48 protein-coding genes, 2 tRNA genes, 2 pseudogenes and 1 riboswitch (2 of these 53 only partly in view) are annotated in these 57,671 nt (G+C 65.9%); of the genes and pseudogenes, 31 read left to right on the top strand and 21 right to left on the bottom strand.

All coding sequences use genetic code 11. From position 1 onward, the window contains the following. On the top strand, positions 1–733 hold the end of the coding sequence (locus tag QE394_RS05965; protein WP_349034044.1) for an MFS transporter. It extends 734 nt beyond the left edge of the window; 733 of the gene's 1,467 nt are visible here — the last part of the coding sequence; its start codon lies beyond the left edge, outside the window; it ends in the stop codon at positions 731–733. Positions 734–799: 66 nt separating this feature from the next. Here the strand turns inward: QE394_RS05965 and QE394_RS05960 are convergent, their stop codons facing one another. After that, positions 800–1,846: a LacI family DNA-binding transcriptional regulator gene (locus QE394_RS05960; RefSeq protein ID WP_349034043.1), complete on the bottom strand. Its 1,047-nt coding sequence runs from the start codon at positions 1,844–1,846 to the stop codon at positions 800–802. 204 nt (positions 1,847–2,050) lie between these two features. On the opposite strand from QE394_RS05960, the gene QE394_RS05955 reads away from it, so the two are divergent. The 14 genes from QE394_RS05955 to QE394_RS05890 all read left to right on the top strand — a co-directional run bounded on the left by QE394_RS05955 (position 2,051) and on the right by QE394_RS05890 (position 20,853). Beyond that, positions 2,051–2,893 carry a TIM barrel protein gene (locus tag QE394_RS05955; protein WP_349034042.1) on the top strand — a complete coding sequence of 281 codons (843 nt, stop codon included), beginning with the start codon at positions 2,051–2,053 and terminating at the stop codon, positions 2,891–2,893. Further along, positions 2,890–3,900, top strand: coding sequence for a Gfo/Idh/MocA family oxidoreductase (locus QE394_RS05950; protein WP_056076664.1), 1,011 nt, complete (start codon positions 2,890–2,892; stop codon positions 3,898–3,900). Before QE394_RS05955 ends, QE394_RS05950 begins: the two co-directional genes overlap by 4 nt. Before the next feature lie 146 nt (positions 3,901–4,046). Beyond that, positions 4,047–5,579, top strand: a complete 1,533-nt coding sequence (locus tag QE394_RS05945; RefSeq protein WP_349034041.1) for an ABC transporter substrate-binding protein — start codon at positions 4,047–4,049, stop codon at positions 5,577–5,579. An 83-nt stretch (positions 5,580–5,662) separates the two neighbouring features. After that, positions 5,663–6,604, top strand: a complete 942-nt coding sequence (locus tag QE394_RS05940; protein ID WP_349034040.1) for an ABC transporter permease — start codon at positions 5,663–5,665, stop codon at positions 6,602–6,604. Next, positions 6,601–8,439 carry a dipeptide/oligopeptide/nickel ABC transporter permease/ATP-binding protein gene (locus QE394_RS05935; protein ID WP_349034039.1) on the top strand — a complete coding sequence of 613 codons (1,839 nt, stop codon included), beginning with the start codon at positions 6,601–6,603 and terminating at the stop codon, positions 8,437–8,439. The genes QE394_RS05940 and QE394_RS05935 overlap by 4 nt, the downstream gene beginning before the upstream one ends. Then, the gene (locus QE394_RS05930; RefSeq protein WP_056076656.1) at positions 8,436–9,317 is read left to right on the top strand and encodes an ATP-binding cassette domain-containing protein; all 882 of its coding nucleotides are present in this window, start codon (positions 8,436–8,438) and stop codon (positions 9,315–9,317) included. The genes QE394_RS05935 and QE394_RS05930 overlap by 4 nt, the downstream gene beginning before the upstream one ends. 48 nt (positions 9,318–9,365) lie before the next feature. Beyond that, entirely contained in the window at positions 9,366–10,226 is an 861-nt protein-coding gene (locus QE394_RS05925; protein ID WP_261620882.1) for a sugar phosphate isomerase/epimerase, read from the top strand. 30 nt (positions 10,227–10,256) lie between these two features. Next, positions 10,257–11,423, top strand: coding sequence for a Gfo/Idh/MocA family oxidoreductase (locus tag QE394_RS05920; RefSeq protein ID WP_261620881.1), 1,167 nt, complete (start codon positions 10,257–10,259; stop codon positions 11,421–11,423). An 85-nt stretch (positions 11,424–11,508) separates the two neighbouring features. Next, positions 11,509–12,579, top strand: a complete 1,071-nt coding sequence (locus tag QE394_RS05915; protein ID WP_349034038.1) for a LacI family DNA-binding transcriptional regulator — start codon at positions 11,509–11,511, stop codon at positions 12,577–12,579. 74 nt (positions 12,580–12,653) lie between these two features. Continuing rightward, positions 12,654–14,078, top strand: coding sequence for a glucuronate isomerase (gene uxaC, locus QE394_RS05910; protein WP_056076646.1), 1,425 nt, complete (start codon positions 12,654–12,656; stop codon positions 14,076–14,078). Positions 14,079–14,167: 89 nt separating this feature from the next. Next, positions 14,168–15,547, top strand: coding sequence for a mannitol dehydrogenase family protein (locus QE394_RS05905; protein WP_349035378.1), 1,380 nt, complete (start codon positions 14,168–14,170; stop codon positions 15,545–15,547). Positions 15,548–15,814: 267 nt separating this feature from the next. Then, a complete protein-coding gene (gene uidB, locus QE394_RS05900) occupies positions 15,815–17,224 on the top strand; it encodes a glucuronide transporter (RefSeq protein ID WP_349034037.1) in 1,410 nt (469 codons plus the stop codon). Positions 17,225–17,333: 109 nt separating this feature from the next. Further along, positions 17,334–18,563, top strand: a complete 1,230-nt coding sequence (gene manD, locus QE394_RS05895) for a D-mannonate dehydratase ManD (RefSeq protein WP_056076642.1) — start codon at positions 17,334–17,336, stop codon at positions 18,561–18,563. Between the two features lie 10 nt (positions 18,564–18,573). After that, a complete protein-coding gene (locus QE394_RS05890) occupies positions 18,574–20,853 on the top strand; it encodes a gluconokinase, GntK/IdnK-type (protein ID WP_349034036.1) in 2,280 nt (759 codons plus the stop codon). Positions 20,854–20,934: 81 nt separating this feature from the next. Here QE394_RS05890 and QE394_RS05885 read toward each other — a convergent pair whose 3' ends face one another. Next, entirely contained in the window at positions 20,935–21,264 is a 330-nt protein-coding gene (locus tag QE394_RS05885; RefSeq protein WP_349034035.1) for a hypothetical protein, read from the bottom strand. 279 nt (positions 21,265–21,543) lie between these two features. Here QE394_RS05885 and QE394_RS05880 point away from each other — a divergent pair, with 279 nt between their 5' ends. Both QE394_RS05880 and QE394_RS05875 read left to right on the top strand, forming a co-directional pair. Next, complete coding sequence (locus tag QE394_RS05880; RefSeq protein ID WP_349034034.1) at positions 21,544–22,287, top strand: hypothetical protein; 744 nt, start codon at positions 21,544–21,546, stop codon at positions 22,285–22,287. A 1,100-nt stretch (positions 22,288–23,387) separates the two neighbouring features. Next, on the top strand, positions 23,388–23,807 hold the full coding sequence (locus QE394_RS05875) for a hypothetical protein (RefSeq protein WP_349034033.1): 420 nt from the start codon (positions 23,388–23,390) through the stop codon (positions 23,805–23,807). Between the two features lie 111 nt (positions 23,808–23,918). Here QE394_RS05875 and QE394_RS05870 read toward each other — a convergent pair. Further along, positions 23,919–24,008 (bottom strand) — tRNA-Ser (locus QE394_RS05870). Between the two features lie 174 nt (positions 24,009–24,182). Here QE394_RS05870 and QE394_RS05865 point away from each other — a divergent pair. From QE394_RS05865 to QE394_RS05850, 4 genes are all read left to right on the top strand, one after another. Further along, complete coding sequence (locus tag QE394_RS05865; RefSeq protein WP_349035377.1) at positions 24,183–25,880, top strand: HNH endonuclease; 1,698 nt, start codon at positions 24,183–24,185, stop codon at positions 25,878–25,880. A 194-nt stretch (positions 25,881–26,074) separates the two neighbouring features. Continuing rightward, positions 26,075–27,097 carry a zinc-binding alcohol dehydrogenase gene (locus QE394_RS05860; protein WP_349034032.1) on the top strand — a complete coding sequence of 341 codons (1,023 nt, stop codon included), beginning with the start codon at positions 26,075–26,077 and terminating at the stop codon, positions 27,095–27,097. An 81-nt stretch (positions 27,098–27,178) separates the two neighbouring features. Next, on the top strand, positions 27,179–27,574 hold the full coding sequence (locus QE394_RS05855) for a 6-carboxytetrahydropterin synthase (protein WP_056076637.1): 396 nt from the start codon (positions 27,179–27,181) through the stop codon (positions 27,572–27,574). A gap of 3 nt (positions 27,575–27,577) precedes the next feature. Then, the gene (locus QE394_RS05850) at positions 27,578–28,660 is read left to right on the top strand and encodes a glycosyltransferase family 4 protein (protein WP_261621072.1); all 1,083 of its coding nucleotides are present in this window, start codon (positions 27,578–27,580) and stop codon (positions 28,658–28,660) included. 54 nt (positions 28,661–28,714) lie between these two features. On the opposite strand, the gene QE394_RS05845 is transcribed toward QE394_RS05850, so the two are convergent. After that, on the bottom strand, positions 28,715–29,221 hold the full coding sequence (locus tag QE394_RS05845; RefSeq protein ID WP_349034031.1) for a nucleoside deaminase: 507 nt from the start codon (positions 29,219–29,221) through the stop codon (positions 28,715–28,717). A gap of 58 nt (positions 29,222–29,279) precedes the next feature. Here QE394_RS05845 and QE394_RS05840 point away from each other — a divergent pair, with 58 nt between their 5' ends. Genes QE394_RS05840 through QE394_RS05830 form a run of 3 tightly spaced genes read left to right on the top strand, consistent with a single transcriptional unit; the run spans position 29,280 to position 31,319 of the window. Then, positions 29,280–30,257 (top strand): phosphatase PAP2 family protein, encoded by a 978-nt coding sequence (locus tag QE394_RS05840; protein ID WP_349034030.1) that lies wholly within the window; start codon positions 29,280–29,282, stop codon positions 30,255–30,257. 12 nt (positions 30,258–30,269) lie between these two features. Next, positions 30,270–30,905: a uracil phosphoribosyltransferase gene (gene upp, locus QE394_RS05835; RefSeq protein WP_056076631.1), complete on the top strand. Its 636-nt coding sequence runs from the start codon at positions 30,270–30,272 to the stop codon at positions 30,903–30,905. A gap of 45 nt (positions 30,906–30,950) precedes the next feature. Next, on the top strand, positions 30,951–31,319 hold the full coding sequence (locus QE394_RS05830) for a glyoxalase superfamily protein (protein WP_056076630.1): 369 nt from the start codon (positions 30,951–30,953) through the stop codon (positions 31,317–31,319). Between the two features lie 175 nt (positions 31,320–31,494). Here the strand turns inward: QE394_RS05830 and QE394_RS05825 are convergent, their stop codons facing one another. The 3 genes from QE394_RS05825 to QE394_RS05815 all read right to left on the bottom strand — a co-directional run bounded on the left by QE394_RS05825 (position 31,495) and on the right by QE394_RS05815 (position 34,766). Next, the gene (locus QE394_RS05825; RefSeq protein WP_056076629.1) at positions 31,495–32,232 is read right to left on the bottom strand and encodes a hypothetical protein; all 738 of its coding nucleotides are present in this window, start codon (positions 32,230–32,232) and stop codon (positions 31,495–31,497) included. A gap of 2 nt (positions 32,233–32,234) precedes the next feature. Then, a riboswitch (cyclic di-AMP (ydaO/yuaA leader) is annotated at positions 32,235–32,392 on the bottom strand. 133 nt (positions 32,393–32,525) lie between these two features. After that, positions 32,526–34,019, bottom strand: coding sequence for a HAMP domain-containing sensor histidine kinase (locus tag QE394_RS05820; RefSeq protein WP_349034029.1), 1,494 nt, complete (start codon positions 34,017–34,019; stop codon positions 32,526–32,528). A gap of 6 nt (positions 34,020–34,025) precedes the next feature. After that, the gene (locus QE394_RS05815) at positions 34,026–34,766 is read right to left on the bottom strand and encodes a response regulator transcription factor (protein WP_056076624.1); all 741 of its coding nucleotides are present in this window, start codon (positions 34,764–34,766) and stop codon (positions 34,026–34,028) included. 231 nt (positions 34,767–34,997) lie between these two features. Here QE394_RS05815 and QE394_RS05810 point away from each other — a divergent pair, with 231 nt between their 5' ends. The 3 genes from QE394_RS05810 to QE394_RS05800 all read left to right on the top strand — a co-directional run bounded on the left by QE394_RS05810 (position 34,998) and on the right by QE394_RS05800 (position 38,128). Continuing rightward, positions 34,998–36,008 (top strand): hypothetical protein, encoded by a 1,011-nt coding sequence (locus tag QE394_RS05810; protein WP_349034028.1) that lies wholly within the window; start codon positions 34,998–35,000, stop codon positions 36,006–36,008. A 568-nt stretch (positions 36,009–36,576) separates the two neighbouring features. Next, a complete protein-coding gene (locus QE394_RS05805) occupies positions 36,577–37,443 on the top strand; it encodes a winged helix-turn-helix domain-containing protein (RefSeq protein ID WP_056076619.1) in 867 nt (288 codons plus the stop codon). Between the two features lie 157 nt (positions 37,444–37,600). Then, on the top strand, positions 37,601–38,128 hold the full coding sequence (locus QE394_RS05800; RefSeq protein WP_268159267.1) for a histidine phosphatase family protein: 528 nt from the start codon (positions 37,601–37,603) through the stop codon (positions 38,126–38,128). Here QE394_RS05800 and QE394_RS05795 read toward each other — a convergent pair. Next, on the bottom strand, positions 38,106–39,020 hold the full coding sequence (locus tag QE394_RS05795; protein WP_349034027.1) for a LysR family transcriptional regulator: 915 nt from the start codon (positions 39,018–39,020) through the stop codon (positions 38,106–38,108). The genes QE394_RS05800 and QE394_RS05795 overlap by 23 nt on opposite strands. Positions 39,021–39,092: 72 nt before the next feature. On the opposite strand from QE394_RS05795, the gene QE394_RS05790 reads away from it, so the two are divergent. After that, the gene (locus tag QE394_RS05790; RefSeq protein ID WP_349034026.1) at positions 39,093–40,067 is read left to right on the top strand and encodes an EamA family transporter; all 975 of its coding nucleotides are present in this window, start codon (positions 39,093–39,095) and stop codon (positions 40,065–40,067) included. On the opposite strand, the gene QE394_RS05785 is transcribed toward QE394_RS05790, so the two are convergent. From QE394_RS05785 to QE394_RS05760, 6 genes and pseudogenes are all read right to left on the bottom strand, one after another. Beyond that, complete coding sequence (locus tag QE394_RS05785) at positions 39,968–40,705, bottom strand: hypothetical protein (protein WP_349034025.1); 738 nt, start codon at positions 40,703–40,705, stop codon at positions 39,968–39,970. The two genes, QE394_RS05790 and QE394_RS05785, sit on opposite strands and share 100 nt — an antisense overlap. Positions 40,706–40,722: 17 nt before the next feature. Then, a complete protein-coding gene (locus tag QE394_RS05780) occupies positions 40,723–41,457 on the bottom strand; it encodes a TetR/AcrR family transcriptional regulator (RefSeq protein WP_349035376.1) in 735 nt (244 codons plus the stop codon). A gap of 74 nt (positions 41,458–41,531) precedes the next feature. Continuing rightward, complete coding sequence (locus QE394_RS05775) at positions 41,532–43,568, bottom strand: YhgE/Pip domain-containing protein (RefSeq protein WP_268159259.1); 2,037 nt, start codon at positions 43,566–43,568, stop codon at positions 41,532–41,534. Positions 43,569–43,810: 242 nt separating this feature from the next. Continuing rightward, positions 43,811–44,425, bottom strand: a pseudogene (locus QE394_RS05770) (ABC transporter ATP-binding protein); the annotation flags it as partial. A 69-nt stretch (positions 44,426–44,494) separates the two neighbouring features. Next, positions 44,495–45,949: an NAD(P)/FAD-dependent oxidoreductase gene (locus QE394_RS05765; RefSeq protein WP_349034024.1), complete on the bottom strand. Its 1,455-nt coding sequence runs from the start codon at positions 45,947–45,949 to the stop codon at positions 44,495–44,497. A 151-nt stretch (positions 45,950–46,100) separates the two neighbouring features. Next, a tRNA-Arg gene (locus QE394_RS05760) sits at positions 46,101–46,174 on the bottom strand. Between the two features lie 276 nt (positions 46,175–46,450). Between QE394_RS05760 and QE394_RS05755 the strand changes: the two genes are divergently transcribed. Next, positions 46,451–48,277, top strand: coding sequence for a phosphoenolpyruvate carboxykinase (GTP) (locus tag QE394_RS05755; protein WP_349034023.1), 1,827 nt, complete (start codon positions 46,451–46,453; stop codon positions 48,275–48,277). A gap of 75 nt (positions 48,278–48,352) precedes the next feature. Here QE394_RS05755 and QE394_RS05750 read toward each other — a convergent pair whose 3' ends face one another. The 4 genes from QE394_RS05750 to QE394_RS05735 all read right to left on the bottom strand — a co-directional run bounded on the left by QE394_RS05750 (position 48,353) and on the right by QE394_RS05735 (position 52,078). Then, positions 48,353–49,513, bottom strand: coding sequence for a globin domain-containing protein (locus QE394_RS05750; protein ID WP_349034022.1), 1,161 nt, complete (start codon positions 49,511–49,513; stop codon positions 48,353–48,355). Positions 49,514–49,666: 153 nt separating this feature from the next. After that, positions 49,667–50,152: an Rrf2 family transcriptional regulator gene (locus tag QE394_RS05745; protein ID WP_056076601.1), complete on the bottom strand. Its 486-nt coding sequence runs from the start codon at positions 50,150–50,152 to the stop codon at positions 49,667–49,669. Between the two features lie 15 nt (positions 50,153–50,167). Further along, positions 50,168–50,656, bottom strand: coding sequence for a hypothetical protein (locus tag QE394_RS05740; protein WP_056076599.1), 489 nt, complete (start codon positions 50,654–50,656; stop codon positions 50,168–50,170). A gap of 3 nt (positions 50,657–50,659) precedes the next feature. Continuing rightward, positions 50,660–52,078: a phosphomannomutase/phosphoglucomutase gene (locus tag QE394_RS05735; protein ID WP_349034021.1), complete on the bottom strand. Its 1,419-nt coding sequence runs from the start codon at positions 52,076–52,078 to the stop codon at positions 50,660–50,662. A 141-nt stretch (positions 52,079–52,219) separates the two neighbouring features. Between QE394_RS05735 and QE394_RS05730 the strand changes: the two are divergent. Further along, positions 52,220–54,458, top strand: a pseudogene (locus QE394_RS05730) (RecQ family ATP-dependent DNA helicase). On the opposite strand, the gene QE394_RS05725 reads toward QE394_RS05730, so the two are convergent. The 3 genes from QE394_RS05725 to QE394_RS05715 form a co-directional block, all read right to left on the bottom strand. After that, positions 54,382–55,863: an MFS transporter gene (locus QE394_RS05725; RefSeq protein WP_349034020.1), complete on the bottom strand. Its 1,482-nt coding sequence runs from the start codon at positions 55,861–55,863 to the stop codon at positions 54,382–54,384. The pseudogene QE394_RS05730 and the gene QE394_RS05725 overlap by 77 nt on opposite strands. A gap of 272 nt (positions 55,864–56,135) precedes the next feature. Further along, the gene (locus tag QE394_RS05720; protein WP_349034019.1) at positions 56,136–56,534 is read right to left on the bottom strand and encodes an ImmA/IrrE family metallo-endopeptidase; all 399 of its coding nucleotides are present in this window, start codon (positions 56,532–56,534) and stop codon (positions 56,136–56,138) included. A 39-nt stretch (positions 56,535–56,573) separates the two neighbouring features. Further along, positions 56,574–57,107, bottom strand: coding sequence for a hypothetical protein (locus QE394_RS05715; protein WP_349034018.1), 534 nt, complete (start codon positions 57,105–57,107; stop codon positions 56,574–56,576). A gap of 286 nt (positions 57,108–57,393) precedes the next feature. On the opposite strand from QE394_RS05715, the gene QE394_RS05710 reads away from it, so the two are divergent. Further along, positions 57,394–57,671: the 5' portion of a helix-turn-helix transcriptional regulator gene (locus QE394_RS05710; RefSeq protein WP_349034017.1), read on the top strand. 22 nt of this gene lie beyond the right edge of the window; the window shows 278 of its 300 coding nt (coding positions 1–278); its start codon is at positions 57,394–57,396; its stop codon lies beyond the right edge, outside the window.

The following is a 57,671-nucleotide window of genomic DNA, read 5'->3' as shown; positions in this document are numbered from 1 at the left end:
GGCCGGTGCCGCGCTCATGGTGCTGTTCGTCGTCGTCGAACAGCGCGTCAAGCACCCCTTGCTGCCCCTTCGCGTTGCCACTGAACGCAACCGTGCCGCTGCCTTCCTCGCATCCTTCCTGGCCGGCGCGGTCCTGATCGGCGGCATCCTCTTCATCAACTTCTATATCCAGATCGTGCTGGGTTTCGCGCCCTTCATCGCCGGAGTGGCCTCGCTGCCCATGACGGTGGTGCTGATCGCCACAGCGGGCATTGTTGCCAAGAACTTGCCGGCGCTGGGCGCCAGGATTCCGACCGCGGTGGGTCCGCTCTTCATGGCCGCGGCGATGCTGTGGCTCACCCAGGTCAAGGCGGACGGCTCCTATTTGGTGAACATGCTGCCCGCGCTGATCCTCCTGGGCATCGGGCTGGGAATGGTGTTCGTCCCCATGCAGAACCTGGCGCTCTTCGGGGTGGACAAGGACGACGCCGGCGTCGCCAGTGCGCTGGTCAACGCCTCGCAGCAGGTTGGCGGCTCACTCGGCATCGCCTTGTTCAGCACGGTCGCGGCCGCCGGCGCTGCGGCCGCGGGCGGATCCCCGATGGAGGCACTCTCCAGCGGATACGCAACGGTCTTCTGGTGGGCCGCCGGCGTCGCCATGCTGATAACGCCTGTTGCCCTGCTCCTGATCACCATCAGCAGGAAAACCTTCAGCGGCGCAGGCACCTCCGACGCGCCGGCCGTGCACCTGTAGAACATTGAGGCGGCTGGCACTGGAGCTCACGGCCGGGCTTCGCCGGTGAGGGGGCCCGGCCCGGGTTTATGAATACGGGGAACCTGTGGGGGCCATCGGTGCGGGCGCCGCCGTGGTGGAGGCGCGCACCGTCAGGTGTGTGGGCATCACCGAGCGGGTGCGCGTGCCGCCGCCGCGGAGGGGATCCAGCTGTGCCAGCAGCATGGTCACCGCCACCCTGCCGGCCTGCTCGATGGGGGAGGACATGGTGGTCAGGGGCGGGTTGCAGAAATCGGCGCCGAAGATGTCATCGCAGCCCACGATGCTCATGTCCTGGGGGACCCTGACGCCCCGTTCGCGGAGCCGCTGCAGCATGCCGATGGCGATCAGGTCATTGAACACGATGCAGGCCGTGGCGCCGCTGTGGACTGCGGTGTCCGCTGCCGCGGCGCCGGACTGGGTCTTCGGGGCGAACGGCCCCAGCCTGACCACGTCGATGCCGCGCTCCTTGCCGGCTTCGGACAAGGCGTCCCACCGGCGGGCGTTCGACTGGGACGAGACAGGGCCGGAGATGTACGCCACCCTGGTGTGGCCCAGCGAAATCAGGTGGTCCAGGGCCTGGCCGGTGGCCGCGGGGGTGTCGATGATCACCGCAGGAACGCCGGGCACATCCCGGTTGATGGCCACCAGCGGCATGGCAGCGGAGGCCGCCAGCAGGGCCTCATCCGTCAAGCGGGAAGCACCCACGATCAGGCCGTCCGCGCTCTTGCGGAGCTGCTGGATGGCACTGGCCTCCACCTCGTCCGATTCTTCGGTATCAACCAGGAGCTGCGTGTACCCGGCGGCTTTGAGCTGGAGCTGGGTTCCGCGGATGAGGTCGAAGTAGAAGGGATTGGTGATGTCCGGGACCAGGACGCCCACGGCGCCGGTCTTTCCTGAACTCAGGGCCTTGGCCTGCGAGTTCGGCGTGTAGTTAAGCTCGACGGCGGCGGCCTGGATCCGCTCCCGGGTCCGGATATTGACCCGCTCCGGCGTGGACAAAGCCCGGGACACCGTGGACGGGGCTACGCCGCACACGGCAGCGATGTCGTGGATGGTCGCGGGGCGGCCCACGGAAACTTGCGGCAGTGCCATGGCGTTCCTCTCTGAACGGACTGGCGTGAGCGCGGTTGTGACCGGAGACACTGCGCTGAAAGCCCTAGGATGTCACGGATCGCACATTGTGGCAACCGGTTGTCAGTGAATTGCAACGCGGCTAATGTTGCAGGGGAGATGTGACACCAGCCACGCATGCCCCAGGCCAATGACGCGCCGGCATGCCAGCACCAAGGAGAAACCGTGAGCGAGACTGCAACCTGGCCCCTGTCCGGATTCGGCGACGAAATCGATCCCGATCCGCACGTGCAGGCCGCCGTGCTGCTGGCCCTGGGTGCCAGCCACATCGAGGTCCGGAGCGCGTGGGGGACGAACGTCTCCGAACTTACGGCGGAGCAGGTGCAGGAACTTAAGGGCATCCTGGACGGGCGAGGACTGAAGGTTTCGGCCGTCGCCAGCCCCATCGGCAAGGTGGACGTCAGCCTGCCCGTGGAGCACGAGGTGGAGCGCCTGCGCCAGATCATTTCCGTTGCCAAGGGCCTGGACACCCGCTACATCAGGATCTTCTCCTTCTACCGCGCTGAGGCCCAAAATGCCGGGGATATCCGCGACGACGTCCTGGTCCGCATGGCCGCACTGGCAAGGGAAGCCGAGGCGGCCGGCGTCGTGCTCCTGCACGAAAACGAAAAAGACATCTACGGCGACACCCCCGAGCGCGTCCTGGACATCATGGAAACGGTCGCCTCCCCGGCGCTCCGCGTTGCGTGGGACAACGCCAACTTCGTGCAGGTGGGCGTCAAGCCGTACACCGCGGGCTACGCCATGCTCCGGCCCTACCTCGAATATTTCCAGGTCAAGGACGCCCTGTTCAGCACCGGCGAAGTAGTCCCTTCGGGCCACGGCGACGGCGAACTGGACGCCACGGTGGCCGCCCTGAAAGCGGATGGCTTCAGCGGTTTCGCTTCCCTTGAGCCGCACCTCGCCAGCGCCCACGAACTGGGCGGCTTCTCCGGCCCGGTGGCGTTCGGCATCGCTGCCCGCGCCTTCGCCGTTCTCGCCGGCAAGCACGGGGTTTCGTTCTCGTGACGGCCCGGGCGGCCGTCATCGGGTGCGGCGACGTTTCCTCCGTCCACTTCGAGGCCATTGCCAAGCTCGACGACGCCGTGCTGGCCGGGGTTTGCGACCCCGACACCCAGCGGCTCACCGCAGCCGTGGAGGCTTTTGGCGTTCCGGGCTTCAGCGACCACCTCAGGCTGATCGAGGAGGTCCGGCCTGATGTGGTGCACATCTGCACGCCGCACAATGAGCATGCCTCCATTGCAGCGGACTGCCTGGAGCGGGGCGTGAACGTCATTGTAGAGAAGCCGCTGGCCCACACGCTGACTGAGGGCCGGCGGCTGGTGGCAGCGGCCGAAGCGAACCACGCAAAGATCGCCGTCTGCTTCCAGAACCGGTACAACGCCACGTCCCAGGCGATGCACCAGCTTCTGGCAACCGGCGACCTCGGGGCGGTGGTAGGTGCGTCCGCCACAGTCATGTGGCAGCGGAACGCGGATTATTACCGCAACCGGCCCTGGCGCGGAACCTGGGAAGGCGGCGGCGGTGGCCTCCTGATGAACCAGGCCATCCACACCCTGGACCTGCTCCAATGGCTGGCGGGGGACATCACTGCGGTCAGCGGCAATGCGTCCACCCGCTTCCTGGGCGGCGACATCGAGGTGGAGGACACTGCGGAATTCGTGGCCGAGCATGCCAACGGTGCCCGCAGCGCCTTCTATGCCACCCTGGCCAACCCGTACAACGCGCCGGTGACCCTGGATGTCGTCACCGAAAAAGCCGTCCTGAACCTCCGGGGCGACCTGACGGTGACGTATGCCGACGGTCGCGTGGAGGTTGTGCCCGAACGCAGGAGCGCCTCCGGCGGGCGTGACTACTGGGGTGTGTCCCACGAGCTGCTGATCGCCGATTTCTACGCCCGCCTCGGTGACGCGGAACCGTTCTGGATCAGCCCTGCCGAAGCGGAGAAATCGCTGCGGATCATCAAGGACATCTACCGCCAGAGCTACCCGGACGCGGCTGAAACCGTTTCCTGACAAACGGCTGCAAAACAAAAGTGCAACTTTTCTGACAACCGGTTGCCAATAATGGCAACGATGCGTACTGTGGGTTCCACAAGCAATGTGGCGCAGGCCACACGCTTTCGCCAAGAGCACCACTCCACTCATCCAAGGAGCCAACGATGAAGTTCGGTCCCAAGGCGGCAGGCGCCGCTATTTTCCTCAGCGCAGCACTCGCGCTGACCGGTTGCGGTGGCGGCGGTTCCGCCACCGGCTCCGGGAACGGCGGCGCAGCCACCACGTCGCTGACCATCGCCGAACTCGGAGACCTGCCGTCATTCGACCCGGTAGACGCCCACATCGGCCACACCATGCCGTACTACCAGGCCGTATACGACACTCTGCTGATCCGCGAAGCGGACGGCACCATCAGCCCCATGCTGGCGGCGGAGAAGTCCTGGAACGCGGATAACACGGTCCTGACGCTGAAGCTTCGCACCGATGCAAAATTCACGGACGGCACCCCCGTGGACGCCGCCGCCGTCAAGGCCAACCTTGACCACTTCCAGCAGGCCAAGGGCCGCGACGTCTACCAGGTGGCCTCCATGGCGTCGGTTGCCGTGGTTGACCCCAGCACGGTTGCCATCACGCTCAGCACCCCGGACCCGGCCTTCGAGTACTACCTCACCCAGGCCGCCGGCTTTGTCGCCAGCCCCAAGGCCATCGGCACCCCGGGCATCAAGACCGATCCCGTGGGCAGCGGCCCCTACAAGCTGGACACGGCAAGCAGCGTCAAGGGCTCGCAGTACGTCTACACCAAGAACCCGGACTACTGGAACAAGGACCTGCAGAAGTTCGAAAAGGTCACCATCAAGTCACTGCCGGACATCACCGCCCGCACCAACGCCCTGGTCTCCGGCCAGATCGACGGCGCCCTCCTGGACCCGAAGACGGGCAAGCAGGCCGAGGGCGCAGGCCTGGTTCTCACCAAGAGTGAAGTGGACTGGCACGGCATCCTGCTCTACGACCGTGACGGCAAGATCAACCCGGAAATGGCCAACGTAAAGGTCCGCCAGGCCATCAACTACGCCTTTGACCGCAAGACCATCCTGGACCAGCAGTTCCTCGGCCAGGGCACCCCCACCAGCCAGGTCTTCGGCCCGGACAGCGGTGCGTTCGTGGCGGACCTGGACAACAGGTACTCCTACGATCCCGCTAAGGCCAAGCAGCTCCTGGCGGAAGCAGGCTACCCCGAGGGCTTCACGCTGAAGATCCCCACGATGGCTGGCTTTGAGGCCCTGAACGCCGTGTACTCCCAGCAACTGTCCGATATCGGCATCAAGGTCCAGCTCGAGTCGGTCCCGCAGGCCAACTACGTGGGCGACATGGCTGCCGGCAAGTTCGCCGCTGCCACCTTCCAGCTCTACCAGGGCGAGCCGTGGGTCGCCATCAACCAGATGATCTCCACCTCGGCCCTGTACAACCCGTTCAAGTCCACCAACCCGGAGATCGCCGCGTTGGTGGAAGAGGTCCATGTTGGTGGTGAAAACAGCTCCGAACTGGCCAAGAAGGTGAACACCTACGTCACCGAGAACGCCTGGTTCGCACCGCTGTTCCGGCTGAACCAGATGTACTACACCAGCAAGAAGATCACCGTGGAACCGCAGCTGCAGCAGGCTGTCCCGTCCATCTACAACTACGCTCCGGCGAAGTAGCAAACCCGGTGTGGGGCCGGTCCGCCGGCCCCACACCACCAGAGACTCAATCACCACAACGGCCACGCCCAACGGAGCGCATTATGGTTCAGTTCATCATCCGGAAGATTGCTGCGGGACTTGTCGTCCTGTGTGCGATTTCCTTCCTGACCTACTTCCTGCTGTATTTCTCCAGCAGCAACATTGCCCGCAACATCCTGGGGGAGTATGCAAGCCAGGAGCAGGTGGCTCAGAAGGAAACGGAGCTGGGCCTGGACCAGCCGCTGCCCGCACGGTTCCTGGACTGGGCCGGACACTCCATCACCGGCGACTTCGGCCGCTCATGGTTCACCGGCGAACCCGTGGCCACCGCCATCGCCACCCGGCTCCCCATCACCCTCACCCTGGTGATCGCCGCCATCCTGCTCATCGCCGTCCTCGCCACAGTTCTCGGCATGGCCGCAGCCGTCAAGCGCGGCTGGATCGACAGGTTGGTCCAGACGGGTGCCATCGTCGGCGACGCCATTCCCGGGTTCGTCCTGGCCATCATCCTGGTCACGCTGTTCGCCATCCAGCTCAAGCTCTTCCCGGCAACCTCCAGCATCGCCCCGGACGCCGGAGCTTCCGCATGGGCCGCTTCCCTGACGCTTCCGGCCATCGCGCTGGTCATCAACGGCGTCACCGGCGGCGCCCAGCAGGTCCGCAGCGCCGTCATCAAGCAGCTCGAGCGGGACTATGTGCGCACGCTGCGCAGCCGGGGCATCCCGGAACGCGAAATCCTCTTCAAGCACGTCCTCCGCAGCGCCGCCCCCACCGGGCTGACAGTCCTCAGCCTGCAGTTCATCGGCATGCTGGGCGGCGTGGTGATCATCGAGCAGATCTTCGCCCTGCCCGGCATCGGCAACCTCGCCGTGCAGTCCACCACCATGGGCGATATCCCCCTGGTCATGGGCGTCGTCCTCTATACCGTCGTCATCGTCATAATCGTCAACCTGCTGGTGGACCTCATCAACGGCTGGCTGAACCCCAAGGTGCGTGTCTCATGAGCCAGCCTGTCGAGCTCACCGGCCAGACCGGCGTTGTTGTCCGGTCCCACGTCATCCACAAAGTCCTCCGCAACCCCATGGGCCTGATTGCGCTGGCCATCCTGGCGGTCCTCGTCACCATGGCCGTCCTGGCGGATGTCCTGGCGCCGTTCGACGAAAACTTCGCGGATATCGCCTCCACCCTCGCCGCCCCGGACGCCAACCACCTGCTGGGCACTGACAGCGTGGGCCGCGACGTCTGGAGCCGCCTCGTCTTCGGCGCCCGCACCACGCTGCTCTCGGCACTGCTCTGCGCCGCCGTCGCCATCGGCATCGGCCTCCCCGCCGGCCTGGTGGCCGGCTACTACGGCGGAAAATTCGACGGCATCGCCGGCTGGTTCGTCAACATCCTGATGAGCCTGCCCGGAATCATCGTCCTGCTGACCGTGCGGGCCGCCTTCGGTCCCTCCGTCTGGATCTCGATGATCGCCTTTGGCATCCTCCTCAGCCCCGGCTACTTCCGGCTCACCCGGACCTCCGTCCAATCGGTGCGCAACGAACTGTACGTCGACGCCGCCCGCGTTGCCGGCCTCAGCGACCGCAGCATCATCAGCCGCCACATCTTCTCCGTGGTCCGCGCCCCCATCATCATCCAGACCGCCATGGTCTGCGGCGTGGCCATCAGCGTCCAGTCCGGCCTCGAATTCCTGGGCCTCGGCGACCCCACCGTTGCCACCTGGGGTGTCATGCTCAGCGAGGGCTTCAAGAACGTCTACCTGACCCCCACGCTCCTGCTCTGGCCGGCGGTGGCCATCGGCCTCGCCGTCGGCGCCCTCGTCCTGCTGGGCAACGCGGTGCGCGACGCACTGGAGGACGGCGAGAAGGTCAAGCAGCGGAAGCGCAAGGCCGCGGCGTCGGCTTCTGCCACGGAACGCACGACGCCGGCACCCGCCAAGGTGCGCCAGGCACGCGGCGCCGTGGCCGCCGTCGAAAGCGGCACCGAACACCACCTGGTCAAGGTCACCAACCTCGGCGTGGGCTACCCGCAGGCGGACGGTTCCATCAAGAAGGTGGTGGACGACGTCTCCTTCCATGTGGACCGCGGCGAAATCCTCGGCATCGTGGGCGAATCCGGCTCCGGCAAGTCCCAGACCGCCTTTTCCATCCTGGGGCTGCTGCCCGGCACCGCCCGGATAGTGGCCGGCTCCATCCAGTTCGACGGTAACTACACAGTTGCCCCTGGGGACGAAAAAGTCAGCCAGGAGCGGCTCACCAAACTGCGCGGCAAACGGATTTCCTACATTCCGCAGGAGCCCATGTCCAACCTGGATCCCGCCTTCACCATCGGCTACCAGCTGGTAACGCCCATGGTTCGCGTCCTCGGCATTTCCAAGGCCGAGGCCACCAAACGCGCCATGAAGCTGCTCTCCGACGTCGGCATCGCCAACCCGGAGCGCACCTTCCAGGCCTACCCGCACGAAGTCTCCGGCGGCATGGCCCAGCGCGTCCTGATCGCCGGGGCCATCAGCTGCGAACCGGACCTGATCATCGCCGACGAACCCACCACCGCCCTCGACGTCACCGTCCAGGCGGACGTCCTGGACCTCATCCGGGACCTGCAGCGCCGCCTCAACGTGGGCGTCATCCTGGTGACGCACAACTTCGGCGTCGTCTCGGACCTCTGCGACCGCGTGGTGGTCATGCAGAACGGCCGCCTCGTGGAGGAAGGTCCCGTCCGGACCATCCTGCGTGAACCGAAAGACCCGTACACGCAGATGCTGCTCTCCTCCATGCTCGAAGGCAAGGAACCCATGACCATGCTCGTCTCCGCATCCGCCAAGGAGGCCGTCAAATGACCAGCACCGATGCCGAATTCAAGGATTTGCTGCGGGTGGAAGACCTCGCTGTGGAGTACCCCGGCAAAGGGTTCCGCGCCAAGTCGTTCCGTGCCCTGTCGGACATCAACATCAGCATCGGCCAGGGTGAAACCCTTGGCCTGGTGGGGGAGTCCGGCTCGGGCAAGACCACGCTGGGCCGCGCAGTCCTCGGCCTGGCGCCCGTCACCGGCGGGAAGGTCATCTTCGAGGGCAACGACATCAGCCAAGCCACCCGCAAGGAGCGGCGGAAGCTCAGCCGGGACCTGCAGGTGGTCTTCCAGGACCCCTACACGTCCCTGAACCCCGCCCTGGAGATCGGCGACATCCTGGCCGAACCGCTCAGCGTGCAGGGCAAGCCACCGGCGGAGGCAAAGAAGCGGGTCCGCGAACTCCTGGACCAGGTGGGGCTCCCCGCCGACGCCATCAGCCGCCTGCCCCGCGAGTTCAGCGGCGGCCAGCGCCAGCGCGTGGCCATCGCCCGCGCACTCGCCCTCTCACCCAAGCTGATCGTCTGCGATGAACCGGTCAGTGCCCTGGACCTGTCCACCCAGGCGGTGGTGCTGGACCTGTTCCTGCAAATCCAGCGTGATACCGGCGTCTCCTACCTTTTCGTGTCGCACGACCTGGACGTGGTCCGGCACATCAGCCACCGCGTAGCCGTGATGTACCGCGGCGGGATCGTGGAGCAAGGCCCCGCCGACGTCGTCACCCGGGCCCCGGAGCACCCCTACACCCAGCGGCTGCTGCTCGCGTCCCCGGTCCCGGACCCGGACCGCCAGGAACAGCGCCGCGCCGACAGGCACCGCCTGCTCGAACAGCAGCGGCAGCAGAACGAACAGGCGGCCGTCCTCGCCTGAGCGGGGATTCGGTTGCAGGCTTACCCAGAGGAACAACGGAGGAATGACGTGGCCAAAATAGGCGTACAAGCCATGATGCTCAAGGACAGCTTCGCGGACATCGGGGCGTTCGAGACGCTGCGCAAGGTCAGTGCGATCGGCTACAACGCGGTGGAGATCTCGCAGATCCCCATGACACCGGAGAACGTGGCAGAACTGGACCGGTCCCGCAGCGAACTCGGCATGGACATCGCAGCACTGTCCGTCAATGTTGAAGGCCGGAAGGGCATGCCGGTGGAGTCGCTGGCGGAGAATTTCGACAAGATCGTGGACGACGCCAAACGGCTGGACACCTCACTGCTGCGGATCGGCATGCTGCCCTTTCCCGCCATGAAGTCACTGGACGCCGTGGTGGACTTTGCCAAGCAAGCCAATGGGTATGCGGAACGGCTCCAGGAACACGGCATCAGCCTGTACTACCACAACCACCACATCGAGTTCGCGAAGTTTGACGGCAAGTACATGCTGGACATCATCGCGGACAACTCCCCGGCCATGGGCATGGAAATCGACGTCCACTGGGTCCAGCGCGGCGGCCTCGACCCGGTCCGCACGCTGGAAAAGTACGCCGGACGCACAGCCATGGTGCACTTGAAGGACTACCGGATCGGACAGATGCCGGAATCATCGTTCGGGCTGCTGGAGAAGGGTGATTTCCCCGGCTTCATGGCGGAATTCAAGAACGTGGTCCAGTTCGCCGAGGTGGGCGAGGGCAACCTGGACTTCCCCTCCATCGTTCCCGCCGCCGTCGAAGCCGGTGCCCAGTACCTGCTGGTGGAACAGGACGAGCTGTACGGCCGCACCGTGTGGGACGCCCTCCAGACCTCCTACGACAACCTGGCCGCCATGGGCCACGCGGACCTCTTCTAATTTTCGATCGAACAAACGGAGTACAACCACATGAGCAAGAAAGTACGCCTCGGCATCATCGGCCTGGGCCAGCAGGGCGGCGCCTACGCCAAGTTCATCACCGACGGACTGGTGCCGAACATGGAAATCGCGGCCATCTGCGACACGGACCCCGCCAAAAAGGAACTCGCCGCGTCAACCTACCCGGGCGTCCCCTTCCACGATGACTACATCGCCATGCTCGACAGCGGTGACGTGGACGCCGTCGTCACCTGCGTCCCGCACTACCTCCACCCCGAAATGGGCATCGCAGCGCTGCAGCGCAACATCCACGCCCTGGTGGAAAAGCCCGCCGGCGTTTACACCAAGCAGGTCAAGGAACTGAACGAATTCGCGGCGTCCAAGCCGGAACTCTCCTTCGCCATCATGTTCAACCAGCGCAACAACCCGCTGTACCGCAAGATCAAGGAGATCGTGGACAACGGGGAGATCGGTGCCATCCGCCGGACCAACTGGATCATCACCACCTGGTGGCGTCCGCAGGGGTACTACAACTCCAGCGCCTGGCGGGCCACCTGGGGCGGCGAGGGCGGCGGCGTCCTGGTCAACCAGGCTCCCCACCAGCTGGACCTGTGGCAGTGGATCTGCGGTGTCCCCAAGTCCGTTTACGCCAAGGTGGCCTACGGCTTCCGCCGGGACATCGCCGTCGAGGACGAGGTCACCGCGGTGGTTGACTACGGCGACGGCGCCACCGGCGTGTTCGTCACCGCCACGCACGACCTCACCGGCACCGACCGCTTCGAGATCCTGGGCGACCAGGGCAAGATCGTGGTCGAAGGCTCCAAGACTGCCACTGTCACGCGCCTGGACAAGCCCGAGCGTGAACTCAGCGACGGCATGGGCATGGATGATGTCCGCAAGCTCTTCATGGGCCAGCTGAAGCCCGAGGAGTATTACACCACCGAGGTCATCGAGTTCGAATCCGTCTGGGGCGGCCAGCACGCCGGCGTCCTGGAAAACTTCGCCGCCAACATCCTGGACGGCACGCCGCTGCTGGCCCCTGGTTCGGACGGCATCAACGGTGTCCGCCTTGCCAACGCCATCCACCTCTCCAGCTGGACCGGCACCGAAGTGGGCCTGGACTTCGACGAGGACGTGTTCCTTGCCGAGCTGAACAAGCGGATCGCCGCCGAAGGCCAGTTCCCCGAGCGGAGCTGACCGGCCGGGATGGCCAGTGGTTGCACCCTGCAACAGCAGGGCAACCGCTGGCCATTTCCGAGCCTTCCCTCGTTAGGATGGGGCAGTGAGCGAATCCAGGACGCAGGACCTTTCCGATTCATCCGCCGAAGACCGGAAACCGGTCCGCAGCGGGAAATCGAGCGCCACCATCTACGACATTGCCAAGCTGGCGGGCGTGAACCCCTCCACGGTTTCCCGTGCCCTCAGCAAGCCTGGCCGGGTCAGCGCCAAGACCCAGAAGCTGATCGAGGACGCCGCAGCCCAGCTCGAGTACCGGGTCAACCCCTTCGCCCGCGCCCTGCCCACCGGCCGCACCAACACCCTGGCCCTCATCGTCGCCGACATCACCAACCCCACGTTCTTCGGCATCATCCGCGGCGCTGAATCCACGGCCACTGCCCGCGACTACACCCTGATGCTCGCCGAGTCGGCCGAATCCGCGGACACCGAACTGACGGCGGCGCGCCGCATGCTGACCACGGTGGACGGTCTCATCCTGGCCAGCCCCCGCATGGACGATGCCCGCATCCGCGAACTGGCCCGGGAGAAGCCCGTGGTGGTGATCAACCGCCAGGTGGACGGCGTCCCCTCGGTGGTTCCGGATGTGAACAAGGGCATTGGCGAGGCCGTGCGGAACCTTGCCGCCAACGGCCACCGGAAGGTTGCCTACGTGGCCGGGCCGCCGCAGTCCTGGATGACCACCCGCCGCTGGGAAGGCGTTAAGGCTGCGTGCGAGTGGTCCCACCTGGAGTGCGTCCAGCTTCCTTCCTCCAAGCCAACGGTCGACGGCGGCAGGCAGGTTGCGCGCGACGTCGTCGCCAGCGGTGCCACGGCAGTGATGACGTACAACGACCTCCTGGCCATTGGCCTGATGCAGGAGCTGCAGGCCGCGGGCGTGCAGGTTCCGGACCGGATCAGCATTGTGGGCTTTGACGATATTTTCGGTGCGGACTTCACCACTCCGGCGCTGACCACCATCAGGTCGCCGATGACGGCCTGCGGCACCGAGGCGGCAACCTTGCTGCTGGAGGTGCTGCACGGCGCGGAGGAAGTGTCCCCGGCGCTGCAGGTGGAAACCGAGCTGGTGCTGCGTGGTTCCAGCGGCAGGCTCCTGGCATCGGGCCACCCCGCCTGAGATCCTGCGCCACCTAAATGGCAATTTTTGGCAACCGGTTGACAAACGCCGGTTGCCAAAACGATCATTGATCTATGTCACAGTCCATTGCTTCCCACCCCGACCGGCTCCTGCCCGCTGACCCCGGAACGCGGAGCATCGCCCGCGGCCTGCTGGAACGCGTCCAGGACCTGCCCATCATTTCCCCCCACGGCCACGTTGACGCCGCCGTCATCGAGCACAACACCGCCTTTCCTGACCCTGCAGCGCTGCTGGTCAGCCCGGACCACTACGTCACGCGCCTGATCCACGCCAGCGGTGTTGACCAGGACCTGTTGCGGCCCCAGTCGGGTGCCCAGGGCGACCCCAGTGCGGTTCCGGATGCCCGCACCGTATGGCGCGAGTTCTGCAAGGCCTGGCCACTGTTCGAGGGCACTGCCTCCGGCTACTGGCTGCGTACGCAGTTCCAGAGCGTTTTCGGCCTCCAGGAAGAACCGGACGCCGGTGACCCGGATTCCAGCTACGACGCCATCTCCGCCCGCCTCCAGGAACCCGGCTTCCGGCCCCGCGAGCTTTTCAAGGACTTCAACATCGAGGTGCTCGCCACCACTGATGACCCGCTGGACACCCTGTCCAGCCACCAGGCAATCGCCGCGGATCCGTCCTTCCACGGCCGCGTCCTGCCCACGTTCCGCCCGGACCAGTACCTGAACATCGCGCACCCGCAGTGGCAGGACAACGTGGAGCGCCTCATCGCCGCAGCGGGTGACGGCGGCACAGGCTACGGCGCATACATCACCGCCCTCGAGAACCGCCGCCGCTACTTCGTGGACAACGGCGCCGTCTCCGCGGACCACGGCGTCCGCACGCCGCGCACCCTCAAGCTCAGCGATTCCGAAGCGTCCCGCCTGTTCGACGTTGCCCGCTCCGGCAACGCCACGGCGCAGGACCGCGAAGACTTCGAAGCGCACATGATGTACCAGATGGCCCGGATGTCCGTGGAGGACGGCCTGGTGATGACCATCCACCCCGGCTCCTTCCGCAACCACCACGATCCAACGTTCGGTAAATTTGGCGCGGACAGCGGCCATGACATCCCCTTCGCCATCGACTACACCGAGGCGGTCCGGCCGCTGCTGCAGGATTTCGGCACTGCCAAGGACTTCCACCTGGTGCTGTTCACCATGGACGAGACGGTCTTCTCCCGGGAACTGGCGCCCCTGGCCGGGTTCTATCCGTCAGTGTTCCTGGGCGCACCGTGGTGGTTCCTCGATGCCCCGGACGCCATGCTCCGCTTCCGCTCCGCCGTCACCGAGACGGCCGGGTTCTCCCGCTCGTCCGGTTTCATCGATGACACGCGCGCCTTCTGCTCCATTCCCGCCCGGCATGACGCCTCGCGCCGGATCGAGGCCTCCTTCCTGGCCCGCCTGGTGGCCGAGCATCGGGTCACTGAGGAGCGCGCCCACGAGCTCATCGTCGACATCGTTGACGGCTCCCCACGAAGGGTCTTCAAGCTGTGACTATCGAAAAGACTGCCGCCGGACCGTCCGACGCCGGCGCTACCCATCGCGGGGCCGCGGCACCTGCCGTCCCGCAGCTCAGCCGGGCCTTGCGGCCCGCGCCCAAGGCACCTGTCCGGATCGTCCACCTGGGGCTTGGCGCCTTCCACCGTTCGCACCAGGCCTGGTACACGCAGCACGCCGGGGATGCCGCCGAGTGGGGGATCGCAGCGTTCACCGGACGCCGCCCGGACGCGGCGGAGGCCCTGTCACAGCAGGATGGCCTGTACACGGTGGTCGAGCGGGGGGACTCCGGTGACACCCTCGAGGTCGTTGGCAGCATCGTCGAAGCGGTGAACGGGGCCGACGCCGGCCGCCTCACCGCGCTGATCGCCGCCGCCGGCACCGCCGTCGTCACGCTGACCATCACCGAGGCCGCCTATGGACTCGGTGCCGACGGCCAGCTGGACCGGAAAGCCCCGGGCGTCGCCGCAGACCTCCAGGAACTCGCAGCCGGGCCCGCCGGCCGGCCGGCCACTCCGGTGGGCCGCCTGGTCCGGGCACTCGCCGCCCGCAAGGCTGCCGGCGCCGGACCGCTCGCCGTCGTCTGCTGCGACAATCTCTCCAACAACGGCACCGTGGCCCGCACCGCGGTAGTGGGCATGGCGGAGGCCTGGGATCCGGAGCTCGCTGCCTGGATCGTGGAATACATCAGCTTCGTCAGCACCTCCGTGGACCGCATTACCCCCCGGACCACCGATGCCGACGTCGAATCCGTCACAGCCGCGTGCGGCTACATCGATAACTCGCCGGTGGTGGCCGAGCCGTTCCGCAACTGGGTCCTCAGCGGTGACTTCCCGGCGGGACGCCCGCGCTGGGAGGACGCCGGGGCCGTCTTCGTCGACGAGATCGAACCGTACGAGAACCGCAAGCTCTGGCTGCTGAACGGCGCCCATTCGCTGCTGGCCTATGCCGGCCAGCTCCGCGGGCACGCAACGGTTGCCGAAGCCCTGGCAGACCCGGTGTGCCTGGCCGCCGTCGAACGTTTCTGGAACGAAGCGGAGGCCAACCTCTCGGGCGCGGCAGCCCACGGTGCCGACCTCCAGATTCCGGCCTACCGGGAGCAGCTCCTGGCGCGGTTCCGCAATGCGCGGATTGCGCACCACCTCACCCAGATCGCCATGGACGGCAGCACCAAGCTGCGGATGCGCGCCGTTCCCGTCCTGATGGCTGAGCGCGACGGCGGGAGGTCCGGTGAGGGCGCGGCCGCCATGATCGCGGCGTGGGTTGCTTTCTGCGTCGCTGCAACCGCCGACGGCCGGACTGTACAGGACCCGCTGTCAGATGACATCGCAGCCGCCTGTGCGTTGGCTGGAGCGGACCGGGTACAAGCACTGCTGGCACTGCTGAGCGTCCCGCTCTCGCATGATGGCGCCGTGGTGGAACTCGTGGCCGGACTCGCGGGAACCTTCGCCCGCCAGGGGGAGTAGGTCTCCTTCGGCTTGCCCGTTGGCCCGGCGGCCGCGCCGCCTGCCCTACGGAACTGCCCGGACGCCCCCGTGCGTCCGGGCAGTTTTGCGTGCGCGGGCCGGCGTCGTTTCCGTGATGCGCACTGGGTCCTGCCACCGCCGTGCGCAACATAATTCTGCGGTGCAAAAACCCATGGCAACCGCTTGCCATTGTCTTGCCAAGTGACTAGGATTACAACCAGACTTAATCAATGTGCTGCCTCGCGGCAGTGGGTAAAGGAGCCCCTCGTGAAGAAGCTGAACAGGCTCAGCATCGTCGGCTATGGCGCCGGCGATGCCGCCAATAACCTGGCATTCACCACTGCCACCATGTTCCTGCTGGTCTACTACACGGATGTTGCAGGGATTTCGGCGGCAGCCGCAGGAACGCTCCTGTTGGCCGTCAGGATCTTCGATGCCTTCGCGGACGTCTTCGCCGGACGGATTGTCGACAGGACCTTCAGTAAGCGGTTCGGCAAGTTCCGTCCGTTCATCATGTTCGGTTCCATCCCGCTGCTCCTGCTCAGCGTGGCCACGTTCTCCGTGCCCCAGATCGGCGAAACCGGCACCCTCCTCTACGCCTACGTCACCTACGCCGCTTTGGGCCTGGCCTACAGCCTGGTGAACATCCCTTACGGTTCGTTGGCCGGTGCCATGACGCAGGATCCGGGGGAGCGGGCCAAGCTCGGTTCCGCCCGCATGATCGGCGCTGCACTGGTGGGCTCGTCCCTGGGCATCTTCGTAGCCCCGCTGATCAAGCCCGGAGCCAACCTGCAGGCGACCTTTACCGGCATCACCCTCGCGTTCGTGGTGATTGGTGCCGCCCTGTACTTCTTCACCGTTTTCACGGCCAAGGAGCGGGTCCACCGTTCGGTGCCGAACGTGTCCTTCAAGCAGAGCGTGGACACCCTGAAGGGCAACAAGCCGCTGTTGATGCTGTGCCTGAGCTCCTTCCTGTTCCTCTCCGGCTACCTGGCCCTGACCTCGGTCCAGCTGTACTACCTGCGGGACGTGCTGGGCCGGCTGGACCTGTACCCCGTCCTTTCCATCGTGCAGCTGGTTCTCACCTTCGTGCTGGCGGCCATCATGCCGCGGCTGGTCCGCACCATCGGCAAGAAGAATGTCTACATCTACGCCTCGGTTGTCACCATTGTTGGCGGAATCATCATCTTCCTCGCACCTGCCAGCCAGACCTGGATCGGCTTTGGCGGGCTCGTGGTCAGCCTGGTGGGCGTCATGGCCGTCAACATCGTGGTGTGGGCCCTTGAAGCGGACACCGTGGAATACGGCGAATGGAAGACCGGTGTCCGCACCGAGGGCATCACCTACGCGCTCTTCTCCTTCACCCGCAAGACCGGACAGGCGGTAGGCGGTGCCCTGGCGGCCTACGCCCTGGCCCTGGGTGGCTACAAATCCGGGGCTGCGCAAACTGCCGAGGCCGCGTTCGGAATCCAGGTGGCCGCAGGCGCAATCCCTGCCGTCCTCACCCTCCTGGCCGTGCTGGTGATGTCCCGCTACACGCTCACCGACGACACGCACGCAGGCATCCTCCGGGACATCACGGCACGGCGTGCGGAGCCAGAAGGCACATCTTATGCCGGCTCCGTCCAACAGTCTGCGGCCCCTCCCGCACCGTCACCCGCAGCGCACAAGAGCTAGCCCCGCCATAGGGGCAGCAGCCCACCAGTACCAGTTCGCCAAACCCGGCCCATCAACCCCGGCCTTCCAGACCCGCCCCGCAGGCCAGCCCCGCTCGAAAGGACCAGCTGTGAAAATCATTGCCGCCGAAGTGTTCGTTACCAGCCCGTCGCGTAACTTCGTCACGCTCCGGATCACCACCGAGGACGGTGTGACCGGCATTGGTGACGCCACCCTGAACGGCCGTGAACTTGCCGTCGCCGCGTACCTGAAGGAGCACGTCGCCCAGCTGCTGATCGGCAAGGACCCGCACCGCATCGAGGACACTTGGCAGTTCCTGTACCGGTCCTCCTACTGGCGCCGGGGCCCCGTCACCATGGCGGCCATTGCCGCCGTCGACATGGCCTTGTGGGACATCAAGGGCAAGGTGGCCGGGATGCCGGTCTACCAGCTCCTGGGTGGTGCGTCCCGCAACGGCCTGCGTGCTTACGGCCACGCCTCAGGTGCGGACATCCCGTCCCTGTTTGACTCCGTTCGTGAGCACCTGGAGCTGGGCTACAAATCCATCCGCATCCAGACCGCCGTCCCGGGCATCAAGGCCGTGTACGGCGTGGCTGCCCAGGCGCAGGCCTCGGGTGAACGGTACGACTACGAACCCGCCGGCCGCGGCGCGTTCCCCGTGGAGGAGGACTGGGACACCCGCGCGTACCTGCGCCACCTGCCCAGTGTTTTCGAGGCCGTCCGGAACGAGTTCGGCCCGGAGATCCCGCTGCTGCACGACGGCCACCACCGGATGACGCCCATCCAGGCCGCGAAGCTTGGCAAGGCGCTGGAACCGTACGACCTGTTCTGGCTTGAGGACTGCACGCCTGCCGAGAACCAGGAGGCCCTGCGCCTGGTCCGCCAGCACACCACCACCCCGCTGGCCATCGGTGAAATCTTCAACACCGTGTACGACTACCAGACCATCATCAAGGAACAGCTGATCGACTACGTCCGGGCAGCATCCACCCACTTCGGCGGCATCTCCCCGCTGAAGAAGGTCATGGACTTCGCCGCCCAGTACCAGATCAAGTCCGGCTTCCACGGCCCCACCGATATCTCTCCCGTGGGCTTCGCCGCGCAGCTGCACGTGGGCCTCGCCATCCACAACTACGGCATCCAGGAGTACATGCAGCACTCGGACAAGACCAACGAGGTCTTCCACCAGTCCATGACCTTCAAGGACGGCTACCTGCACCCGGGCGACGAGCCGGGCATCGGCGTCGAGTTCAACGAGGAAGCCGCCGCGGCGTTCCCGTACCAGCAGGCCTACCTGCCGTACAACCGCCTGGTTGACGGCACCGTGCATGACTGGTGAGGCAGAAGCTATGACCAAGCACCGCATCATTGTCATGGGTGTTTCCGGCTGCGGAAAGACCACCATCGGCGACCTCGTGGCCCGCGAGCTCGGCGTCCCGTTCCTCGACGGCGACTCGCTCCACCCCGTGGAGAACGTCGCCAAAATGGCCGCGGGCACCCCGCTCACCGACGACGACCGCTGGCCCTGGCTCGCCACTGTCGGTTCCGAGCTGGCCAACGCCGGCGACGGGGGACTGGTCCTGGCCTGCTCCGCACTGCGCCGCAGCTACCGCGACGCCATCCGCGAGCAAGCTCCGGACACAGTGTTCCTGCACCTGCACGGCAGCAAGGACGTCCTCGCCCGCCGGCTCGAAGGCCGCTCCGGGCATTTCATGCCCACCACGCTGCTGGACTCCCAGCTCGCCACTCTCGAACCGCTGGAAGCAGACGAAGCCGGGTTCGTCGTGGACATCTCCGCGCCCGTTGACGAGGTGGTGGCGTCGGCACTCGCCAGCATTGTCGCCTTCGTACGTCCTGCCTCCGGTAGCGCAGGCACCCGGCCGCGGCAGTTCGACGTCGACCTTTCCGCCGCCCCGTTCAATCTCGACGGCGGTGCGGTGTCCTGGGTGGAAGAAACCATCAGTTCCATGACGCTCGAGGAAAAGATCGGGCAGCTCTTCATCAACCACAACAACGGTTACTCGCCCGAGTACCTCGACGGCGTCCTGGAGAACTACCACGTGGGCGGCATGCGGTACCGCCCGGGGCCGTCCGCCGCCGTGCAGGAGCACATCCGGTACGCGCAGTCGAAGTCGCGCGTGCCGCTGCTGATCGCCTCCAACCCGGAAATGGGCGGGGCGGGAAGTTGCGACGACGGCACGTTCGTTTCCACGCACCTGCAGGCAGGCTCACACCCGGACAAGGACATTGCCCGCCAGATGGGCCAGGTGGCCGGCGTCGAGACTGCGGCGCTCGGCTGCAACTGGGCGTTCGCGCCGATCGTGGACATCCACTACAACTGGCGGAACACGGTCATCTCCACGCGCTCGTTCGGCAACACCCCGGAGGTCGTGGTGGAACGCGCCAAGGAGTACTTCGACGGCATCAGCGAGTCTGCCACCGTCTGCGCCATGAAGCACTTCCCGGGCGACGGCGTGGATGAGCGCGACCAGCACGTGGTCACGTCCTACAACACGTTCTCCTACGAGGAGTGGGACCGGACGTACGGGCATGTGTACCGCGAGATGATCGGCCATGGCGTGCAGTCCATCATGGTGGGCCACATCGGCGCACCGGAGGTTTCCCGGCACTTCCGTCCGGGGCTGTCCGACGCCGACATCCTGCCCGCGACGCTGGCGCCGGAACTGCTGCAGGACCTGCTGCGTGGTGAGCTCGGCTTCAACGGCCTGGTGCTCACTGATGCCTCGCTCATGGTGGGCCTCACGCAGGCGCAGAAGCGCAAGGACCTGGTACCGGCAACCATCGCGGCCGGCTGCGACATGTTCCTGTTCTTCCGCAACCCGGCGGAGGACTTCCAGTTCATGCTGGACGGCTACAAGTCCGGCGTCATCACCGAACAGCGGCTGCAGGACGCGCTGCGGCGGATCCTTGGGCTGAAGGCCTCCCTGGGGCTGCACCGGAAGTCCCTGGACGAACTGGTCCCGCCGCCCGCAGCGCTGTCAGTGATCGGATCGGACGCGCACCGTGCCATTGCGGCCGAGGTGGCAGACAAGACCGTCACCCTGGTCAAGGACACCGCCGGAAACCTGCCGATCACGCCCGAAACCCATCCGCGGATCCGGCTCTACGGCATCTCCGGCGGGGCCGATTTCACCCGCGCCGATCCGCTGGCATACCTGGAAACGGTGAAGGAAGAGCTTGTTGCGGCGGGCTTCGAGGTGGACCTTTTCCGCACTGCCGAGCAGCGTGAGGCCGCGGGGGAGACCGGCGTGAACTTCATGTCCGTCCTGGCGGAAGAGGCCACCGCGGACTATGCAGACAGGTACGACGCCGCATTTGTGTTCGCCAACGTCAAGGGCTTCGCGCAGGAGGCAGCCATCCGGATCAAGTGGTCCTCACCGATGGCGGCCGAGATTCCGTGGTACGCCACGGAGGTCCCCACGGTGTTTGTCTCGCTGAACCAGCCGAACCACCTGATTGACGTGCCGATGGTGAAGACCGCCATCCACGCGCACGCCGGCTCGCGTGAGGCCATCCGGGCTGCCGTGGCGAAGATCCAGGGCAAGTCTGAATTCCAGGGCACGTTCAACGAGAACGTTTTCTGCGATTCCTTCGACACCCGGCTGTAACAGCCGCCGGGCTCAGGGCGCCGGGCGCGGGGAGATCCCCTGCGTCCGGCGCTTTTGTTGGGGGAGCGCTCACCGGGCGGTTTACCCGCCCGAGTTTTCGCGGGAGGTGATGCTGAACCCCCGCGACTGCAGGTCGGTGAAGTTTCCTACGCTGGCCCGTACCGTGCACTCCGGCGAGATTTGCAGCGCCGTGACGGTGAGCCCGGAGCTGTCCACAGCGAGTGCCCCGCCGCAGGCATCGGAGAAGCGCAGCCCCCGTTCACCGCCTGTTACGGCCTCGAACATCTGTGACGGCTTACCCGAGGCGGGGCTGACGTAGAGCGGATTCAGTTCGTCGGCGCCGCTGGCCCACACGGGCACCAGGGTGATGGGCAGCGGGCTGGGTGTTACCACGCGGGCGGGGGTGCGCACCTCCACGCCCTGCAGGCGCTGGACGGGGTAGGCGGTGCCTTTGACGGCCGGATCCTGGACGGCTTTCCGTGTGGCCCGTACTTCGCGCCGCGAACAATCTCAGGAGCCCTAAACATCAGACAGAACAATACGATGGGCCTATGGGGAGGATCGGCCGGCGGTGTCGCTGTGGGCTGGGGTGGCGACTTTATCAAAGACGGGTTGGGTTGGTAAGTGCAGTTTGGAACGATTAACACGAAAAGTGGACGGTCTCGTAAGCGCGAGTCGGGGATGAGCTACTTGGCTTTTGGTGTCGTCGTCTTATGTGCGACGCTTGCCTTCGTTCTCTTCGGGCGCCTTGCAGCCCCATGGCAGGCGTTCGCGGCCTTGGGGGCCGGCGCCGGGCTAGGGGTCTGGCTCTTCCGCTTCGGCTCGCGTCATGTGTGGGTGTCACTGCTGTGCTTATTCGGGGCGCTGGCAGTTTGCGTGGTTCTGTTTGTGAATGCTGACACGGTCGGCTCCGCGGGTATTGCTTGGATTGGATCCTTCGTCGCCGGAACCAACCTGGGAACGGCGTGGCGGATGGTCTCGACGAAACCGAAAGCACGCGCTGCAAGAACCGTAGAAGCTGCGTGGGAAGTGGCCGGCGAGGAATTCACTTCTGAGGCGGAGGCCCGGGACGAGGCCACTGCTGCGCTGCGGGCGTTGGATGGGGACGCGAACGCGCACCTGTCCGTCGCACTTGGTTCAGCACGGTTTGAGGTGGCCGGAAGCGCGGGCAAGGGCTTGGTGTGCCATCGAAATCCGGATGTCTCGAAGGATGTGTCATGGGCAGTTCTGGTGCGGACTGACCAATCGGCGGATAACTCCATAGAGGTTCCGATGGGGGACGTAAAGGGCTTTATGCCCTCGCGGTTGGTCCAGGATCTCCCGGCTGTCGAAGCCGCGCTTTCTGATTTCTTCAAGACCCCTGCATTGCAGCCGTCCGGCCGTGAGTTGCTCACGGGCAATGATGCCAGGGGCACGCGCCTCACAACGTACTAGACGTCTGCTAAATGGACGAGCCGCACTGCATGCGCCAACCGCGCTGAAGCAGCTGTCGGGCTGTAGCCTGGGATCCGCGACCTTGTGGCAACTGTAACGGCCGCACGGCCGAGGCGAGGATGACGGCTGCGAGGGATACCTCGTTTATTGGCATACCTCCGATCGGTCCTGTGGAGGTCTAAGTCGGGTGGCCACCCCCTTACGCGGGGCAGCGGCATTCACCCGCGACGCTGCCGGTCGGATCACGTCCGCCGCCGTTGGAAACCTCACATAGGAATGGACCTCCAGCGGCCGCAGGCGAGTGGCTGGTGATCTGAATAGGGGATGGAATGACAACCACGAACGACGGCTCAGGGAAGACTGTTCGGCGCCAATGCCTTTTGTGTGCTTATGCCCGTTCTCAACACAGTTGAGATTGAAAGAATCTAGTGTCAGATTATTTCGGACGAGCGTGACACGTCTTTTGCTAGTCGGGACCAGGTTGCGGAATCCTTCGTACCCGGCACTGAAGACGAGTTCAGCCTCGGATGGTTCTCAAGGGTAGTAACCAAAGTAATCTGGCATGAACTCCCATCAGTGCAGGATCCTCGAGTGGTCAAATGAAATTCTTATGCGTTTGGGGCTGAGTTTTTCCTTCGCCTGCCGGAGGTGGATATGCCAGGTGGGCGGCCGCCGTCGAACGTTTCTGGGTTTCGGCAGGATACAACCAACCAGGTTCCGTGATGTGCGGGATCATCGACGTTGTTTGATGCTGGGTCGGCAGGCAATCGCCGCCTCGATCGTCAGGGGTTGGATCGGCCTGTGTCTAGATACTCCCCGCGCAGGTGGAGTGGTGACCCCGGACGGTTTGTAGATCGAATAGTGTAAATACCATGCAACGTTTAAAGATAATCCGCTCGACTTTTTCCCACCGCACTTTCGCAGGCGGTGCACTCGCCTTGGCAGCCCTGCTAACGTTTTCCGCGTGCGCGTCCCCCGCCAAGGAAACGCCAGCAGCCGACTCGGCCACAGCGCCTGCAGCCGCCCCAACGCCTGAACCGGTGTGGCCGAAGGGCGAGAAGGAAGGGACGCTGGCAAACCCATACAGTATCGGTGAAGAAATGACCGACGGCGACTGGTCCCTGGTCATCGACAGCGTCAATCTCGATGCGAACGCGGAGATCAAAGCCATGGACAGCATTGCCTCCAAGGTGGCGCCGGATCCGGGCAACACCTGGGTGACGTTCACGGCAACATGGAAGTACAACGGTGCAACGCCTGAGAAAGGTGGAACGCAGTTCTCGGTGGTGAACAAGAACTGGGACGGCACCTTCGGTACTGACGACGAATACGGGACCACATTCAACAACGTATCCACCCTCCCCAAGGGCGCGACGACTGCGCCCCCTGCGGAGAAGGGCTTCTCTGTAACCGACAAAGTGGTCCTGCAGATGCCCGTCGAGCACGCGAACTCGTCAAGCATGATCGTCGCGAACTTCAACGCCGCCGACTACAACCAGTTCCTGGTCAAACTCAAGTAATTGTGGGGCCTGTGCTTCAACTAGTCCCCGGGCTGCGTACTCATTCGCAGGTCCGTTAACGCAAAAGGCCCCCTGCTTCCTTCATGCAATGGAAGCAGGGGGCCTTCTAAGTGGCGGTGACGGTGGGATTTGAACCCACGTTGGCTTTTACACCAAACAACATTTCGAGTGTTGCACCTTCGGCCGCTCGGACACGTCACCAACCTCAATAGGGTACCGGAGCAAGGCGCACATCCCCAAAACGACAACACCTTGGCGCACGATGCCAGAGGCTGTAATCGGTGGTCCAACGGGTGCACTGTGAATGTCAGACCCTCGCGCGAGAATTCTTTTATGGGAAACGCGGCGGCTTCTCCGGTCGAGGAGACAGCGGTGATGGAGGGTCTTTGGGCCTCCGTCGCCAGCCTCGACGCGCTGTTCCTGATTGATGAGGAGCTGGACCGGGCTGACCCTGAAGCAGTGGCCCGTGAAGCAGTTGATGTGTTGGAGCGGAAGTCTGAGCTGCGGCTGCGGCGGCTGGCTTTCTGGAAGCAGTTGGAAGCCCAGGCCGCGGCCGGAATGGCAGCGGACGCCACTGAGTTCGCCGAGTTTCAGGAGGCGATGACGCCGCCGGACGCCACAGACTCCGAGCGGGCGTTCGTGGAGATGTCCACGACCGCGGAGCTCGCCGGGGTCCTGACGCTCAGCCCTGGCGCAGCGGCAGCATTCATCAGCCAGTCCCGGAAAGTCTGTGCGATGCCCCTTGTTGCCGGTGCACTGGCTTCTGGGTTGATGTCGTGGCGGCACGCGGTGATCGTCGCCGACGAAGCGGACTGCCTTGCCACCGAAGGTGCTGAGGCGTTGGTGGCGCATTTCTTCGACCCGGACGCCCCCAACCCGGCCCGGGGGTCTGCGCCCGGTGACCTCGTGGCGCACCTGTTCCGCAGGAAAGTCAGGACCTGGCGCGAACGCACCTACCCCGCGTCCGTCCAGGAACGGCACGTCAGGTGTGTGGCGGAGCGGCGGATGGAATACCGCCCCGGCGCCGATGGGATGGCATCGATTACCCTGATCCTGCCGGGGGACACCGCCTGCGCCATCTGGAACAAGACCACTGCGATCGCCCGCGGCCTCCAAGGCCCCGGCGAAACCCGCACCCTCACCCAGTTGCGGCCGGACACTGCAGCAGCGCTCCTCTTGAGCGCCCATACCGGGGCCGCTGCCACAGGCCGGTTGGACGGTGGCGAAGGATCTGGCAGCGCATCCGGGGCCGATAGTCTTCCCGGTGCCAGTGGCAACGGGACCGACCCATACTTCGTTGACCTCAGCAAGATCCCCGCGCCGAAAGCCGACGTGCTGGTCACCATTCCGATATTTACAATGTTGGGCAGCACTGACGAACCGGCAGACCTCGACGGGTACGGGCCCATCCCGGCGGCCATGGCACGGAAACTCGTCGCCGACGGGGCGACCTCGTTTTACCGGGTCCTCGTCGATCCCCGCGACGGTGCGCCCTTGGAGATCGGTAGGACCAGTTACCGGCTGACGGAGGCGATGAAACGCTGGATCAGGATGCGCGACGGGCACTGCACCTTCCCCGGCTGCACCAACCCCAGCACAGACAACGACACCGACCACCTCACCGCCTGGCAGCACCACGGGACAACCGGGGTCAGCAACCTGGCACAACTCTGCCCCAAACATCACCGCCTCAAACACAACAGCGGCTGGACCCCCACACCAGCAACCGGGACTGAACCACCCGGCTGGACCTCCCCCACCGGCCGCCACTACCCGGCCCAACATCCCGACCCACAACAACCACACTGGCCACCCGGACTCCCTGACGCGTTGCACATGACAGGCTCTCTGGAACAAAGGATCCTTGCCGGCGTTGCGGTCTGCCCCGACTATCTCCTTGCCGACCCACCGGATGACGAATTACTGGACGAAGAATTCGCTTGCGAGGACCGTATCGTCCCCGACGATCTCTCCCCGGATGATCCCCTCTGGGAGGCGTTCTACGCGGCTCCCTTCGAGCTGCCCGCTGATCCGCAACAGGAACACCGGCTACACGATCTCTCGCTCACATGACCGCCAGGGCTGAAAGCTGTAAGAAATCTGATGCTGCGCACGCTTCCGTGCCGACGTCTAAGCCAGCACGTTGAAATAGCGCCAGCAGACCTCTCCCGGTTGCCCGTAACCCGCAGACGTGGACCCGCTGAAATGGCGACACCCGCCGGCGGACCTTCCTCCCGAACGCCCGTCCCGATAGATTCGACAGCAAGATGACTAATTCAGAATTGCCGCACCGCGCCACCGCCTACTGGACCACCGCGAAGGAACAGGGCGAACTCCGGTCCGAGGACTTGCCGGCTCCAGGGCCGGACGAAGCCGTGGTCCGCGCGCTGTACTCCGGTATCAGCCGGGGCACCGAGATGGTGGTCCACCGGGGCGCGGTGCCGCCCAGGGTTGCCGATGAGATGCGTGCCCCGCACCAGGAGGGCGATTTCCCCGGCCCGGTGAAGTTCGGCTACCTGTCGGTCGGCGTCGTGGAGGAAGGCCCGGCCGAGTGGAAGGGACAGCGCGTTTTCTGCCTCAGCCCGCACCAGGACCGGTACGTTGTTCCGGTGGCCGCCCTCACGAGAATCCCGGACGGCGTCCCGTCACAGCGAGCCGTGCTCACTGGAACGGTGGAAACGGCCATCAATGCCCTGTGGGAGGCCGAACCGAAGCTGGGGGACCGCGTCGCCGTCGTCGGGGCGGGCCTGGTGGGCGGGATGGTGGCCACCCTGCTGCGCACCTTCCCGCTTCAGCGTCTTCAACTCGTTGACGTGGATCCGGGACGGAAGAAGCTGGCAGACACCATCGGCGTCGGGTTCACGAGCCCCGAGGACGCCCTTGACGATTGCGACATCGTGATCCATTGCTCCGCTTCCCAGGCAGGCCTCGAACGCAGCCTCCAGCTTGTGGGCGACGACGGGGACGTCATCGAAATGTCCTGGTACGCCGACCGGAAGGTCACCGTGCCCCTGGGGGAGGACTTCCACGCCCGGAGGCTCTCAATCAGGGCAAGCCAGGTGGGCATGGTGGCCCGGTCCCGCCGGCACCGCCGGACCAACGCCGACCGCCTCGACCTGGCCGTCTCGCTGCTCGCCGACCCTGTATTCGACGCGTTCCTCACCGGACAGTCGGCCTTCGAGGACCTCCCGGAGGTGGTCCAGGGCCTGTCCGATGGAAGCCTTGAAGCCCTCTGCCACGTCATCGAATACCCGCAGGACGTTGCCCGCCAGCCCGGAAGACCGGCCTGAACAACCCGGCAGCCGGTACACGCCACGCCCACTGATTAACCACACCAGACCGACTCCACCAAACAGAGCCAGAGGTAATCCATGTTCAGCCTGACCGTCCGCCGCCACTTCATGATTGCCCACAGCTTGCCGCGTGAGGCGTTCGGACCTGCCCAGGGCCTGCACGGTGCAACGTTCGTCGCGGAGGTGGCGTTCCGCCGTCGTGCCCTGAATGACAACGCGATCGTCCTGGATATCGGCGCCGCCGGAACCGTCATCGAGGAGGTCCTTGACGGACTGAATTACAAGAACCTGGACGAGCACCCGGACTTCGAGGGCAAGCTCAGCACCACCGAGGCCCTCGCCCAGTACATTGCCCAGGCCGTGGCGGAGAAAATCAGCGATGACGACGACGGCCGCCACCTGGACGGGATCGACGTCACCCTCCGCGAGAATCCGGATGCCTGGGCAACGTTCTCGCTGGACCTCAAAGCCTGACCCATGCCCGTGGTGCGGTTGCTGGTCCCCGCCAACATTCGCCACAGCTCGGGCGGTAACGTCTACAACGCCAGGCTGGCAGAGGGAATGCAGAGCCTGGGCTGGGAAGTATGCGTGCTCCCGGTCGAAGGGAACTGGCCCCACGCTTCCGCCAAGGAACGACGCCGGTTCGGCAGCATTCTTGGCACATGGGAATCAGGGCAAGAGCAACAGTCAGCCGTGGTGCTGGTGGACGGGCTCGTCGCCGTCGGCGCCCCGGACGAGCTCGAATTCGCGGCCAAGGCGGGCCGGCGAACTTTCGTCCTGGTGCATATGCCCGTCCCGGAAACTTCCGGCCGGGAAGCGTTGCAGAAAGAAGCAAGGGCGCTCCGTGCGGCGTCGGGTGTCATCTGCACCAGCAGCAGTGCGGCCGCCATCCTGAAGGAGCGCGGCCTTCCCAATGCCCGGGTCGCCCTTCCGGGAGCCGATCCGGTCCCGCCCGCCACAGGCTCCCGGCCTCCACACCTCCTCGCCGTGGCGGCGCTGCTGCCCAACAAGGACCAACTCCTCACCGTGGCCGCACTCGAAGGCGTCCAGGACCTGGAGTGGACAGCATCGCTGGTGGGATCGGAGCAGGCAGATCCGGCCTACGCCAGGCAGGTGGAAGAAGCCATCGCCCGCAGCGGACTGGCGGGAAGAGTGCAGCTAGCGGGGGAGTTGGCGGGGGATGCGCTTGAGGCGGAATGGAACCGGGCGGACCTGAGCCTTCTCGTCTCGCGGGAAGAAGCGTTTGGCATGGTGGTCACCGAATCGCTGGCCCGCGGCGTTCCCGTGGTGGTCCGGCAGGGGACCGGTGCGGTCGAAGCGCTGGACCTGGCCGGGCTGAAGGATGCCGACGCCGGCACGCGCCTTCCGGGCGAGGCGCTTGCGCTTCCCCATGGGGGCGAAGCGGACGCAGCCGTTCTCGGCACGGCCCTTCGGCGATGGCTGGAGGACCATGCTTTGCAGCAGGAATGGCGCAGCCGGGCCCTGGAAGCACGCGGCCTCCTGCACGGGTGGGAGGAGACGGCCGAGAACGTCGTGCGTGCGCTGACAGGCGCCGGGTAAAGCGGGAACAGGCCAAGCCTGATTAGGCTCCGGTCACCAGCCGAAGCGGTGCGGCTACAACCGTGTCCGGTGATCCGCGAAGAAGTCGCGCAGCAGCACGGAGCTCTCGCCTTCCCGGATGCCCGGGTAGACCTCCACCCAGTGGTTGAGCCGCCGCTCTCGGAGAATGTCGAACACGGACCCCGCGGCGCCCGCCTTCGCGTCCCAGGCGCCGAACACCACCCGGGGGATCCGGGCCAGGACGATCGCGCCGGCACACATCGCGCACGGTTCCAGCGTGACCACCAGCGTGCAGTCGGACAACCGCCACCCGTCGTCCGGGCCGCCGGCGAGCCGTGCCAGTTCCCGCAGCCGCTCAGCAGCCTGGCGGATGGCCACAACCTCGGCATGGGCGGTGGGGTCCCCAAGCTCTTCCCGCTGGTTCCGTCCGGAACCCAGCACCTCGCCGTCGGGCCCCAGCACCACGGCGCCAATGGGGACATCGCCGGTAGCGAGCGCCGCGCGGGCCTCCGCCAGGGCGAGGCCCATCCACTCGTCGTAACTGTTCGATGCGGAGACCATGGCTCAATGATAGTTTCGGGGGATAGTAAGCCTGCGTACTGAATGCCGGGGAGGCGCCGTGAGTACCGTTCGGGACCGCGTGGACCGTTGGATCAAACCGTATGCCGCCTTGTGGCTGACCATGGCGGTGGGCGGAACCCTGATTGTCGCCATGGCCCTCCTGGGTGCCGAAGTGTATTCGGACGTGGTGGATGACGAGGGCCTGGCGAGCCTTGATATCCCCGCCCTGGACTACGCCCAGTCACTGCGCAATCCCGGACTTGATGCATTCGTCACGGGCTTCACCAACATTGGCGGCGGCATCGGCATGCCCATCCTCGCCACGCTCCTCACCGCGTGGCTGACCTTCCTCAGCAGGTCGTGGCGCCCGCTCCTCCTTGTGGGCGGTGCAGCCGCGGTTTCCACCGCGGCCACCACCTTGGGCAAGCGGCTGGTGGGCCGGACCCGGCCGGACCACTCCGAAGCTGTTCCGCCCTACGAAGACTCACCGTCGTTTCCCAGCGGGCACACCCTTAACACCACAGTGGTGATCGGCGTGCTGGTGTACATCATCTGCCTGCAGTTCCAGGTCCTCAGCGTCCGCATCACGGCCATCACCGCGGGTACCGTCTTCATTATGTCCATGGGCCTGAGCAGGGTTTTCCTGGGCCACCACTGGTTGACCGATGTTATTGCCGGCTGGACGCTGGGCCTGGCCTGGGTGGGGTTCGTCATCTTGGCCCACCGTATGTTCCACCTGATTCGACGCCGGGAACATGCCGGTCCGGCGCCTACGTTTGAGCATCCCGTGGTGCGTGACGCTGTGTCAGACGCCATGCACCACGACGGCGGGGCGCATGGCCGCGGAGCGGACCACGACGGCGGGACTCACCCAGGCGGAATGGACCACGACGGCGGGACTCACCCAGGCGGAATGGACCACGACGGCGGGACTCACCCAGGCGGAATGGACCACGACGGCGGGACCCACCACGCCGGCCGCGCACGGCACCCGGAGCGGGGAACGACGGACTCCGGCAGGGACAGCGCCGGATGATAGTTTTGAGCAATGCGCACTCTCGTTGTGGACCACCCGCTGGTCGCCCATAAGCTCACTGTCCTCCGGGATAAGAACACCCCTTCGCCCGTGTTCCGGCAGCTGACGGAGGAACTGGTGACGCTGCTGGCGTACGAGGCCACGCGCGAGGTCCGCACCGAACCGGTCACTATCGAGACTCCGGTCAGCACCACGGTGGGCACGGCCTTCACCAAGCCCACCCCTCTGGTGGTCCCCATCCTGCGCGCCGGCCTCGGCATGCTGGAGGGCATGACCAAGCTGGTCCCCACTGCAGAAGTGGGTTTCCTGGGCATGGCCCGGGACGAGGAAACCCTGGACATCATCACCTACGCCGAGCGCCTGCCTGAGGACCTTACCGGCCGGCAGGTCTTCGTTCTGGATCCCATGCTGGCCACCGGCGGAACCCTGCGCGAGGCCATCAAGTTCCTGTTCAAGCGCGGGGCGTCGGACGTCACGTGCATCTGCCTGCTGGCGGCCCCGGAGGGCTTGGCCAAGCTGGAGGAGGAACTGGGCGAGGCAAACGTGCACATCGTCCTTGCGTCGATTGACGAGAAGCTGAACGAAAAGTCCTACATCGTGCCCGGCCTTGGAGATGCGGGAGACCGGCTGTACGGCATCGCCGGCTGAGGTTCAAGCCTTCCGCGCACAAGTCCCCGGCCGTAGCCTGTGGCAATGGACTGGAAACTTGAACTCGTGTTTGTCCCCGTGTCCGATGTGGACCGCGCCAAGGATTTCTACGTTAATAAAGTGGGTTTCAACGCCGACTTCGACGAACGCCCGTCGGAATCCATCCGCTTCGTGCAGCTGACCCCGCCCGGTTCAGCGTGTTCCATCTGCATCGGGGAAGGCCTCACTGACGCTCCTCCGGGCACCGGCTCCAACCTGCAGCTGGTGGTCAGTGACATCCAAGCCGCCCATGACCACCTGAAGAACAATGGGGTGGAGGTCAGCGATGTGGACGTTCAGGACTGGGGGCACTTCGTGTACTTCGCGGACCCGGACGGCAACCGCTGGGCCGTCCAGTACATTCCGGGACGGTAACGGCACGTCCCAGCCCCAAACCGCTCGGTGGCCGTTAGGGCCAATCCCAAAAATTGCTACCTAACGCACGGGGTAATTGGTGCCTCGCGGCATGAAGCAGATACGACGACGGCCGCCGCTGAACCGGTAGGGTTCGGCGGCGGCCGGTCGAAAGGGCCTCAGCGTGTGAAGGTTTTTAGTACCAGTTGTTGCCCAGGTGGAAGTTCAGGGCGCCACACGGGGACTGGTAGCGCTCCTTGATGTAGTTCAGGCCCCAGTTGATCTGGGTGCGGTAGTTGGTCAGGTAGTCGGGGCCGGCGCTCGCCATTTTTTCGGCGGGGAGGGACTGCACGATGCCGTAAGCGCCGCTGCTGGCGTTGGTGGCGGTGGTGGTCCAGTCGGATTCCTTAGTCCACAGGGTGACCAGGCACTGCATCTGGTCCTGCGCCCATCCGTAGCTGGCCAGCTGGCCGGACGCGTAGGCCTGTGCGCCGGCAGGATCGTTGACGGCGACGACGGGAGCAGGCTCGGGAGCGGGAGCAGGCTCCGGTGCGGGAGCAGGTGCCGGTTCCGGTGCAGGAGCCGGGGCGGGCGCTGCGGCCGGGGCAGGTTCCGCAGCGGGTGCGGGCGCCGGTGCCGCCTCCTGGGGCTGCACCTTGAGTTCGGCGGGCGCCGACGCAGCCGGGTTAGACCGGATTTCGCTCTTCTCGATGCTCATCTGGGAATCGGTGGCAGCGGGGGACTCGGAGCCGGTAGCTGCCACGCCGGAAAAGCCGTCCGTGGCCTGGCCTGCGGCGCCTACGCCCACCAGCATGGCTGCGGAGACTGCGAGCACCGCGGCGCGCTTGCCGAAGGAAGACTTCTTGCGGGTTTCAGGCTGCGCGCTGTGGCTCGGGGCCGATTTTGGGCGCGGTTTTACCGTGAATTTAGACATGTTTGTTTCGCCTCTCACACCTGCGGAGTTAGCTGTCGGGTTCGGATGAGGGCATCCGGCCGCACGGCAAATACACGTGCTGGCTTAACCCCAAGGGCAGTACTGCGTTGCCCGGGACGTGGGTCCCCCGCCTCTGCCTCAGTTCAAGCGAAATCCGGGAAGTGGCAGAGCTTGGCGTCATCCGGATATGCGGCCCGAACGGGAACCGCACCCTATCGACGGTACAGGAGAGCGGCGCTTAAGTCACATTTAGGTAACAGACGTCACGACGACGGCGCGTCGCCTTGGCGAATTCAGGCCACGGCGGGCAGGCGAAGCGCAAACTCCGTCTTCCCCGGCCGTGATGTGACCGTTACCCGGCCTCCGTGGGCTTCCACGATGGATTGGACAATGGACAGGCCCAGCCCGCTGGTGCCCTCGGCAACGGCCGCGCCGGCCTGGTCGCCGCTGCCCTTGCGGGCCGCGTCTGCGCGGGCGAAGCGGGAAAAGACGTGGTCCACGAAGTCAGCCGGAATGCCTCCGCCGTCGTCCGTGACCGTCACGACGGCGGCGCCGTCGGGTGCCGTACCGACGCCGGCCACCACGGTGGTTCCGGCAGGGGTGTGTTTCCGGGCGTTGGACAGCAGGTTCATGAGTACCTGCCGCAGCTGCGCGCCGTCCCCGTTGACCAGCACCGGCTCCGCAGGAAGATCCAGCCGCCAGGTGTGGCTCGGGGCCATGACCTTCTCGTCGCTGACGCTTTCCACCACCAGCTGCGTCAGGTCCACCTCGGCCAGCTTGAGCGGCTGGCCCTCATCCAGCCGCGCCAGGAGCAGCAGGTCCTCCACCAGGGCCGTCATCCGCTCGGACTGGCTTTGGACCCGGGCCAGCGATTTCTGTCCGTCGGGAGTGAAGTCCTCCGTCATCCGCATCAGTTCGGTGTAGCCGCGGATGGCGGTCAGCGGGGTGCGGAGCTCGTGCGAGGCGTCCGCCACGAATTGGCGCACCTTGGTTTCGCTCTTCTGCCGGGCTTCCAGGGCGCTGGCTACGTTGTCCAGCATGAGGTTCAGTGCATGCCCCACACTGCCCACTTCGGTGCCCGGGTTGGAGTTCGACGGCGGCACCCGCACGGCGAGCGCCACCTCACCGGCGTCCAGGGGCAGCTCAGACACCCGGGTGGCAACCTCGGAAAGCTGTTCCAGGGGTTTCATGGTGCGGCGGATCAGTACCGTCCCCACGAGGCCGATCAGCAGCAGGCCGCCCAACGACACGAACACGAAGGTCCACACCAGGGACCTGAGGGTACTTTCCTTGGTAGCCAGGGGGAGTCCCGTGACCAGGACATCGCCGGAGTTTGTCTGGACCGCGATCAGCCGGTAATCACCGCTGGACATCGAACGGTCCACTGGCCGGGAGTTGGCATCGAGCGCGAGGAGCGTCTCCTTGTCCTCCGTGGACAAGGGTTGGCGGGTGGTGTCAGAGGCGAGGAAGCCGCCGGAACTCACCTGGCCGTTGCGGATGCTCGCGTTGACGGTGCCGATTCTTTGGCCCCGGGCGTCCAGGGGGTCCCGTCCGTTGAAACCGCCAAACGGCGGGCGGCCCGGATTGTCGGCAAGGTTTGCGGCCTGGCTGAGCTGGTCATCAAGCTGCCGGGTCAGGAAGGCGTCCATCGATGCGTAGCTCACGATGCCAACGGCACCGCAGATGGCGATAAGCAGGGCCATGGCCAGGGCAATCAGGCGGGTGCGCAGGTGCCAGGTTGCCGGCCTGAGCCAACTCCGGGCGTAGGTAGCTTCTGAAGCGGCCATGGCGAGCTACTCCGCCGGCTTGATGACGTAGCCGGCCCCGCGGACGGTGTGGATCATGGGCGGATGGACGGCGTCGATCTTTTTGCGGAGGTAGGAGATGTAGAGCTCCACAATGTTGGCTTGGCCGCCGAAATCGTAGTCCCACACCCGGTCAAGGATCTGGGCCTTGCTGATGACGCGCTTGGGGTTTTCCATGAGGTAGCGGAGCAGCTCGAACTGGGTGGCCGTCAGCTGCACATCATCCCCGGCGCGGGTGACTTCCCGGGTGTCGACGTTGAGCACCAGGTCGCCGACTACCAATTCGGCGGTGTCCATGGCTGCGACGCCTGAGCGCTGGACCAGCCGGTGCAGGCGGAGGATGACTTCCTCCATGCTGAACGGTTTGGTGACATAGTCGTCACCGCCGGCGGCCAGGCCGACGATGCGGTCCTGGACTGCGTCCTTCGCGGTCAGGAAGAGGGCGGGCACCTCCGGCGCGAAGGCGCGGATCCTGCCCAGCAGCTCCACGCCGTCGAACCCTGGCAGCATTACATCCAGCACCAGGACGTCGGGGCGGAAGTCCTTGGCCAGCTTCACCGCCTCGGGCCCGTCCGCTGCCACTGCCACGGACCACCCGGCCATCCGCAGGCCCATGCTCATCAGCTCGGAAAGGCTGGGTTCGTCATCCACCACCAGGGCGCGGATGGGGGAGCCGTCCGGATGGGAGAGCTTGGGGAGGTTGTTGGTCATGGAGTGCGAGGTGGCCATGGGACAACTCTCCGATCCTTCGATATAGGCGGGCTTTGGGCTACCTGTGCCCCAGCTGTGAATCCCAGCCTAGCCAGCTGGGCGTCGCAGCGGGTGTGGCAGCGTCGGCGCCAAGGTCCAAATGTCACAGTCAGCACTGCCCCGCTGCACAGTCCGGGCACAGGAACGCGGCTGACGCTGATGGAACATCAGCAGAGGCGACCGCCAGGTTCCCTTCCCGAGGAGCAGTCAATGGACCAGCAGAACAACCGTGCCGTCCCGGACGAACCGGCCCAGGGCGGACAGCCGCATCAGGCCGGCACCGCAGCCGAGGGGCAGGCCCGCCCGCAAAGCCAGTGGGAAGTCTTTGCCGGCAACCCCGACAGCCCGCGGGCACCTTCCGGTTGGGCACCTCCCCGCATCGCGGAGAGCAGGCCGTCCCAGGATTGGGCCGCTCCCGGGAGCGGCCAGCCCGCTGGATGGGGGAGTACGACGGCGGACACGGACCAGCGGCAGGAACAGCCGGCAGGGTGGGTCGCACCGCAGCCGTACCCGGCAGAGGGTCCGCCCCGGGCTTTGGACAGCGGGGCTTTGGACGGCCGGGCTTTGGACGGCCGGACTTTGGATAACCGGGGCAGGGCAGCCAGGAAGGGGCTGATCATTGGCGGAGTCGTGGTGGCGGTGGCCGCAGCAGCTGGTGCGGGGGCCTATGCCGCCGGAAACAGCTCCGTGGCAGCCGCGGACAATACCCAGGATGCCGGCGGCGCCAGCGGGACCAACGGGCAGGCGGACCCCGGCGGCCAGTTCGCGCCCGGCGGCCAGTCCGGAATGACAGCCCCGGACGGCATTGGCGGCATGAACGGCGGAGCCATGGGCGGCCCCGGCGGTCTCGGCATAGGGCTGGCAGGGCTGAACGCCGCAATACACTCCGAATATGTGATCCTGCAGGATTCTTCCTACGTGACCATGGCTTCCCAGACGGGCACCGTCACGGACGTTTCGTCGGACTGGCTAACCGTCAAGAGCGAGGACGGGTTTTCGCGAATCTACGCCGTCGGAGCGGATGTGCAGGTATCGGAGGGCATCCGGCAACGGGGCAGCGGCAGCACGGGTGGCACACTGGGCATCTCGGAAGTCACGTCCGGGTCAACCGTCCGCGTTACCGCGCTCAAGTCGTCGGACGGCTACACAGCCAAGACCATACTGCTTGCGACGGCGTCCGGTACGGCAGCAGCTCCGGGTGCGGGGACAACCACCAACTGACCGGCCGTCGCAATGTGAGACGCCGCCGCGGTGGCTTCGCTCAGGTAGTCGGGGGCCAAAAAGACGGCTAGCAGCCGGCAATGAATTGGACAGTGAGGACCCTCCGGTGGGTCGATTCTATGTCAAGCGATTGAAATTCAGCGTGATTCGATAGATTGCGTATCCACCGAAGATAGTTCAATCAAATAACTATCTGAGGGATCATTCTCGGATAACAAACGTTATTATTTGACCTTCCCAGAATCGTGATCTGTCGCACATTCCGCTGCTTTGTCTCACGATGCGGACGATTCTGCCCATTGTTACTTGCACGTTGCCATTGTTACGCTGCACACTTCCAATGTGAACAAGAACTCAACAGCACCTGCAGCCGCAGAATATTGGCCCAGCACATCAGCTGCTGCCGACATGCGCTGTTGTCGAATGCACGCCTGACCTTCTACACCCTTCGAAGTTCTTAGGCATTCGCCCCCAGCCCAGCGTCGGGCGCCCCTCCCCATTCGCAGTGCGGGGAAACCCAGCATTCGAGTGCCGCTATGGCGGCCATTCACATTGAGGTAAGCATTCCATGTCAGTTGCATCCGGATACGTCCACATCTCCGTCCGTAACGCCGCCAAGGCCGGCCAGCCGTCTGGCCTCCGCCCCGGTTTCGGCCCCCGCCCCTCGCTTGCTCCGACGTCCGGAAACAGCTTCCCGGCGCAGGGCTACGCACCGCAGGGCTACAACCCCAACTCCTACGGCCAGCTCCGGGCGGTGCAGCCCACCGAGACCGCGGCGCCCATCACCGCCCCCACCCCCGTGGTGGCCGGGCCTAACGCCGTCCGGCCGGTTCCCAACGAGAACGTGGCCCGCGGATTTGTGCTGTACATGGGCATTGATGAGGAAACCGCTGCAGCTGCCGGCACCTCCATCGCCAAGCTTGCCCAGGAAATCCGGGCCTACGCCCAGTCCCTGGTGACCGGCGCCGAAAGCTACGCCGCCGTGGCCGTTGCCCCTGCCGGCACCCCCGGTTCCGCGCTCGACGTCGTCCGTTCCACCTTCGGCGACCCCACCGTCAACGCCCGGCAGCGCACCGAGGCACCCCGGCCCCAGCAGCCGCAGGAGCCCCGCCCCTCCGGCGTCCTGATCGACCTCGCCCGCCGCGAAGTCCACCTCGACGGCGAATCCCTCAACCTGACCTTCAAGGAGTTCGAACTCCTGAACTACCTGGTGGAAAACGGCACCCGCACGGTGGGCCGCGACGAACTGCTCGAAGGCCTGTGGCGCAACGCCGAAGAGGTCCCCAACGAGCGCACCATCGACGTCCACATCCGCCGCCTCCGCTCCAAGCTCGGCCGGCTGGCCAACACCGTCCGCACGGTCCGCGGCCAGGGCTACCGGTTCTACGAGCACCCCGAGGTGGTCGTCTGGGCCGCTCCGGAATACTCGATCTAGAAACTCTCATCACCGCCAGAAGGCGGCACGATCCCTCTGCGCCTGCGCTCGTTCCTCACGCAACAACGGCGCTTTCGGGATGTGCCGCCTTCTTGCGTTCGTGTTGCCCAGCCAAGCATTGACCTCCACGGCTAAGTGGTTTGGATAGGCTTGGGCCATGAGTGAGCACCATCTTCGCCGGCTTGTGATCATGCGGCATTCCAAGGCCGACTGGCCCGGCGGGATTGCCGACCATGAACGGCCCCTGGAGGAACGCGGTCACCGGGAGGCGCCGCTGGCTGGGAAGTGGCTGCTTAAGCACAACATCGTCCCTGACTTCATCCTGTGCTCGAGTGCCCTGCGTACCCGCCAGACCTGCACCTGGGTGTGCTCGGAACTGGGGGACAAGGCGCCCACGCCCAAGCTTGAGGACGGGCTGTATGCCGCCTCGGCCCTGCGCATGCTTGCCGTGGTCAACCACGTTCCGGATACCGTGACCACCCTGATGCTGATCTCGCACCTGCCGGGCGTCCAGGACCTGGCGATGCACCTGGCCTCTCGGGACTCCGACCATGATGCTTATATGGACGCTGCCACCCGGTATCCCACCAGCGCGCTGACGGTCCTGGAAACCGAAAAGTCGTGGGCCGAGCTGGACGGGCAGGACGCCCGCATCACCAGGTTCAAGGTTCCCCGGGCCCACTAGCAGCGATCTTCCGCAGCAGTTCGGACACGTACCGGATGCCCGGGCTGGCCGTCATGGTCCTGCGGTGGACAATGCCCACCTGCCGCGCCTGGACGGGGTCCGTGACGGGCACCGCAACCACGTCCCGCGGCAGCACCGGGCGGCCCAGCCGCGGAACCAGGGCCACCACTGCGGCCTGCTCCACGAGGGCGATGTGGGTGGCGAAATCGGGGTCGTAGACCTTGATGTCGGGAACCCGGCCAAGATCGGCGAAGATCCTCAGCAGGGCTTCGTTGCAGATGGCCCCGTGCGGGGTGCTGATCCATTGCTCATCCACCAGGTCCGCCGGTGTGACGCCGGAGCGCCCTGCCAGCGGGTGGCTGCTGTGCACGAGGACGTCGGCGATGTCCTCGCACAGCCACTCCAGCGACAGATGCTCGGGAATCACCAGCGGAACGGAATTCCAGTTGTGCACCAGGCCCAGGTCCGCCTCGCCGTTGGCCACGCGGGCCACGGCCTCGCGTGGGTCTTCGGCAAGGACGCTGACGTCCAGGTCGCTTTCGGTCGCGGCCAGTTTGCCCAGCAGGGGCCCCACCAGTCCGCGGCATGCGGTGGAGAATGCCACCACCCGCAGCTGCCCGCTGGGCTTGGCCGGATCGGCCAGCAGGGTTGACTGGAGTTCTTCGAGTTCGGCAAGGATGCGCCGCCCATAGGCGGCGAGTGCCACGCCCCGTTCAGTGAGCAGTACGCCCCGACCCCGGCGTTCCAGCACGGCAAAGCCGGCTTCCCTCTCCAACTTCTTGACCTGCTGGGAGACGGCCGAGGGGCTGAACCCCATGGCTTCGGAGGCTGCAATGACGGACCGGTACTGTTCAATCGCGGCCAGGGCCCGGAGCGACCCGATATCAATCATGAAGCAAAAGTACACGATTTACGGTGCAAATAAACGCTGGTGCTTCATTGCTGCTTATGCCACTCTGATGGGGTGAATCTCCGCAACTCCTTCCTCGCCGTGCTGGTTGCCATCCTGTGGGGCCTGAATTTCGTTGCCATCGACATCGGACTGCACCCCGGGGGAGGGGACGTCCCGCCGCTCCTGTTCGTGGCGATGCGCTTCGTCCTGGTGGTGGTCCCGTGGATCTTCTTCATCCGCAAGCCGGATGTCAGCTGGAAGGCGATCATCGGCGTCGGCCTCTTCATGAGTGCCGGGCAGTTCGGGCTCCTCTACCTGGCCATGGCGCTGGGAATGCCGGCAGGGCTCGCTTCCCTGGTGCTGCAGGCGCAGGTGCTCCTGACGGTCCTGCTTGCCGCCGTCTTCCTCGGTGAACGGCCCGGACCCCGCCAGCTTGCCGGGGTGGTCCTGGGCGTGGCGGGGCTGGCCGTCGTCGCGGGGGGCCGCAGCGCTGTCGCGCCATTGCTGCCCTTCCTCATCGTCCTCGCGGCCGCACTATCCTGGGCCGCAGGGAACGTCATTGCCCGGAAAGCGCGGGCAGCCTCGGGACTGGGCCTGGTGGTGTGGTCCGGCGCCGTGGTGCCGCTGCCCCTTTTCTGCCTGTCGCTGGTGGTGGATGGCCCCGGCGCAGTGCTGGGGACGCTCGGGCACCTGCAGGCGCCCACGCTGCTGAGCGCACTGTACACGGCCGTGTTCGCCTCGCTGGTGGGCTACGGAATCTGGAACCGGCTGCTGGCCAGCCACCCGTCGTCCGCCGTTGTTCCCTTCACCCTGTTGGTCCCCGTGGTGGGAATGGGCACGGCCTGGCTGGTCCTCGCGGAAATTCCCACGCCAACGGAAATTGCGGGCGGGCTGCTGCTCCTTGCAGGCGTGGCGACGGCGGTGGTGAACTTCAGCCGCCGGCCGCCTCAGCGGCCCGCGGCTGAACCGTTGCCGGACTTCGGGGACGGGCGGCGGGCAGGCGTGGACGGCAACCTGGCCGGCGGCCGGGTTCCCGGGGCACGCTGAGCCGCCGAACCCTGGGCGCCTGTTGCCTGCAGGCCGGACCGTTGGCCGCCGGAGGCCCGTGTCGCGGAACGCTGCGTCCCGGAACCCTGTTCACCCGCGCGCGGCGCACCTGGCTTGGGCGCAGCCGTACGTTGTGCTCCCGCCCGTTGCGCACCCGGGCGCCGCGCGGGGTTCTGTGCCGTTCCCCGGCCGGAGGGACGGCTCGCAGCTGCGGGCCTGCGTCCCGCCGTGGCGGGCCTGCGCGCGCTGCCAGCACGACGGCGGGACGGCCACGCAGCGCCCAGGAAAAGGACCGCCAGGGTCCCCGCAGCGGCGGCAGCGGCCACCATGAAGTAGTTGTCCGGATCGTTCGTGGGCAACGGGGTGCCGATGAAGGATGACTCGCCGTCGAACGCCAGCTCCCAGGTGCTCAGGAATGCGAGCGAGCACGCGATGGTGATGCTGGTACCCGCACCTGTCGCCACGAGGGCCAGGCGACGCCGACGGACCAGCAGCTCCCCGACCGCGGCCACATAGGCCAGCGCCAGGACGCCTAGGAACGCCAGGAACACCGGCTCCGCCAGCGTCATCCCCGTCAGGACCAGCAGCCCGGCCGCGACGATGCCGCAAATGACCGCAAACTTTCCGCTGTTGCCCATGTGACGCATGTGCTCCATCATCCCCGAGGGTGCGCATCCTTCAGGACGTAGCCGCGCATGATGGCCATGATTGCTGCAACGCTTTGGTCACGGGTCCGCTCGGGGTTATAGGTCTGCCGGTCCAGGCCCACAACGAAGCAGGCGCCGAAGATGGCCGTTTCAAGGCTCCCGCGGGGTACGGACTCGTCCACCGGGTAGGCCTTCGCCACGTTGTCCACGGCCTGACCCACCACCTCCAACAGCTCCCCGCGAAGCACCGCGAAGGTGCCCTGCCACTCGCTGGGGATCCGCCAGTTCTCGCTCACCCACAGCCGGGCGAAGGACGGGTACTCGGCCATGAAATCCATGGCCTGCCCGATCATCGACTCCATGGCCACCAGGGGATCCCCGTCCGAAACGGAGGGATCCCCGTCCGAATCAGTGGAACTCCCGGCTTCGGCACCGCCGGTCTTATTGGCCTTGCGTGGGCGTCCGGTACGTGGCTTCCCTGCGTCGGCGGCTCCCAGCAGCCTGGCCTTCAGGATGTCCACACCATGCCTCAGCAGCTGGGCGATCAGTTCGGACTTGCTGCCGAAGTTGTAGTAGACAGTTCCCTTCGATACGCCGGCGGCCGCGGCGATTTCGTCCACCGTCACGTTTGCGGCCCCGCGCTCGCCGATCAGTGCCATGGAGGCATCGAACAGCTTTTGCCGGGTGGCCGTGGTCCGGGCCGGCCGCCGCGCTTTCGCAACGTCCAACGGGTGGATGCCCATTTCCGCCGTTTCCAGGACCGAACCTGCCGCTGCCCCGCCTGCCAAGGCAGCGCCCCTATCCTCCGGGTCCTTGCTCATACGGCAATCTCCGGCTTAAGCGTCTTCAAAGTCCAGTACTTGTTCTTGCGCACTGCCAGCGTGGACATCACGGTACCCAGCAGGGTGTACCCGAGGAGTCCGGCCACGGTGGGCAGGATCATGGACAGGTCCGCCCCGTAGATCAGGTGCCGCATTCCGGTCACCACGTACCCCATGGGAAGGATCTCGTGCACCACATGCAGGGGCTGCGGTGTGGTCTGCCACGGGAAGGTACCTCCCGAGGACACGAGCTGGAGCACCAGCAGGATGAGCACCACCAGCTTGCCGGGGGAGCCCAGCAGCGCAACGATCCCCTGGATCAGGGCACTGAACGCCATGGCCGCCGCCAGCATGAACAGCCACATCATCACCGGATGCGCGGGGTTCAGGCCCAGGGCGACGTTTACCACCAGGGTCAGCAGGGACGCCTGCACAACGGATACAGCCAGGAAGGGGAGCCAGCCGCCCAGGGCGATCTTCCAGGACGGGGCGTTGGACGCCAGCGCCCGCTGGGTGATGGGACGCATGGCCTGCACCAGCATGAAGATACCGATCCACAGGGCCAGCGTGAGGAAGAACGGTGCCAGCCCGGCGCCGTAGGAGTTGGCCTTGGCCTGGGAAACGTTGCTGACCGCAACCGGATCCGCCATGACCCTGGACAGATTGTCCTTCTGGGCATCGTCGGGGTTGGGAACCTGCCCGGCACCCTTGCCGATCTCGTCGGCCAGAGTGCGTGAACCGTCCGCGGCCGTGCCGGCACCGTCGGCCAGCTGGGCAGCGCCGGAATCGAGTTTCTGCGCCCCCGCAGCCAGGCTGGAGGTGCCGTCCAATGCGGCCTGCTCACCCGTGGCGAGGGTGGCGGCGCCGGTATGGAGTTTGTCGGCGCCGCTTGAGGCCTGCCCGATGGCGTCCTTCAGTGCTGGGGTGGCGGCGGCCAGTTGCGCGGCGCCCACACTGACGGCCTCGGAGCCGTCGGCCAGCTGCTGGATCTGGGCCGCATCCGACTGCAGCTTCGCCTTGGCGGCGGCTACCGGGTTGGACGTGGCTGCGGCATCGAAGTCGGCAAGGATGGCGTTGGCCTGCTCCTGCGTCAGTACGCCCGAAGCCACCAGCCGGCTGTTGGACTCCACCACCCGTGCCCGCAGCCCCTTGTCCGCAGCCTCCAGCTGCGTTGCCACATCCTGGACCTTGGTGTTGAGCTGGGCATTCCCGGCGGCCACTTGCGCAGCCCCGGACGCAAGCGTCTGCGAGTCGGTGGGGAGCGACCCGGTCTTGTCTTTCAATACCGACAGGCCGCTGCTCAACTGGCCGGCGCCGTCGGTGAGCTGATTGGCTCCGTCGCGGAGCTTCAGCTGCCCGGCCTCGAGCTGGGAGGCTCCGCTGCTGAGATCTGTGGTTCCCTGATGCAGCGTCACGGTGCCGTCGCGGAGGGTGGCGACGCCGTCCGCCAGCTGCCCCGCGCCGTCGGCGGCTTTCACCATCTGGGTGTGGATGGTTCCAAAGCCGGTGAGCAGCTGGTTCGCGGTTTCCTCGCCCACCTCGGTGGCCACCGTGGTGTGAACAGCAGTGGTCAGCTTGTCCACGATGGTGCTGAGGAGATAGTTGTTCGCGTCGTTGGTGGTGACATTGAGCATCGCCTGGCTTGCAGAGTCGAAGCTGCCCGGCGACGCCAGGTTGGCGGAGAAGTCTTTCGGGATCTTCAGGGCAAAGGCGTACTCGCCGCTGCTGACGCCCTCATCCGCTGCTGCGGAGCTTTCCACCGGAATCCAGTGGAAGACGTTCCCCTCCACCAGGCTGTCCGCCACCTTCGCCCCGGCCTCCAAACGGGTACCGTCGCTGCTTCCGGCCCCCGTATCCTCGACCACCAGCGCGGCATCAAGGTTGTTCAGGTGGCCGTAAGGATTCCAGTTGGCGTACAAATAGACGGCCCCGTACAGGAGGGGGACCATGGTCAGCGCCAGGATGGTCAGCTTGGGCAGCAGCCCGCCGGTCATGCGCTTGAGTTCGGAGCGGGCCAGCCGGATGACTGTCACTTGGCAACCTCGGTTTCGAGTTCATCGGTCCGGACGTGCTGCCCGGTGTGTGCAGGGGTGGCCCGGCTTTCGTGGCCATGGGTACCCTCGTTGAGGGCATCGTCTTCATCCGGACGCTCCGGCAGCCCGTCGTCACGGATCGCAGCTTCGTGGCGGCCAGTCTGCTGGCCGTCGCTCGCCTCGTCAGTTTCCGTCACGGGCCCATCTGTCACGGCATCGTTGCCCACATCTGCCACTGCATCGTTGCCCACGACGGCGGACGGGCCGTTCCACGACGGCGGGAGGGCGCGCACGGTGGCGACGACCGCGAGCGGCCTTCCGGCGTCGGACGCCAATTCCTGCAGGCGGGGCAGCCAGGCGGCGTTGTCCGCGCTGTGCCTGTCCGGAGAGTCCACCACGAGGAGGTCGGTGTGCGGGTTGGCCAGCGCCAGCGCGGTCAGCAGCTCCAGCCGCCGGGCGGGGTCCAGCTGTTCGGTCCAGAGGCCGGCGATGTCCTCGAATCGGTTCACTTTGAGCCACGGGCCGCTGAGCAGTGCGCCCCGGTAGCGGCGCGGCACCAAGGCAAGGTCCTCTGTCACGAGGTCGCGCACGCTCAGGTGCTCCTCCGGCTCGTTCACGCCGGGGGAGTCCACCAGGGCACTGGCCAGCCGCAGTTGCCGGGTGCGCTGCTGCCCGTCCCAGGCAACCGACCCGCCGGTGGACTTCATCCGCCCACTGAGGGCAAGGGCAAGGGCCGTGCGTTGGTCCTGGCGGTCGCCGGCCACCAGCAGGAGCTGTCCCCGCTCCACGGTAAGCGTGGTGGGAGGGAGCAGGGGATCGCGGCGGCCTTTGACGGAAAGCTGGCGTGCTGAGAGCAAGGGGAGCCTTTCACAGAAAGTGTCTGCTACAAGACTAACCAAACTGACCGGTCAGTTCAAATACGGACCCTACAAGCCATACTTCTCCAGCAAGCGCAGCCACACCTCGCTGATGGTGGGGTACGCGGGGACCGCATGCCAGAGCCGGTGGAGCGGAACTTCACCCACGACGGCGATGGTCGCCGCGTGCAGGAGCTCCGCCACGTCCGGGCCGGCGAAAGTGGCGCCCAAAAGGACTTTCCGGTCCTCGTCGATGACCAGCTGCGCCCAGCCCTCGTAGTTCTCGGAGTGCAGGGAGGACCCCGCAACCTGGATGGGAAGCTCCACTGATGACACGTTGTAGCCGTCCTTGCGGGCCCGCTGGAGACTGCGGCCCACTGTTGCGAGTTCCGGATCAGTGAAGACCACCCCGGGGACGGCGTGATCGTTGGCTGTCTGGGCGAAGCGGCTCCAGTCCGCCGGACTGCCGTCCAGTTCTCCCCTGGCGCGCGCCGCAATGGCGTCCCCGGTGGCGCGGGCCTCGTATTTGCCCTGGTGCGTATAGAGGTTCCGCCCCGCGGCGTCGCCCACCGCGTACAGCCAGCCGCCGTCACCCTGCGCGGCATGGACCAGCCCGGTGTTGTCCGTTTCAAGGAGCAAGCGCCCGTCCGCATCTGGAGCGAAACCGACGCTTTCCAGGCCAAGTCCCTCAAGGGCGGGGTGCCGGCCCGTCGATACCAGGACCTTATCCGCCGTGACGCCGGAACCGTCGCCAAGCTCGATACTGAAGGTGCCGTCGTCGTTCAAGCCGATCCGCTGCGTGGCTGTGTGGAGGCGAAGGTCAACGCCGTCAGCCCGCAGGCCGGCGGCAACAAGCGCGGCGGCTTCTTCCGGGAAGCTTCCCAGCAGGCCGCTGCGCGCAACGAGCGTCACTGCCGAGCCCAGCCGGGCAAAGGCCTGGGCCAGTTCAGTTCCTGCCACGCCGCCGCCCAGCACGGCCAGCCGGGCCGGCACCTCGCTGGCGGAGGTCGCTTCCCGATTGCTCCAGACCTGCACGTCCGCCAGCCCCTCAATGGGCGGCTGGGTGGGCACCGATCCGGTGGCCAGGACCACGGCGTGCCGGGCGTTGAGGCGGTGGTCTGTTCCGTCCAGCCCTGCCACCTCAACAGTCCGGGGCCCGGTGAGGAAGGCGTGGCCGCGGACCAGCTCAATGCCGGAGTCCTTGACCCATTCCACTTGTCCGTCGTCCTGCCAGTTGGACGTGAAGTAGTTCCTGCGGGACAGGACGGCTTTGGCGTCCAGCGTCCGGGTTACGGCTTCCTTGGCGCCGGGCGTCGTCTGCGCACCGTGCAGTGCGGTGCCCGGCCGGAGCAGGGCCTTGGATGGCATGCAGGCCCAGTATGAGCATTCACCGCCCACCAGTTCAGCTTCGATGAGTACCGCGGTAAGCCCGCCCTTGACCACACGGTCCGCCACGTTTTCGCCGGCAGCGCCGGCACCGATTACTACTACGTCATACTCGCGCCCAGCAGGCTCAGGAATCATGGGGACAGCCTACGCCGGGCGGCCGCGCGAAACGCGTGCCGAAGCCGTGAAGGCGTGTGTGGCAGCGAAGGAGGCATGCCGTGGATCGGGGAACGCCGGCAGGCGTTAAAGCAAAAGGTCCGCACCGGCGAACCGGTGCGGACCTTGTTTGTGCGCCCAAAGGGATTCGAACCCCTGACCTTCTGTTCCGTAGACAGACGCTCTATCCAGCTGAGCTATGGGCGCATCTCGTGTTCCCGGAGAAGAACCGCTCTCCTTGGAACTCGAATTACTTTACGCGAGTCTTGACGGAGTGCCAAATCGAGAGAGCTGTTATCTGCGCTACTAGACCGGTCTAGGTGACCTTCCTCACTTAATCGTAGACTTTTCCACAAATATTCCTTGAAATCTCGCGGAATCCGCATTTTGAGCCATCTTGTAGCAAGCAACCTGCCGAAATCCGGCACTGGTCCGGACCATAGCATTTAGGACACACCGATGAACCCGAGGAAGGGAACCGCAATGGGCGATCTGGCACAGAAGCCGCTGCTTGACGAAGCACCCACCACACATGCCGGGCTGCTGGCATGGGTCGAAGAAGTTGCTGAGCTGACGCAGCCGGACCGCATCTACTGGGTTGACGGGTCCGAAGAGGAGAACACGCGCCTCACCGATGAACTCGTTGCCGCCGGCACGCTGACCAGGCTCAACCAGGACCTGTTCCCCGACTCCTTCGCAGCCTTCTCCGATCCGGCCGATGTTGCCCGGGTCGAGGAACAGACCTTCATCTGCTCCGAGAACAAGCGCGACGCCGGATTCACCAACAACTGGATGGCTCCGGCGGAGATGAAGGAGAAGCTGCGCGGCCTGTTCGCCGGCTCCATGCGCGGCCGCACCATGTACGTCATCCCCTTCGTCATGGGCCACCTTGACGCGGAGGACCCGAAGTTCGGCGTCGAAATCACGGACAGTGCCTACGTTGTGGCCTCGATGCGCATCATGGCCCGCATCGGCACCGATGTCCTGAACCGCATCACCGAGACCAACGCCTTCTTCGTTCCGGCCCTGCACTCCCTGGGTGCGCCGCTGGAACAGGGCCAGGCCGACGTGCCCTGGCCGTGCAACCCGGACAAGTGGATTGTCCACTTCCCGGAGGAGCGCTCCATCTGGTCGTTCGGCTCCGGCTACGGCGGCAACGCCCTGCTGGGCAAGAAGTGCTACGCCCTGCGCATCGCTTCCGTGATGGCCCGCGACGAGGGCTGGCTGGCCGAGCACATGCTGATTCTCAAGCTCACCTCGCCCGAGCAGAAGACGTACTACGTTTCCGCAGCCTTCCCGTCCGCCTGCGGCAAGACCAACCTCGCGCTGCTTGATCCCACCATCAGCGGCTGGAAGGTCGAAACCCTCGGCGATGACATCACCTGGATGCGCTTCGGCAAGGAAGGCGAGCTCCGCGCGGTCAACCCCGAAGCCGGCCTGTTCGGTGTGGCTCCCGGTACCGGCTGGGGCACCAACCCCAACGCCATGCGCGCCATCGCCAAGGGCAACAGCATCTTCACCAACGTTGCGATGACCGACGACGGCGGCGTGTGGTGGGAGGGGATGACCGAGGAAACCCCTGCGCACCTGACTGACTGGCAGGGCAACTCCTGGACGCCCGACTCGGACAAGCCCGCTGCGCACCCGAACTCCCGCTTCTGCACCCCGATCGACCAGATCGACATGCTCGCCGAGGAATACAACAATCCCGAGGGCGTGGAGCTGTCCGCGATCCTGTTCGGCGGCCGCCGCAAGACCACCATCCCGCTGGTGACCGAGGCCCGCAGCTGGTCCAACGGTATCTTCATGGGCTCCACCCTGTCCTCCGAAACCACTGCAGCTGCAGCCGGTGCCGTGGGCGTGGTCCGCCGCGACCCCATGGCCATGCTGCCCTTCATCGGCTACGACGCAGGCGACTACCTGAACCACTGGGTCAACCTGTCCGCCAAGGCCAACCCGGAACGGCTGCCCAAGATCTTCCTGGTCAACTGGTTCCGCCGGAACTCCGAAGGCGGCTTCGCCTGGCCCGGGTTCGGCGACAACGCCCGCGTCCTCAAGTGGGCCATCGAGCGCCTTGAGGGCAAGGCCGACGCCGTCGAAACCCCCATCGGATTCGTTCCCACCGGCGAGGCCATCGACCTCGAAGGCCTGGACATGACCCCCGCCCAGGTGGAGGAAGCAGTCAGGGTTGACCCCGCAGAGTGGGCCACCGAGCTGGCCTCCATCGAGGAATGGTTCGACAACTTCGGCGGCTCCCTCCCGCAGGCGCTGCAGTCCGAGCTGAACGGCCTGAAGTCCCGCCTCGCGTAGGAGTTCTTCGCTGAGTACGACGGCGGCCCCGCACCTTTCGCGAAAAGGTGCGGGGCCGCCGTCGTACTTTTGCTTTTAAGAAGCCTGCCAGATGTCCGGGCCGAAGACTTCGTAATGGATGCGGGTTGCCGGAATGCCGGCGTTGATGGCCTCATTGCGGATGTTCTTCATGAACGGCAGCGGACCGCACAGGTAGAGGGAGGCATCGGCGGGAAGGTCCACCTCGCGCAGGGACATGAATCCCTCCCTCGCACCGTCCACCGGCTGCTCCAGCCACAGCTGCAGCTCGGCTCCGTCCAGGCGCTCGACGTCGTCCGTCATCTGGCCGCGCAGTGCCCAGCTGTCCAGGGTGCTCTCGGCGTGCAGCACCAGGACCTGCCGGTCGGTGCCGGTGTCGGCGAGTGAGCGCAGGATGGAGGCCGTGGGGGTGCAGCCGATGCCGGCGGAGGCCAGGACCACCGGGCCGTCGCCTTCCCTGAGCGTGATTTCGCCGTAGGGGTTTGAAATTTCCAGGATGTCGCCCGCCTGGACGGTGTTGTGCAGGACGGGGGAGACCTCACCGCCGTCGTCCTTCTTGGTGGTGAAGCTGCGGCTGGTGCCGGCTTCGCCTGACAGGGAGTACTGGCGCACCTGGCGCAGGCCATCCGGAAGCTGGACCTTGACGCTGACGTACTGGCCGGGAAGTGCTTCGGTGACGGGGGTGTCGTCGGCAGGTTCCAGGGTGAACGTCATGGATCCGACGCCGGCCGGCGTCTTGGCGGACACGCGCCACGGCGCCCACATCCTGCCGTTGGCCTGGGCCGCGTACAGGCCCTTTTCCAGCTTGATGAGCGCGTCAGCCATGAGCCAGTAGACCTCGGTCCAGGCTTCTGCGATCTCCGGGGTGATCACTTCGGCAAGGTCCTCGGCGATCGCGGCGAACAGGTGCTCGTAGACCACCTTGTACTGCGGTTCGGTGATGCCAAGGGAGGCGTGGCGATGGGCGATGCGGGACAGCACGGTTTCCGGCAGGGTGCCCGGGTTGTTGACCAGGTGGGTGGCGAAGGCGGCGATGCTTCCGGCCAGGGCCTGCTGCTGGCTGCCGTTGCGCTGGTTTGATCGGCTGAAGAGGCCGTCGAGGAGTTCCGGGTGTGCGGCGAACAGGCGGGCGTAGAACTTGGGGGTAATGTCGCCGATCCGTGACCCCACCAGCGGCAGTGTGGCTTCGATGACGGGGCGGGATTTATCCGAGAGCATTGCGGACTCCTGAGGTTGGGACCGGGGCCTTTGTCCGGCCTTGGCGAAATGCTTGCATATGAAATACAAGTATTTCTGCCTCAGTTCTACACCTTGTAGAAGTTTGAAATCAAACTGGGAGAAAGCTCCCGGCTATGGGCGGTTTCGCGCCGGTTACTGCCTCGGCTGCACGCTCGGACGGAGCGGTTCCAACAGTCCTGGGCGGAGGCCAATCATCTCGAATACGGGAGCCATTTGGCGGGATCCCGGAAGATCGGCAATGACTACCGGATCAAGCTCACGGTAGAACGCCTCGCGTGCCCGGGCAAGGGCTGCGCGCAGCTTGCACTCATTGATCAGCGGGCAATTGCCCGTGGCGGCCATGCAGTCGGCCGGGTCCGTGCGCGTATCGAGTTCCCGGAGGATCTGTCCCACGGTGGCCGTCCTGCCGGCGCTGCTCAGCCGGGAACCCCCGGTGCGGCCCCGCTCCACGTCAATCAGGCCCATGGTGCGGAGCCTGGCCATGGCTTTGCTGACATGGTTGTATGGGGTCCCCACGGCGTCCGCAATGTTCTGCGTGGTCAGGAGCTGGCCGCCCGGAACGGCCGCCAGCACCATCAGTGCCCGCAGGCTGACATCGGCAAACGCGTTGATTTTCATGGCGCGGCGCCTGGTCTAGTCCACCCAGATGGCGGGCTCGTTGGTGTCGGCCTCCAGTTGGCCGAACTCCCAGGCCTGGGTGGCGGCGTTGGCCGCGTAGGGAAGCACGGCGGCGAAGACCGAACCGTCCCGGTGCTCTGCGGCCACGTGGATGGCATCGGAGTCCTCCTCCACCAGCAGGATGTCGCACACCAGGGCAGCGGCGCGGAAATCGTCCCGGTTCTGCCGCAACAACGCGTTCAAATCACTGATCATGGCGTCGGCATCGAACTCGGCTTCGCTTCCGTCCCCGGCATCCGCCGGTGAAACCGCGACCAGCCGTACCTCGCCGTCGTTCTGCACCGTGAGGGCGAACGGGAGGAAGCCGCCGGCGCGCTGAAGCTGCTCCTGGGCGGCGCTGACGCCGGTTCCGAGGAGATTTTCAAGGTCGGTCGCCGTGGCTTCGGGGACAGAATCCCGCCAGCTTTCCTGCCCCGCCGCAGCGCGCCCGGTATGGTCAGCCATGGTCTAGGCCCGCACAAGGGCCAGGACCCGGTCCCGGACCCGTTCCATCGTGGCCTGGTCTGTCGCTTCGGCGTTGAGCCGCAGGAAAGGTTCGGTGTTGGACGGGCGCAGGTTAAACCAGTAGCTGCCGTCGTTGGCCGTGAAGGTGCTGCCGTCCAGGGTGTCGATGGTGATGTCCTCGGCGGCGAAGTCTGCGCGCACGCGCTCGACGGCGGCCGGCTTGTCGTCCACCTCGGAGTTGATCTCCCCGGAGCTGACATAGGGCTCGTACTCGCGGCCGAGCTCGGACAGCGGGCCGTCCTGTTCACCCAGCGCGGCCAGGACGTGCATGGCAGCCAGCATGCCGGTGTCCGCGTTCCAGAAGTCGCGGAAGTAGAAGTGCGCCGAGTGCTCGCCGCCGAACACCGCGCCTTCCTCGGCCATGACTGCCTTGATGAAGGAGTGGCCCACGCGCGTGCGGACGGCCCGGCCGCCGTCGTGCTCCACCAGCTCGGCCACCGCGCGGGACGTGAGGAGGTTGTGGATGATCGTGGGGGTGGCTTCGCCCTGGGCCTTCGCACGGGCAATTTCGCGCCGGGCCACCATGCCGGTAACGGCCGACGGCGAGACGGGCTCGCCCTTTTCGTCCACCACGAAGCAGCGGTCGGCGTCGCCGTCGAAGGCCAGCCCAATGTCAGCACCGTGCTCGACGACGGCGGCCTGCAGGTCCCGGAGGTTTTCCGGCTCCAGCGGGTTGGCGGGGTGGTTCGGGAAGGAACCGTCCAGTTCGAAGTACAGCGGAATGATGTCGAACGGCAGCTTGGGCAGCAGGGCGTCACCCAGAACTGCGGGCGTGGTCAGCCCGGCCATGCCGTTTCCGGCATCCACGACAACCTTCAGGCGGCGGGAACCCGAGAGGTCCACCAGCTTGCGGAGGTACTCGGAGTACTCCTTCAGGACGTCACGCACGCCAATCTGGCCGCGCTGGCCGGCAGCCGGGATGGTCCCCGTGCTGAGGTAGTGCTCGGCAAGGGACTGGATGTCCTTCAGGCCGGTTTCGGAGGAAATGGGGACTGCGCCAGCCTTGGACATCTTGATGCCGTTGTAGCCGGCGGGGTTGTGGCTCGCGGTGAAGGTGGCCCCTGCCCGGTTGAGGAGGCCGCAGGCGAAGTAGAGCTCATCGGTGGAGATCAGGTCCAGCAGTTCCACGTTGGCGCCTCGGGTGGCAGCACCGGCGGCGAAGGCCTTGCTGAACTCGGGCGAGGAGGGGCGCATGTCGCCGCCCACCAGGATGGTCTGGCCTTCGAGCTGCAGGACGTCCACGAATGCGGCCCCCACGGCTTCGACGATTTCGGCGGTGATCGATTCGCCCACAATGCCGCGGACGTCGTAGGCCTTGAAGGATGCCGAAAGGTCAAAAGTCGTTGTCTGTTCGCTAGTCACGGGCTTTATCTTACGTGGACCCGTGCGGTGCCTGTGGAGGGGGAGACGGGGTTGGTGATTGTGACGCAAAGGATCTGTGGGCCTTTCCACATAACAGTTGGGCGGAGGCCAGTTGTCAGGGGCGGCTGGGATACTGAATCAATGGTTGATAACCGGAACGCCACCCTTTCCCACACCGATATTGATTCAGACGCTGATTTTGGGGCTGACGCTTCCTCGGCGCAGCCATCCCCTCCGGGCGGATCCGGTACCGCCACCCACAGCCAGGCGCTGGCGGTGCTGCGCGAGCTGGTGGGAAACGCCGGGGCGGATTTCCACGACGGCCAGTACGAGGCCATTGAGGCGCTCGTCGACGGCGGCCGGCGGACTTTGGTGGTCCAGCGCACCGGGTGGGGCAAGTCGGCTGTCTATTTCGTGGCCTCGCTCCTGCTGCGCCGCCGGGGCGCCGGACCCACCCTGATCGTGTCGCCGTTGCTGGCCCTGATGCGTGACCAGGTGGCGGCTGCCGCCAGGGCCGGTGTCCGGGCCGTGGCCATTAACTCGGCGAACCAGCTGGAGTGGGACACCGTCCGCGAACAGCTTGCGGCGGACCAGGTTGACGTTCTCCTGGTCTCACCGGAACGTTTGACCAACCCCTCCTTCCGGGAAAACCAGCTGCCGGAACTGATCCGGCGCACCGGACTGCTGGTCATCGACGAGGCACACTGCATCTCGGACTGGGGCCACGACTTCCGTCCCGATTACCGCCGGATCGCAGACCTCATTGAGCAGTTGCCGGGTTCGGTGCCGGTGCTGGCCACCACGGCCACCGCCAACTCCCGCGTGGTCCATGACATTGAAGAGCAACTCGGCGCCGGCGTCCTGACCATCCGCGGTGCCCTGGGCCGCGATTCGCTGCGGCTCGGCGTCCTGACGCTCCCTGACGCCCGCCAGCGCCTCGGGTGGCTGCTGACCCATCTCTCGGACCTGCCCGGCAGCGGCATCATCTACACCCTGACCGTTTCCGCCGCCGAGGACACCGCCCGCTTGCTGGCGGAGGCGGGCCACGAAGTGCTGTCCTACACCGGCCGCACCGACCCCGCAGACCGGGAACGCGCCGAGCAGCTGCTCAAGGACAACCAGGTCAAGGCCCTGGTTGCCACGTCCGCACTGGGCATGGGCTTCGACAAGCCGGACCTTGGGTTCGTGGGTCCACCTCGGGGCGCCGTCGTCGCCGGTTGCCTACTACCAGCAGGTGGGCCGTGCAGGCCGTGGAGCCGCCAACGCCGATGTCCTGCTGTTGCCGGGCTCCGAGGACCGGGACATCTGGCAGTACTTCGCCACCGCGTCCATGCCGTCGGAGGAGAAAGCTGCCGCAGTCCTGACGGCCCTTGCCGAGGCGGGAAGTGCCGTGTCCACCGTGGCGCTGGAAGCACGGGTGGACCTGCGCCGGACCCCGCTGGAGTTGCTGCTCAAGGTCCTTTCGGTGGATGGGGCCGTGGAGCGGGTAGGCGGCGGCTGGCGCTCCACCGGGCGGCCGTGGGTCTATGACGCGGAGCGGTACCAGCGCATTGCCGAGGCCCGCGTAGATGAGCAGGACTCCATGATCATCTACCAGGACACTGCAGGGTGCCGGATGGAGTACATCACGTCGGTCCTTGATGATGAGACTGCCCACGCCTGTGGCCGTTGCGACAACTGCGCCGGGCAGTGGTTCCCCGCCGACGTCGCAGCCGATGCCACGAACGCGGCCGGGCAGACGCTCAGCAGGGCCGGCGGCGTCCTTGAAGCGCGGCTGCAGTGGCCCAGCGGGATGGACCGGCTGGGCGTTCCGGTTAAGGGAAAAATCAAGCCTCCGGAGGCGCTGTCAGAGGGCCGCGTCCTGGCCAGGCTGACCGACCTCGGCTGGGGCGGTGCCCTGCGCACGATCTTCGCCGCCGGCGCGGAAGACCGTCCGGTGGACCCTGCCATGCTGCAGGCCTGCGTCCAGGTCCTGCGGGAGTGGGGAACAGGTGACTCCAGGACGGCGGGCTGGAGTGGTGGTGGCCGGCCGGCAGCGATTGTGAGCATCCCGTCGCGCAGCAAACCGCAGCTGGTGGATTCCCTGGCCCGGGGGATTTCCGACATCGGCCGCATCCCTTACCTCGGCGCCCTGCAGTTGGCCCACGGTGGCCCCACAGGAAGCAGGGGCGGCAACAGCGCATACCGGTTGGCCGGGGTCTGGGACCGGGTGGTCGTTGGCCCCGAGCTCGAAGCTGCGTTGAATTCCATCCAGGGTCAGAGTGTGATGCTGATCGATGACCTGGCGGACAGCCGGTGGACCCTTACTGTCGCGGGGCGTGCCCTTCGGCAGGCCGGGGCTGGGGCTGTGCTTCCGCTGGTTCTGGCGCAGGCCGGCTGACCGCTGCTCCCGCGTGCTGCGGGAGCAGGACACTGTCCACGGTGCTGGCCAGCATCAGGACTGCCATGGCCAGGAAAGCTCCGCGGTACGGACCGGCGTCGTCCTGGGGAAACGAGCCAAGCCCGTCGAAGATGCGGAGCAGCAGGGCAGCCACTGCGATCCCGGAACCCGTAGCGAGCTGCACCAGGGTCGCCGAAACGGTGTTGGCCGACGTCAACTGCGCGGGGACGATATCGGCGTACTGCACCGACGCGTAGGACGAGAAGCCGATGGAGCGGAACGCCCCGCTGCAAACCAGCAGGGCAAACGTCAGCACCTGTGGAGTCTCCGGGGTCAGCAGGGCGCACAGTGCAAAAGTGGCTGCTGAGGCGAGGGATGCGAACACCAGCATGGCCTTGAATCCGAACCGGCGGATCAGGGGAGTGGTGGCCGGTTTGATGCCGATATTGCCAATGAAAACAGCGGCCACCATGGTGCCCGCGTGGATGGGGGTCCAGCCGAAGCCGGCCTGGAACATCAGGGGCAGCAGGAAGGGAACCGAGCTGATGGTCAGCCGATAAACGAATCCGCCGGTGGCCATCGCACGGAAGGTGCGGGTCCGGAACACATCCAGGTTGAACAGGGGGTTGCTGGCCCGGCGCATCCAGAACACGGCCGCGAGCAGGGAGGCTGCACCTGCCGCCGCGCTGATGCCCGCCCAGGGGCCGTCAGGGTGGGAGCTGGCCAGCTCGAGGCCAACCACCAGGGCACCGACGCCCAGCGTGGTGAGGAACAGCCCGGGCCAGTCCAGCCGCCGCCCCTTGTCTCCAGCGGAGGACGGGACAAGGCGCAGGGCCGCAAGGAAGGCAGCCAGACCCAGTGGGAGGTTGATCAGGAAGATCCAGTGCCAGGACAGGTAGGTGGTGAGTGCACCGCCCACCAGGGGTGCGAGGACCGGCGCCAGCAGGCCGGGCCAGACGAGGAACGCCGTGGCCCGCAAAAGCTCCGATTTCGGCGTGCCTCGCAGCACTACCAGTGTTCCCACGGGAACCATCATGGCGCCCCCGGCTCCCTGGGCGATACGGCTCAGCGTCAGGGCGGGGAGGTCCTGGCTGAGGGCACAGGCCAGTGAAGCAACGGTGAAGATGGCAACGGCGAGGCAGAAGATCCTTCGCGCCCCGAAGCGTTCGGCCAGCCACCCGCTGATGGGAATGCCGACGGCGACGGTGAGCAGGTACGCCGTCATGGTGATATTCACGTCTGCCGCTGGAACACTGAAGTCGGCTGAGATGTTAGGGATGGCAGTGGTGAGGATGGTCCCGTCGAGGAACTCCATGAAGAAGGTTGCTGCCACCAGGAGGGCCAACCGTGGGCTCCATACCTGCGCGGCATCCCCCTGCGCGCGGGCCCGATCTCTTACTGCCATCCGCTTATCCTGCCACCAGGCAGCCTGTGCCAGCAGAGTGCGTCCGATCCCCGGACGGCGCCAGCAACCCTCCCCGGGTACGCAAAAGGCCCCGGTCCAGGGACCGGGGCCGAACGCGGAGACGGGGGGATTTGAACCCCCCAACTACCGCCTTACAGGCCCTAGATTACCGTCTGTAAGTGTATGGAACCCTTGATTTCTAGCGGTCGCAACCCAACAAGGTTAGCTGAGTTGAAACGAACTTAAGGTTTTTGTGAACAATGTGCACAGCGTTACGCGGCGCATTCGAAGCGCCGCTGCAGGTGCTCCCGGGCCTCGATGGGGAGTGCTGTGATCCAGTCGGAGAGGACTGACTTCGTCACCATGACGTCCTCGGCCAACTCCTCCAGGGAGTGCGCCCAGGGTGCGTGTTCCCATACCGCCTCCCAGGACACGAGACGCGCAGCGGCAGCGGCCCGAACCTTCTTCTCGATGGCCGGCGGCTGGCACTCCCGGTGCCCCAGTTCGATGTGGACCAGTTCGTGGTAGATCGCGCAGCGCCGCTCCCGGTGGGTGAGCCGGTCATCAAGGTAGATCGTCCGGCCGTCCGTGGCGGCAACGAGGAACCCGGGCAGCCGGTGCGTGACGATACGCACGCCCATCTGCTCCGCAAGCCGATCCCCCAAGTCCATGCCAGCACCATAGACGATCGGACCGACACAGCTGGTTCGTTACTCGCGCTCTTGGGATTCTTCCCCGCGGCGTGCAGAGCGGGCCGCTTCCCGTTTTCCCTCAGACTCCACCTCGGTCATGGCCGCCATCTTCCCGAAGTCGGGCGTCTCGTCCTTGTCCTTGACTGTGCGCAATTGCACAACGTTGTCCGTGCGGGACTCCTCCGGCTTGCGTCGGCTGCCGTCCATCCAGTTGAGGAGTTCTCCGGCGGTGTTGCGGAGGACGTCCTGGGACTCTTGGGGGAGGCGGCCGGCGCCCCAGAGGACGAGGTCCGACTCGCGGTCGTCCCCTACGTCGATGCCCATGGTGCGGGCCGCTGCGAGGACGAGTTCGCGGGGGCTGATGCTGAAGGCTTTGGAGAGTCCGGCGAAGGTTTCGGGGGTGGGCATGCGGGTGAATCCGTCGTTGACGATGGACTGCAGGGCGCGTGCTTTGGGGACGCCGCCGGCGCGTTTGGAGATTGTCTCGTAGGAGTCGTCCCGTTTGTGGGCCAGGACGAGCTGCTGGAAGTTGGGGCCTTTGGTGGTGGTCATGCTCTGAGCTTTCCTGTGGGCTGGGTGGGCCGCAACGCCGCCAGTGGGCACTATGCCTACCGGTAGGCGGTACACCCAATTGTAGGTACGTGCCTACTAGAAAATCCCCCCGTTGCTCTAGGAATTAATGAGCGCAAGGAAATTGTGTACTGACAGTGCTTGACTTACCGCCTACCGGTAGGCAATACTCAAAGGGCAGCAGATAACAGGCGAACCGCCTACCGAAACAGAAGGAGATCTCATGTCACCCTGGCGAACTAAGGCCCGTTGGCCGAAAGGAACCTACATGCGATTGGTCTCAAAGGAAGCCCTCCGGGCCTTCCTCATCACGCAGAAGGACATCGAAGCCCACAAGGCAGGAGCACCCATCCCACACAAGATGACCCAGCGGGGGCTGGCAGACCGTGTAGGCGTCCACCCCAGCTTCATCAACCACCTCACCAGCGGCCGGCGCCGCTGCCTCGAACCCGAAACAGCAACCCGCATCGCGGAGGTCCTCAACGTCCCCGTGGAGGTCCTTTTCGAGCCCGTTGCACCGTCTGCCAAACGGCAAACCACCCGCCA

Source organism: Pseudarthrobacter sp. SORGH_AS 212, assembly GCF_030818145.1.
Lineage (GTDB): Bacteria > Actinomycetota > Actinomycetes > Actinomycetales > Micrococcaceae > Arthrobacter.
Note: the sequence above shows the minus strand (reverse complement) of the source record. Positions and strands in the feature narration are given on the sequence as shown.

Bases quoted from the DNA above. Each gene is read 5' to 3' on its own strand.
- QE394_RS05755 (WP_349034023.1), top strand. From the start codon at position 46,451: ATGGGCGATCTGGCACAGAAGCCGCTGCTTGACGAAGCACCCACCACA.
- QE394_RS05830 (WP_056076630.1), top strand. From the start codon at position 30,951: ATGGACTGGAAACTTGAACTCGTGTTTGTCCCCGTGTCCGATGTGGAC.
- QE394_RS05715 (WP_349034018.1), bottom strand. From the start codon at position 57,107: ATGACCACCACCAAAGGCCCCAACTTCCAGCAGCTCGTCCTGGCCCAC.
- QE394_RS05875 (WP_349034033.1), top strand. From the start codon at position 23,388: ATGACCGACGGCGACTGGTCCCTGGTCATCGACAGCGTCAATCTCGAT.
- QE394_RS05865 (WP_349035377.1), top strand. From the start codon at position 24,183: ATGGAGGGTCTTTGGGCCTCCGTCGCCAGCCTCGACGCGCTGTTCCTG.
- QE394_RS05810 (WP_349034028.1), top strand. From the start codon at position 34,998: ATGGACCAGCAGAACAACCGTGCCGTCCCGGACGAACCGGCCCAGGGC.
- QE394_RS05725 (WP_349034020.1), bottom strand. From the start codon at position 55,863: ATGGCAGTAAGAGATCGGGCCCGCGCGCAGGGGGATGCCGCGCAGGTA.
- QE394_RS05940 (WP_349034040.1), top strand. From the start codon at position 5,663: ATGGTTCAGTTCATCATCCGGAAGATTGCTGCGGGACTTGTCGTCCTG.
- QE394_RS05765 (WP_349034024.1), bottom strand. From the start codon at position 45,949: ATGATTCCTGAGCCTGCTGGGCGCGAGTATGACGTAGTAGTAATCGGT.
- QE394_RS05860 (WP_349034032.1), top strand. From the start codon at position 26,075: ATGACTAATTCAGAATTGCCGCACCGCGCCACCGCCTACTGGACCACC.
- QE394_RS05750 (WP_349034022.1), bottom strand. From the start codon at position 49,513: ATGCTCTCGGATAAATCCCGCCCCGTCATCGAAGCCACACTGCCGCTG.
- QE394_RS05795 (WP_349034027.1), bottom strand. From the start codon at position 39,020: ATGATTGATATCGGGTCGCTCCGGGCCCTGGCCGCGATTGAACAGTAC.
- QE394_RS05825 (WP_056076629.1), bottom strand. From the start codon at position 32,232: ATGTCTAAATTCACGGTAAAACCGCGCCCAAAATCGGCCCCGAGCCAC.
- QE394_RS05740 (WP_056076599.1), bottom strand. From the start codon at position 50,656: ATGGCTGACCATACCGGGCGCGCTGCGGCGGGGCAGGAAAGCTGGCGG.
- QE394_RS05785 (WP_349034025.1), bottom strand. From the start codon at position 40,705: ATGGGCAACAGCGGAAAGTTTGCGGTCATTTGCGGCATCGTCGCGGCC.
- QE394_RS05805 (WP_056076619.1), top strand. From the start codon at position 36,577: ATGTCAGTTGCATCCGGATACGTCCACATCTCCGTCCGTAACGCCGCC.
- QE394_RS05960 (WP_349034043.1), bottom strand. From the start codon at position 1,846: ATGGCACTGCCGCAAGTTTCCGTGGGCCGCCCCGCGACCATCCACGAC.
- QE394_RS05780 (WP_349035376.1), bottom strand. From the start codon at position 41,457: ATGGGCATCCACCCGTTGGACGTTGCGAAAGCGCGGCGGCCGGCCCGG.
- QE394_RS05800 (WP_268159267.1), top strand. From the start codon at position 37,601: ATGAGTGAGCACCATCTTCGCCGGCTTGTGATCATGCGGCATTCCAAG.
- upp (WP_056076631.1), top strand. From the start codon at position 30,270: ATGCGCACTCTCGTTGTGGACCACCCGCTGGTCGCCCATAAGCTCACT.
- QE394_RS05745 (WP_056076601.1), bottom strand. From the start codon at position 50,152: ATGAAAATCAACGCGTTTGCCGATGTCAGCCTGCGGGCACTGATGGTG.
- QE394_RS05930 (WP_056076656.1), top strand. From the start codon at position 8,436: ATGACCAGCACCGATGCCGAATTCAAGGATTTGCTGCGGGTGGAAGAC.
- QE394_RS05820 (WP_349034029.1), bottom strand. From the start codon at position 34,019: ATGGCCGCTTCAGAAGCTACCTACGCCCGGAGTTGGCTCAGGCCGGCA.
- QE394_RS05935 (WP_349034039.1), top strand. From the start codon at position 6,601: ATGAGCCAGCCTGTCGAGCTCACCGGCCAGACCGGCGTTGTTGTCCGG.
- QE394_RS05815 (WP_056076624.1), bottom strand. From the start codon at position 34,766: ATGGCCACCTCGCACTCCATGACCAACAACCTCCCCAAGCTCTCCCAT.
- QE394_RS05855 (WP_056076637.1), top strand. From the start codon at position 27,179: ATGTTCAGCCTGACCGTCCGCCGCCACTTCATGATTGCCCACAGCTTG.
- uxaC (WP_056076646.1), top strand. From the start codon at position 12,654: ATGTCACAGTCCATTGCTTCCCACCCCGACCGGCTCCTGCCCGCTGAC.
- QE394_RS05850 (WP_261621072.1), top strand. From the start codon at position 27,578: ATGCCCGTGGTGCGGTTGCTGGTCCCCGCCAACATTCGCCACAGCTCG.
- QE394_RS05890 (WP_349034036.1), top strand. From the start codon at position 18,574: ATGACCAAGCACCGCATCATTGTCATGGGTGTTTCCGGCTGCGGAAAG.
- QE394_RS05920 (WP_261620881.1), top strand. From the start codon at position 10,257: ATGAGCAAGAAAGTACGCCTCGGCATCATCGGCCTGGGCCAGCAGGGC.
- QE394_RS05720 (WP_349034019.1), bottom strand. From the start codon at position 56,534: ATGGACTTGGGGGATCGGCTTGCGGAGCAGATGGGCGTGCGTATCGTC.
- QE394_RS05945 (WP_349034041.1), top strand. From the start codon at position 4,047: ATGAAGTTCGGTCCCAAGGCGGCAGGCGCCGCTATTTTCCTCAGCGCA.
- QE394_RS05845 (WP_349034031.1), bottom strand. From the start codon at position 29,221: ATGGTCTCCGCATCGAACAGTTACGACGAGTGGATGGGCCTCGCCCTG.